The following is a 56356-nucleotide window of genomic DNA, read 5'->3' on the forward strand; positions in this document are numbered from 1 at the left end:
GCGGGTCGCCGCCCCGGAGAAGTACGCGTCCGCCGTCGCGTGTGCCGCGAGGATCGTCCGCGCGAACCCGGCCATCGCGTCCCCGTTGTCCGTGAGCGTGACCCCGCGGGTGTCCCGGGCCACCAGGGTCCGTGCAACCGCTGCCTCGAGGCGACGCACGTGCTGCGAGACCGTCGGCTGGCTGATCCCGAGTCGGACCCCGGCGGCCGTGAAGCTCTGCGTCTCCGCGACCGCGAGGAAGGTCCGCAGCAGCACCGGGTCGAGCACGGCTGTACCCCCTCATTCGACATCGCAATGGACTGATAGCAACCATACGGGGATCGAATGGGCTGCGGACAAGTAGTTTCGAACGGGTACCGTTCCACCCCCGATGTTCGGAGACCCCAGCCGTGAGTGCGTCATCGACGACCCTCCCCCCGCCCACCGAACCACTGCCCGTCATCGCCGAACGTCCGCCGTGGCGGCACACCCTCATCGCACTGTCGGTGCCGAACTTCCGGATCTTCACGGCGACGAACCTCGTGGCGATGACCGCCGGGTGGATGCAGCGGATCGCGCAGGACTGGCTCGTGCTCCAGCTGACCGGGTCGGTGGCACAGGTCGGCATCACCGTGGCGTGCCAGTTCGCGCCGATGCTCTTCTTCGGCCTCTTCGGCGGGGTCATCGTCGACCGGTTCTCGAAGCGGGCGCTGATGATGCTGACGCAGGGCGCGTTCGCGGTCCTGTCGCTGCTGCTCGCCGTGCTCACCCTGACCGGCGTCGTGGAGGCGTGGCACATCTGGGTGATCGCGTTCCTCGTCGGCATGGTCACCGTCGTCGACAACCCGGCACGCCAGGTGTTCGTGACGGAGATCGTCGGCCACCAGCACCTCCGGAACGCGATCAGCGTCAACTCGAGCGTGTTCCAGCTCGGCGGCATGATCGGGCCCGCCCTGTCGGGGGCGCTCCTCGTGGCCGTCGGGGCAGGCTGGTCGTTCGGGGTCAACGCCGTCGCGTGCGCCGCGGTGGTCGTGACGCTCGGGTTCCTCCGCGTGTCCGAACTGCACCGGACCCCGCCGGCACCCCGGACCAAGGGGCAGCTCGTCGAGGGGCCCCGGTACGCGATGCGCAAGCCGACCATCCTCGTGCCGGTGGTGCTCATGGCGTTCTTCTCGGTGTTCGCGCTGACGATGCCCGTGCTGCTGTCGGCCTTCGCGTCCGAGGTGTACGACGTCGGGGCCGGTGGCTACGGGGTGTTCAACTCCGCGGTCGCGATCGGGGCCTTGGCCGGGGCGCTGCTGTCCACGCGGCGGGCGGTGGTGCGGCTCCGCACGATCGTCGGCGGGGTGTTCTGGACGGGCGTGCTGCTCGTGGCCACCGGGCTCGTGCCGGTCATCGCGCCGTTCACGGTGGCACTCGTGGCCGTCGGGATGTCGCAGCTGCTGTTCATGACCGCGTCGAACTCGCTCGTGCAGCTGTCCTCGAACGTGGCGATCCGCGGCCGGGTGATGTCGCTGTACGTCCTCGTGCTGCTCGGCGGACAGGCGATCGGCGGGCCGGTGATGGGCCAGGTGGTGGACCACTTCGGGGCGCACGTGGGGATGGTCGTCGCGGGAGGCGTGCCCGCGGCCGCGGCCGCGGTCGTCGCGCTCGTGCTCGCGCGGCGGGGCGGCCTGCACCTCGCGGTGCGGATGCGGCACCACGTGCCGGTGCCCGCGATCGTCGGGCACCGCTGAGGGGCGCGGCGCGCGGCGCGCGCGGCCCGCGGCGCGCGCCGCCGCACAACCAAAGTCGCTTCGCACCGCGTGATCGCGCGGTGCGAAGCGACTTTGGTTGTGCGAACGCGACCTGACGTGCGCTCGACAGGGGGCGGGACGGCCTGGAGGCCCGTGGCGGGGTCGCCACGGGCCTCCAGGCCGTCGAACGGTCGCGTCAGTACGCGACGCCGAAGCGCGCCTGGTGGTGCGCCGGCGTGACGATCTCGTCGACGAACGCGATCGCGAAGTCCTCGCCCGAGATGTCCGAGTTGCCCTCGGCGTCGGTGAGGAGGACGTCGTCCGTCGTGCGGTAGCTGCCGGTGCGCTCGCCCGGGTTGTAGCCGCCGAACGCCGCCGCGGGGCTGACGTAGAACCAGTCGACGTCCGTGTCCGAGGCCTGCAGCGCCTCGAGGATCGCACCATGGCTCTTCGCCTCGCCCGCGAAGGCGTCCGGGAAGTCGGGGGTGTCGTAGAGGCGGGGGCCGCCCTCCGCGACGAAGAGGGACCCGGCGCCGCCGACGATGCCGAGTCGTGCGCCGGCCGCCGAGGCTGCATCGACGAAGTGCTGGAAGCGGTCCTTCAGCTCGGACCCGTCGGCCTGGACGGCGTGGAGCGAGACGACGATGACGTCCGCGCCCGCGGTGACCTCCGAGACGAAGCCCTCGTCGAACGCGTCGCCCTGCGCGAGCGTCAGCCCCTCGGCCGGCTCGAGCTTCGACGTGTCGCGCGCGACGGCGGTGACGGCGATGCCGCGGGAGAGGGCCTCGCGGGTGATGGCGGAGCCGGCGTACCCGGTGCCTCCGAAGACGACGATGCTGGTCATGGCAGTCCTTTCGTGGGGGTCGTGCTGCTGGTGCGTGCGGCGTGTGGACGACGCGGCGCCACTCACTGTACGGGTGTTACTCTCTTTCGGTAAGTAGGCACCTGACAGTGCGTAACGGAGGTCGTCGTGTCCGCTCTGGAGTACACCCCCTACGTGGCCGACTGCCCGTCGCGCCAGCTCCTCGACCGCATCGGCGACCGGTGGAGCGTCCTGACCATCGGGTCGCTCGTCGACGGCCCGCAGCGGTACTCCACGATCGCGAACCGCGTCGAAGGGGTCTCGCAGAAGATGCTGACGCAGACCCTGCGAGCGCTCGAGCGGGACGGCCTCGTCACCCGCACGGTGTTCCCCGAGATCCCGCCGCACGTCGAGTACGAACTCACGGACCGGGGTCGCTCCCTCCGGAACGTGCTCGAACCACTCGAGCGCTGGGCGACCGAGCACATGGACGACGTCGCGGAGTCGCGCGCGGAGTACGACGCGCGGTGAGGCCGGCGGGCGCGTCCGAGTCCAGCGTGTCTGACGTTCGCCTGGAATCCGGTCCCCGACCCGGTGGTTGCCTGGGGACATGCGATCAGTCGTCTACTCGAAGCCCGGTGACTCGTCCGTCCTGACTGTCGTGGAGCGCCCGCTCCCCGAGCCCGGACCCGGCGAGGTCCGCGTCCGCATCGTGACCTCCGGCGTCAACCCCACCGACTGGAAGGCCCGCGCCGGCGGTACCTACGGCGACGGTCTGCCGTTCCCCGAGGTCACGCCGAACCAGGACGGCTCGGGCGTCGTCGACGCTGTCGGTCCGGAGGTCGACGACCTCCGGGTCGGTGACCGCGTCTGGCTGTTCATGGCCGCGTCCGGCCGACCGACCGGCACGGCGCAGGAGTACACCGTCGTCCCCGCCGAGCGCGCGGTCCCCCTGCCCGACGGGGTCGGCCACGACGTCGGAGCGTCGCTCGGCGTGCCCGCGATGACCGCCCACCGCGCACTCACCACGCACGAGCACGGCCCGGACCGCCTGGCGCCGGGCGCACTCTCGGGCAAGACGGTCCTCGTCGCGGGTGGCGCCGGGGCCGTCGGGCACGCGGCGATCCAGCTCGCCCGCTGGGCCGGAGCGACCGTGGTCTCGACGATCAGCTCCGACGCGAAGGCTGCCCTCGCAACGGCAGCCGGAGCACACCACGTCGTGAACTACCGGGACGACGACGCCGCCGACCAGATCCGGCAGATCGCTCCGGACGGCGTGGACATCGTCGTCGAGGTGTCGATCCCGCAGAACGCCCAGCTCGTGGCGGAGGTGCTGGCCAACCACGGCGTCGTCTCGATCTACGCGAACAACGGTGGGGACGAGGCGACGCTGCCGATCCGACCGAACATGAGCGTCAACGCCCGCTACCAGTTCCTGCTGCTGTACACGATCGGGGACGAAGCGCTGGCCGCCGCCGCCGCGGACGTGACGGCGGCCCTCCGCGACGGGGTCCTGCCGGTCGGCGAGGACGCCGGGCTGCCGCTGACCCGGTTCCCGCTCGAGGAGACCGCTGCGGCGCACGACGCGGTCGAGGGTGACGCCGTCGGCAAGGTACTCATCGAGGTCGGCGAGGAGTGAGCTCACTCCGCGGGGCATGACCTCGTGGCTTGACCTCGGGGCGTGGCCGCGTGACCGCGTGACAGCGGGGCCGCGGCGTCCGCGGGGCCGCGGCGTCCGCTCGGCCCGCAACGAGCACGCGCCGCGTCCGCCGGTGATCCGGTCGGGCGCGGCGCGTGGGGCGTCGGCATGGCAGCTCCGTCACGATGTGACCGCTCCGGGCCGCCGGTCAGGGCGTCGGCTCAGCGTGCGAGCGCGGCGGCGAGGCGTGCCTCGAAGCGACGGCGGGCAGCGACCCGCTCGCGCTCGATGTTCGCGGCGATGACCTCGAGGTCTTCGTAGTCGGCGTCGGTGGTGTCGTCGGTCCAGTTGGGGGTGTACACCCGGGACCGACCGAAGGGCTTCGGTTCGGGGGTCACGATGGTCATGTGGGGATGGTACGTCGAGCGTCCGACAAATCGTGTGCGCATCACGGGCCTTTCCTGGGGTTGCGGTCCCGTTCCGGGAACGAGGACGCGAGCGAGAACGCGATGGCCATGAACGAGGCCATCATCGCGACGTACTTGGCGTCGAGGTCGGTGAACGCGTCCGGTGCGGGCGAGTCCACGGTGAGCATGCCGAAGGAGTACTCCTCGGACCGGATGACGACCGAGACGTACGACCGGTAGCGCGGTTCGAACCCCGGGAGGTCCTCGTCCACGTCGACCTCCGCCAGGCGGTCCCCGACGACGCGCGGGCCACCGCCGACGAGGACCCAGTCGAGGTTGCGGTCGCCGTACGGGGTCCCGGCGCGGAAGACGCCGGCGGTGTCCTCGGCTCCGCCGTGCCCGATCGGTTCGAGCGCGCGGAGGTCCGCCGACAACTGGTAGACGTTCGCCCGGACGTCGGGCACCCCGGGCAGCAGGTAGAACGCGAGCGCCACCGCGATGCGGTCCGCGAACGCCGGGAGTTCCTGTCGTCGCGCCGCCCGCCGGAGCTCCGCGAACCGCACGAGCCGGGTCGCGAGCTGCCCGAAGGCGTAGCGGACGGCGGTGCCCTGCTCCAGCTCCGTCGAGCGGGCGACCGCTGCGGCCGCAGCCACCGAGGCCTCGGTCCGACGGGCGCGGACGACCTGGACGACGACCGCGGCGGAGAGCACCACGAGGCCGAGCACGACGAGCGAGACCTTCACGCTCGGCGCCGTGACGAGGTTCGGCAGCTGGAACGCGGCGGTGGGCGCGGTCGCGACGATGATCGGCCACACGACCGCTCCGGCGCGGCGCCGTCGGCGGTCCACGGTGCTTCGTTCCCCTGTCATGCCGACGACGGTAGGGCACCCCACCGACGCCTGTTGAGTTGTCCACAGGCCCGGACGGAGGGTACGCATGTTGTCCCCTGCAACGCCGACTTGCCCCCCGAACGAGGGCGGGAAGAACATCGTGCACATGCAGCAGCGACTCAAGACCAGAGCAACGGCGCTCCTCGCGACCGCCGCCATCGTCCTCCTCGGCGGGACCTTCGGAGCCAGCGCGGCGAACGCCGCGACGGTCTCCCCGCAGGTCATCGGCGGCGAGCAGGCCCCCAGCACCCCGTGGGAGGTGCAGCTCATCTTCCAGCAGGGCGGCTCCGCCACGTACGGGTGCACCGGTGAGCAGATCAACGCGTCGTGGGTGCTCACCGCCAACCACTGCGTCGACGGCACCACCGCGATGAACGTCTACCAGTCGAACAGCACCTCGAACCGCGGCACGGCGATCGCGGCCGACCGGCTGTACTCGGCGCCGTCGGGCGACATCGCGCTCGTGCACCTGCGGACCGCAAAGGCATTGTCCTCGTACGCGCCGCTCGACCTCGCCTACACGACGAAGTCCTCCGGCACGGGCACCATCATGGGCTACGGCAACCGGGCGAACAGCGCCCCGAGCACCGGGCTCTACCAGGCGACGGTCAACCTCACCGGTCGCTCGATCGACGCGTACAACGGCACCGCGCAGCACGTCACGGGCGTCTCGGGCGCATCGAACCACGGCGACTCCGGCGGGCCCCTGCTCGTGAACGGCAAGGTCGTCGGCGTCTGCTCGACGGGCGACGTCGCCGACCCGGGTGCGAACACCCACGCGGGCTCGAACTACGCGGTGCTGACGCAGAGCGCCAGCTGGATCCGCAGCACCGCAGGCGTCTGACCGACGTTTCCACATGACGGACTGGAGGCCCGTGGCGACGCCGCCACGGGCCTCCAGTCCGTTGCTGCCCACCACTCCTGCACTTGCCGGTCTGCGCTGGTTCCCATCCACGGGCAGCGCGCCGCGCGCCGCGCGACGACCCGGGGTTGGTAAGCATGACCCATGACCGACGTCTCGACGCCCACGCCCGGCACCCGCGCACTCGTCCTCGGAGGCGGCGGCGTCGCCGGGATCGCCTGGGAACTCGGGGTGCTCGCCGCCCTGCAGGAAGCCGGGGTCGACCTCGACGCCGCCGACCTCGTGGTCGGCTCGAGCGCGGGGAGCGTCGTGGGCACGTTCGTGCGCGCCGGCGCGGTCGCCGACGCGTACGCACAGCAGCACACGCCCCTGCCCTCGACGTACGAGGAACCGCCGGTCATCGCGTCCGAGGACTTCCAGGCGCGACTCGAGCAGGTGCTCGCCGGCGCGCGGGACGACCAGGACGCCCGGGCTCGGCTGGGCGCCGTCGCGCAGCGGTCGACCGGCGGCCAGACCGACGAAGAGCGCATCGCGACCTTCGAGCAGACACTGCCCGGCACGGCCTGGCCGGCGAAGCCGCTCGGCGTCACCGCGATCGACGCCACCGACGGCACGTTCCGCGTCCTGACCGCCGAGTCCGGCGTACCGCTCCCCCGAGCCGTGGCCGCGAGTTGCTCGGTGCCGCTGGTGTGGACGCCCGTGGCGATCGACGGCGTGCCGCACATCGACGGCGGCCTCCGCTCGGCCACGAACGCCGACGTCGCGGACGGGTACGAGCGCGTGCTCGTCATCGCCTGCGGCCCCGAGGGCCCGTCACCGCTCGGGCCGTCGCTGGACGTCGCGGTCGAGAGCCTGCGGGCAGGCGGGAGCTCGGTCGAGACCGTCGTGGCGGACAGCGCCTCGCAGCACGCCTTCGGCTCCAACTCGCTCGCACTGTCCACCCAGGCACCGTCGGCGGAGCAGGGGCACCGGCAGGGATCGACGATCGCGGAGCAGGTCGCCGCGTTCTGGGCGTAGCCCGCGACCGTGTCACCGGACCTCGCTAGCGTGGAGTCATGACGACGCCGTTCTCCGACCTCGACCAGTTCACCGCCCTCCCCCGAGTCGACGGGATCGCGGTCGCCCCGGACGGATCGCGGGTGTTCCTCACTGTCAGCGCACTCGACGACGAGCGCACCGGGTACCGCCGGTCGGTCTGGAGCGTCCCCGCCGACGGTTCGGGTACGCCGGTCCGACTGACCCGCTCGGCGAAGGGCGAGGGCGGGATCGCCGTCACCCGCGGCGGCGACGTGCTGTTCGTGTCCGGCCGGCCCGACGAGTCCGGCGCCGACGACGCGGCCCAGCTCTGGGTGCTCCCCGCCACGGGCGGCGAAGCGCGCCCGGTCACGGCCCTGTCGGGAGGCGCAGGTGGCGTCCTCGCCACGGCCTCCGGCAGCGACGTGGTCGCCTTCACGGCACCGCTGCTCCCCGGGGCGGACGCGGACGACGAGACGTCGTTCCTCGCGGCGGACGCCGCGCTGCGCAAGCGCCGCACGGAGCGGAAGGTCGCGGCGATCCTCCACGAGACCTACCCCGTGCGGTACTGGGACCACGACCTCGGCCCCGACGAGACCCACGTGCTGACCCTCGACCTCGCCGAACTGCGTGAACGTGACGCGGCCGTGCGTCCCGCCGACGGCGCCGACGCTCCGGACTACCCGACGCACCTCCCGCGCCCGGCCGACCTCACCCCCGCTCCGGCCCGGACGCTCGACCACGTGGACGGCGCCCTGACCCCGGACGGCTCGGTGCTGCTCGCGTCCGTGGCCGTGCAGGAACCCCGCGGCTTCCGCTCGACGCTGGTGACGGTCGACGTCCGGACGGGCACCCGGACCGTGGTGTTCGACGAACCGGACGTCGACCACGAGATCCCCCGCGTCAGCCACGACGGCCGGACGATCGCGTGGGTGCGGACGCCCCGCTCGACGCCGGCCGGTGCTCACGAGCAGGAGATCTGGACCGCTCCGCTCACCACGGACGGCACCGTGGACGTCGCGGGCGCCCGGCGGATCGCGACCGACTGGGACCGCTGGCCGGCCGAGCTCGTCTTCGAGCACGGCGACGCCGCACTCCTCGCCGTCGCCGACCAGGACGGCCGCGCGCCGATCTTCCGGATCCCCCTCGACGGAGCCCCCGTCGAGCAGCTGACCCACGACGACTGGGCCTACTCCGGCCTACGCGTGGCGGACGGGACCGGCGAGGTCGTGGCGCTCCGGGCCTCCTGGCAGGCGCCGCTGCACCCGGTCCGGATCGCCGCCGACGGTTCGGTGACGGTCCTCGCAACTCCCGCGCCGCTCCCCGACGTCCCCAGCACGATCGAGGACGTCGAGACCACGGCTGCCGACGGCACGCGCGTCCGCGGCTGGCTGGTGCTGCCCGAGGGCGACGGGCCGCACCCGCTGCTGCTCTGGATCCACGGTGGCCCGCTGAACTCGTGGAACCAGTGGTCGTGGCGGTGGAGCCCGCAGCTCGCCGCAGCACGCGGGTACGCCGTGCTGCTGCCGGACCCGGCACTGTCGACCGGCTACGGGCTCGACTTCATCAACCGGGGCTGGAACGCCTGGGGGCAGGCTCCGTACACCGACCTCATGGCGATCACCGACCACGTCGTCGGCCGACCGGACATCGACGAGACCCGGACGGCAGCGATGGGCGGCTCGTTCGGCGGGTACATGGCGAACTGGGTCGCGGGCCACACCGATCGGTTCCGGGCGATCGTCACGCACGCCAGCCTGTGGGCGCTCGAGCAGTTCAACGGCACGACGGACATGTCGCAGTACTGGCAGTCGATCTTCGACGCCGAGGGCATGCGCGAGAACGACCCGCACCGGTTCGTGGCAGACATCACCACACCGATGCTCGTGATCCACGGCGACAAGGACTACCGGGTGCCGATCGGCGAAGGACTGCGGCTCTGGTCGGAGCTCGCGGAGCACCACGCCGCGGAGGACGGGACGATGCCGCACCGGTTCCTGTACTTCCCGGACGAGAACCACTGGGTGCTCAAGCCGCAGCACGCGGTGGTCTGGTACGAGACCGTGTTCGCCTTCCTGGCCCAGCACGTGCTCGGCGAGGAGTGGGAGCGGCCGGAGCTGCTCGGGTAGCAACGGCTCGGGCGCGGGGCTCGCGGGCGGGGCTCGGCGAACGCGCGCGTTTCGACGAACCACGTGTCGTTCGACGCTCGCGGTGTCGCGGCCAACGCCGCCCACGCCGCGCCGAGCTGCCCGCACAAATGACGACGCGACCGATGTCCTCCGACATCGGTCGCGTCGTTCCGCAGCGGCACCCGAAGCCGCACGCGGATTCCGGGCGGGCATCATCACCCCGCCCGAGATCAGCCCCCTCGCGCCCACGGGCCCTCAGGCCCTCAGGCCCGTCCAGCCCTCACACGAACGCGGCCTGCCCCGTGATCGCCCGCCCCACGATGAGCGTGTTCACTTCGCGGGTGCCCTCGTACGAGTAGATGGCCTCGGCATCGGAGAAGAACCGCGCCACGCCCTTCTCGAGCACGATGCCGTTCCCGCCCTGCACCTCGCGGCACCAGCCGACCGTCTCGCGCATCTTCGCCGTGGCGAACGCCTTCGCCATCGCGGAGTGCTCGTCCCCGCCGACCCCGGCGTCCTGCATGGCCGAGGCCTGGGTGCACAGGGCGATCGACGCGGTGATGTTCGCGAGCGACTTCACGAGGAGGTCCTGCACCATCTGGTGCGCCGCGATCGGCTTCCCGAACTGGATGCGCGTCCGGGCGTAGTCGAGCGCCGCCTCGTACGCACCGACCGCGATGCCGATCGCCTGCCACGCCACCTCGGTCCGGGTGAGCCGCAGGACCTCGGCCGTCGCCCGGAACGAGTTCGCACGCTGCAGCCGACGCGACTCCGGCACCCGGACCCCGCGCATCGTGATGTCGGCGTTCTGCACGCCGCGGAGGGCGATCTTGTCCTCGATCTTCGTCGCGGTGAACCCCGGGGTGTCGGTCGTGACGAGGAAGCCCTTGACCTGCTCGTCCGCGACGTCCTTCGCCCAGATCACGACGACGTCGGCGAAGGTGGCGTTGCCGATCCATCGCTTCTCGCCGTCGAGGACCCACTCGTCACCCTCACGCCGGGCGGTCGTCCGCAGCCCGCGCGCGGAGTCGCTGCCCGACAGCGGTTCGGTGAGGCCGAACGCGCCGATCAGCTCGCCGCGAGCCATGCGCGGCAGCCATTCCTGCTGCTGCTCCTCGCTGCCGGCGACCGCGATCGAGTTCATCGCGAGGCCGGACTGCACGCCGATGAACGTCGCCACGCTCGCGTCGACCCGACCGAGCTCGAGTGCCGCCCAGCCGCGGTACACCGCCGAGTTCTCGAACTGCCGCACGAGCGGGACGCCCGGCCCGTACATACCGAGCTCGGCGAGCGGCGCGATGACCTGCTTCGGGAACTCGGCACGCGCCCAGTACTCGTCGGCGATCGGGCGGACCTCGGCCTCGAGGTACGCACGCAGGCGTCCGAGCGAGTCACGCTCCCGATCGGTCAACCCCGTCTGGAAACCGTAGAAGTCCGATTCGAGGAGGGGCGTGGAGGCTGCCGTCGTTGACATACCCCCGATCGTGCATCATTCTCGAAAACGTTGCAAGGGAGGGATGCATGTACACATCGGATTCTGCGCTGCGCGCCTTCCGGGAGGCCCGCCACACCTTCATCGACGGCTCACGGATCGACATGGGGACCCTGGCAGCCTCGCTCGGCGTGGACCGGACGTCGCTCTTCCGGTGGGTGGGCAACCGCGACCGACTGCTCTCCGAGGTGCTGTGGTCCCTCGCCGTCCCGACGCTCGACAGCGCTGCCGCGTCCGCCGCGCCCACCGGGGCCGCGCGGATCGTCGACGTACTCGACCGGTTCACGGCGGACCTCATCCGCGCTCCGTACTTCCGCGCGTTCCTCACCCGGGAGCCTGCCCGTGCACTCCGACTGCTCACGACGACCGAGAGCGACGTGCAGAGTCGCTTCGTGGCACGGGTGACCGCCCTGATCGACGACGAACGGCAGGCCGGCACGTTCGACCCCGCGCCGCTGACGAGCGAGGAGCTGGCACGACTGCTCGTCCGGATCTCGGAGTCGTTCACGTACGCGGACCTCATCTCCGGGGAGACACCCGATCCGGCTCGCGCCCGTGCGACGTTCGAGTACGTGCTGCGTCCCACCGCCGTGCCCGCTCCGGTCGGGTGAAGCCCGACGGTGACGGTGTCAGCCCTTCGCTGCGATGTCAGCCCTTCGCTGCTGTGAACTCCAGGTTGATGTCGTCCGGGTCCTGCACGGAGAGGATCACGATGCCCGCCTCCCCGAGGTCCGTCACGTCGCCGTGCTCGACCCCCGCGGCGTCCAAGCGGGCAGCGGTTTCGTGGAGCGCCTCCACCGACCGCACCGTGAAGCTGACGTGGTCGAGACCGACCGTGTCGGAGTCGAACCGCTGACCGCGCGGTGCGACGGGCCGGAGCCCGAACAGCTGCTCCCCGAGCGGGAAGATGCACCCGCCGTAGAGCCGCTCCCGGTCCTCCACGATCCCCGGTTCGTCGATGTGCGCACTGAAGTCCATCGCTGGTGCGACGCCGAGGAGCTGCTCGTAGAACGCCTTGCTCCGGTGGATGTCGGTGACGGTGATGCGGACGTGTGCGAGTGCGGTGGGGTGTGCGAAGGCTTCGGTCACGATGGTGGTGCTCCTCGTGGTGTGGTCGGGTCGCCGACGATCGTCGGCACCTGTCGAGGCAACGCCGTCAGCCTGACCGTCTCCCCGGACGCCGCGGCGACCGGACAGCGGCACACGACGACGGCTCGCGCGTGCGACGATCGACGCTGCACAGCGCGCCACGCTCAGCGGTCAGCGGTCAGCGGTCAGCGGTCAGCGGAAGCCGCGGGTCTCGAGCATGTGATGCGGGATGCCGTGCCCCTGGCAGCGATCTCGGCGGCGGATGCCCCGCATCACGTCGCGGACGTGGTCGCCGCAGCCCGTCCACGAGGACTTGCCGCACACAGGGCACTGGACCGACTCGCACATGCGGGCCACGGTACGGACGGAGCCCTGGACGGACAGCCGAAACGCTGTACCCGATCCGTTGGACGACGGATTTCGGACTCCCGAGCGTCAGACGGCCCGGAGGCGGGGTCGAGTACGGTCGGTTCGTCCCCGGATCGGCCGAGTCGCACCAGCGTGGTCGGCCGGTGCTCCGAGGCCGCTGCACCCGCACCACCGATCGGAGACCGATGACCATCGACGAGTACCCGTTCTGCCGGACCTACCCCACGCGGTGGAACGACAACGACATGTTCGGGCACGTCAACAACACGATCTACTACTCGGCCATGGACAACGCCGCGACGTACTGGTTTCGGGAGGTCGCGGGCCTCGATCCGTTCTCGTCCGAGTGGATCGCCGTCCTCGTGTCGTCGAGCTGCCACTTCGTCGAGTCAGCGGTCTGGCCGGACGTCATCGAGGTCGGGATGCGGTCGAAGCGGATCGGCACGACGAGCCTCGCGTGGGAGTTCGGCCTCTTCCGCCAGTCCGACGGCGCGCTGCTCGCGACGGGCGAGTTCGTCCACGTCATCATCGACCGCGAAGGCGAACGACGGCCGACCCCCATCCCGGCGGAACTCCGCGAACTCGTCACGAGCAGGATGACGGTCACCGACTGACCTCCGCACAACCCAAAGCGGCTCGAACCACGGAATCACGTGGTTCGAGCCGCTTCCAGTTGTGCGAACGCCCCGCCGAGCGCTGCCCCGCGCCGTCCGGCTGCCCGCCGAACGCCGCACGCAGCGCCGCACGCAGCGCCCCCGCCCTTAGATCAGCGCGTCCGTCAGGTGGTTCGGCGTCCCGAACCGGTGCGCCGTGATCGACACCGCCTGCTCCCGGAGGAACGGCAGCACCTCGATCCGCCCGGCCTCGGTCACCGGCTCGGCGTAGACCGCGACGTCCGGACGTCCACCGACCGCCGTGTACAGCGCCGAAGCATCCCCGCCGATGAGCCGGACCCGCGTCGACGGGCCGTCGGCCACCCGCGCTGCGAACGCCGCGTCGGACTCCCCGTCGCGGAGCGACCGCACGATCGCCAGCGACTGCACTGCCGACCGCACGGAGACCGGCAGCGAACCGGAGACCGACACGTCGATCGTCGTCCCCGCGCGGAGCGCCGCCGCGACGACCCGGACGAGCGCGTCGACGTCGAGCGACGAGTCGTCGTCCGCGGCGAGCCGCACGTGCACCCCCGGGAAGGGCAGGTAGCGCGCGATGTTCCGCTCGGCGGTCAGCGCGGACACGTCGGTCGCGGTGCCGAACAGCATGGTCCACGCTCGCTCGTCGGACGCGAGCGCGCGGTCGAGCGACTCCGATGACACACCGGACGCCCGGACGAACGCGGACACCGGCGAGGACACAGCGACACGAGCAGCACCAGCGCCAGCAGCACCAGCAGGCACCGATGACCACGATCCGAGCCCGATCAGGTAGTTCAGCCCGCCGGCCTTCGTCCCGGCACCGACGGCCGACTTCTTCCACCCGCCGAACGGCTGGCGTCGGACGATCGCGCCCGTGATGCCGCGGTTCACGTACAGGTGGCCGGCCTCGATCCGGTCGAGCCACGTGCCGATCTCCCCGGCGTCGAGCGAGTGCAGCCCCGAGGTGAGGCCGTAGTCGACCTCGTTGACGATGTCGATCGCCTCGTCGAGGGTCCGCGCGGTCATGATGCCGAGGATCGGACCGAAGTACTCCGTCCGGTGGAACGCCGACCCGCGAGCGACACCGTCGCGGACGCCGGGGCTCCAGAGCTTCCCGGAGTCGTCCAGTCGGGCGGGCTGCACGGCCCAGGTCTCCCCCGCACCGAGCTTCGTCAGGCCGTCGAGCAGCTTGCCGGCGGCCGGCTCGATGACCGGCCCCATCTGCGTCGTCGCGTCGGTCGGGTACCCCACGGTCAGCGAGGACACGGCATCGATCAGCTGGGACCGGAACCGCCGCGAGGTGGCGACGGACCCGACGAGCACGACGAGCGACGCCGCCGAGCACTTCTGACCCGCGTGCCCGAACGCCGAGGCGACGACGTCCTTGACCGCGAGGTCCAGGTCGGCCGACGGCGTCACGATGATCGCGTTCTTGCCCGAGGTCTCGGCGAGCAGGGGCAGGTCCGGCCGGAACGAGCGGAAGAGCTCGGCGGTCTCGTACGCCCCGGTCAGGATCACGCGGTCGACCAGCGGCGACGCGACGAGCTGCCTGCCGAGGTCGTTCTCGGACACCTGCAGGAATGCGAGGACGTCGGCCGGCGCACCGTGCAGGTCGAGCGCCGTCTCGATGATCGAGGCGAGCACCGCGCCGGACCGCTCGGCGGGCGGGGCGGGCTTCAGCACCACGGCGGACCCGGCGGCGAGCGCGGCGAGGGTCGACCCCGCCGGGATCGCCACGGGGAAGTTCCACGGCGGCGCGACGAGCGTCAGGGCGGCCGGCGTGAAGGAGGCGCCGTCCACCGCGTCGAGCTCCGACGCGAGCTCCGCGTAGAAGTGCGCGAAGTCGATCGCCTCGGACACCTCCGGGTCGGCCTGGTCGATGGTCTTGCCGGTCTCGGAGGCCATGACCTCGATCAACGCCGCACGGTTGGCCTCGAGGGCGTCTCCGATCGCGTGCAGCACGGCGCCGCGCGACGCTCCCGACCACGTCGCCCACGTCGTGCCCGCGGCGCGGACGCGACCGAGGACGGACTCGAGCGACTCGGCGGAGGTGATCCGGGCCTCCTGGACGGCCTTGACCCCGAGCGTCGACGACGCGACGCGCGCGGTGATGTCGGCGCCCCACCGCCGGAACTCCGCGACCGACGGGTCGGTGTCCGGCGTGTTCTCGAAGTGCCCGGCCGACGGGCGCCCGACGGCCGCGTAGCGGTCGGCGACACGGTGCGAGGCCGGCGCGAGGAGACCCTCCGGCGTGGCGAGCGGTTCGAGGGACGACCGGAATCGGGACTCCTCGCGGGCGAACAGCTCGGGCGAGGACGCCAGCGAGAACACCGCCGACATGAAGTTCTCCTGCGACGCGCCCTCCTCCAGCCGCCGGATCAGGTAGGCGATCGCCACGTCGAACTCACCCGGGTGGACCACCGGCGTGTAGAGCAGCAGCGAGCCGACGGTCCGACGGACGGCCTCGGCCTGCCCCTGCGCCATCCCGAGCAGCATCTCGAACTCGATGCCGTCGCGCACACCGCGCTCCCCCGCGAGCAGCCAGGCGTGCGCGACGTCGAACAGGTTGTGCCCGGCGACGCCGACGCGGACGTTCTCGATGCGCTCGGGGGTGAGTGCCCAGTCGAGCACGCGCTTGTAGTTCGTGTCGGAGTCCTGCTTGGTGTGCCACGTGGCGAGCGGCCAGCCGTGCACGGAGGCCTCAACCTGCTCCATCGGCAGGTTCGCACCCTTCACGAGACGGACCTTGATGCCGGCGCCACCGCGGGCACGACGGGCAGCGGACCACTCCTGCAGGTGCTCCATCGCGGCGAGCGCGTCGGGCAGGTAGGCCTGCAGCACGATGCCGGCCTCGAGCGACGTGAACTCGGGCTCGTCGAGGAGCTGCGTGAAGACCGCGATCGTGAGGTCGAGGTCCTTGTACTCCTCCATGTCGAGGTTGATGAACTTGTGCGGGGACGCCTCGACGGCCCGGCGGAACAGCGGCCGGAGCTTCTCGATGATGTCCGCGACGGCGTGGTCGAACGCCCACGGGGAGTGCGGGTGCACGGTCGACGACACCTTGATCGAGACGTAGTCGACGTCGTCGCGGGCGAGGAGGCGGTGCGTGCCCTCGAGGCGACGGGCGGCTTCCTTCTCGCCGAGCACGGCCTCACCGAGCAGGTTCACGTTGAGGCGGACGCCCTCGCGCTTGATCTTCGCGATCGCCGGCCCGAGCTTGGCGTCAGTGGCGTCCACGATGAGGTGTCCGACCATGTCCCGGAGCACCCGTCGTGCGATCGGGACGACGACGCCGGGGAGCACCGGGGCCATGCCGCCGCCGAGCCGGACCAGGCCGCGCAGTGCTGCGGGCAGGAAGCCGGGGGCGTTCGGCGCGATCGCGCGGAGCTTCCGGGCGGCGACACCGAGGTCCTCCGGGCGGACGACGCCGTCGACGAACCCGACCGCGAAGTCGAGCCCGGACGGGTCGGCGAGCACCCCCGCGAGCTGCTTCGCCGAGCCGTCGACCGGGTAGGTCTCGGCCTCGGCGAGCCACTGCCGCACGAGCGCGACGGACTGGTCGGCCAGGTCGCCGGGTCCGGTGGGCTGGGAGGCGGCAGCGGGTTGCTCGTGCACGGTCGTCATGGCGCCAGTGTGGAGCACCGCAAGCATCAGCGGAAGCAATGTTCCGTGACGATTACCGTGCAGTTCTCCTAAAGTGTCGACATGCTCGATGTGCGCCGTCTCGTCCTCCTCCGGGAGCTCTCCATCCGCGGGACCATCGCGGCCGTCGCGGAGGCCGTGAACTTCACCCCGTCGGCGGTCTCGCAGCAGCTCTCCGCCCTCGAACGCGAGGCCGGCGTCCCGCTGCTGCGCCGGGCAGGTCGCCGCCTCCAGCTCACCCCGCAGGCGGAGGTCCTGGTGCAGGCCGCCGGGCACGTGCTCGACGTCCTCGAGCAGGCCCAGTCCGAGGTCGAGGGATCCATGCCGACCGTCCAGGGCCGCGTCCGGGTCGCGGTGTTCCAGTCCGCTGCCCTCGCGCTCATGCCGAACGCCCTGCACGCGATGGCGACCGCGCACCCGGACGTCCGGATCGAGATGGTGCAGCGCGAGCCGGAGACCGCCCTGCACGAGACGTGGATCCGCGACTTCGACATGGTCATCGCCGAGCAGTACCCCGCGCACGCCGCACCGCGTCTGCCGGGTCTGCAGCGCGAGGACCTCACGACCGACGCCGTCCGGCTGGCCCTCCCACCGGTCGACACCGCGCTCGCCCCCGTCACCTCGATCTCCGACGCCGAGGCGCTGCCGTGGGTGATGGAGCCCCGCGGGACCGCCTCGCGGCACTTCGCCGAGCAGGTCTGCCGTCGCCACGGCTTCGAGCCGGACGTCCGCTACGAGACCGCCGACCTCCAGACCCAGATCCGTCTCGTCGAGTCCGGGAACGCCGTGAGCCTCATGCCCGACCTCATGTGGACGGGGCGCACGACGACCTGTCGCCTCGTCGAGCTGCCGGAGCGTCCGCGCCGCACGATCTTCACCGTGGTGCGCGCCGCGGGGTCGTCCTCCCCCGCCGTGACCGCGCTGCGGGCCGAGCTCGAGCGTGCGGCGGCGGTCGTCGGCGACTGACCCGGTCCCGAGCCGTTACCGGACCGAGATGCGCGGGCCGTCAGGTCGCCCGTCGGCGGGACACCCCTGGGTGAGGGCACCTCCCGTGCCCACCGACATCCAGGGGGATCCCATGCAGCAGTCCTGCCCACGCCGACTCCGTCACGGTGCCGCGATCGGAGCGGCCGTCGCCGTCGTCGCCGCCTCGTCCGCGTTCGGCATCGGTGCCACGGCAGCGGTCGCCGACGACGCGCCGACATCCGCGTCCACGACGACCGCGTCCACGACGACCGCGACCGCGCCCGCTTCCGTCTCCGCGACGGACGTCACGACCGACGACCAGCCGGGAGGCACGGCTCCCGACCCGACGTCGGCCCACCCCGACGAGGCGGTCGCCCCCGACGAGGCGGTCGCCCCCGACGAGGCGGTCGCCCCCGGCGAGGGCGCAGGCGGTGAGGGCTCCGCCGACGGGGGCGTCGCCGGCGAACCGACGGCCGAGCAGCGCGCCGACCTCGCCTTCCCCGACGGCACGACCGCCGACGCACCCCTCCTCCTCGAGGCGACCGCCGGTGACGCCGTCGACCGCACGTTCACCGCGACCGGCGGCACCGGCGGCGTCACGTACGAACTCCGGGGTGCCGGTGGGAAGCCGATCGTGGGGGACGGCTCGTTCGAGAACGACTTCACGCTCGACCCCTCGACCGGTCGGCTATCCGGCACGGCCCGGCTCGCCACCGTGCACGACTTCCAGGTCGTCGCGTCCAGCGGGTCGGAGCGTGCGGTCGAGCACGTGCGCCTCACCGTCCGCCCGGGAGCACCGGTCGGCGTCACCTTCGCGGTCTCGGCGTCGGACGGGGTCGGGCTCTGGCAGGTCGAGACCGACGGCACCATCTGGGAGCAGGCTGCGGGCCAGGGCCGCGTGCGCATCGTGCCCGAGGTCCCGGTCGTCGAGGGGTCGTCGCTCGTGCTCGCCGGCCTCGCCGTCGACGCGTACGGCAACCGGACGACCCCCGGCGGCGAGGACGACCCGTACCCGCGGTCGACCGTCACGAGCACCGTCCCGGACGACCGGGCCGTGTGGTCCGACAGCGGCTCGAACACGGTCTCCTTCAGCGGCACCGGAGTGCGCACCCTCACGGTCTCGGAGGGCGGGGTCTCCACGTCCTTCCGGGTCGACGTCGGCACGGCGACGGAGTCGTTCGCCTTCGCCGCAGGGACGCGGACCCGGGTCACGGGGACCGCGGGCGAGCCGTTCTCGGCCGACTTCCCCGTGACCGGCGCCGGGGACGACCTCCGGTACACACTCCGGTCCCCGGAGGGCACCCCGTACAACGCACCGGACGGCCTCGAGGTCCGCATCGACCCCAGGAGCGGCACGCTCACGGGCAGTGCCACCCTGGCGAGGACCTTCCACCTCAGCGTGGTCGCGACGGGCGGCGGCGTGGAGGCCGTCCTCCCCGTGGAGCTCGCCGTGGCCCCGGCCGCGTTCGACCACTTCACCGCCTCCGTACGGATGGCCGACGCAGGCGAACGTACTGACACGTGGACGGTCGAGGGCGACACCGTGACGCACTTCCGATCCGACCCGGCAGGCGACCGCGTCGACGTCGTCCCGGCGCGACAGGGTGACCGGATGGTCGTGTTCGCGATCCCGGAGGACCGCTTCGGCAACACCCCGACGCGGCCCGTGGACCACACCATCACGAGCGATGTCGCGAGCGACCGCTTCGGCGTCGAGCAGTCCAGCGGTGGGACGACGGTCACGTTCACGCATGCTTCCCGGCACGTCGTGACCATCCGGTACGAGGGCGGTTCGCTGGCCGTCCCGTTCGAGGTCTCGCCCGTCGCCGGACCGGCGACGGGGCACGCGGCGACGGGCACGCTCGCCTACACCGGGTCCGACTCGTCGGGGCCGCTCGCGTGGGCGCTCGGGCTGCTCGCGGCCGGCGGCGGCTTGCTTGTCCACCGGCTGCGTCGCCGACGCATCTGACGCGACCGCGCGACGGACGGGAGGCGCGGTGCACGCCCGCACCGCGCCTCCCGTCCGACGTCGATTGCTGAACAAAACCCCAGGTCACATGCTGTGCGGACCCGAATCGTTCCGTGATGGAACCGCAACGTGCAGGCCACCCGCGGGCCGCCTCGAAGCCGTAGCGTCAGCGTCGACAGGAGCGGATGGCCGCCCTGCGAACCCGGACATCCCAGGGGGGAATCCATGCGCTCCACCACCTCGTCGTCGCGCCGTCGGGCCGCACTCGTCGCGGCGACCGCGATCGCGGTCGTCACCGTCGGTTCGGGGGCCGCCTTCGGCGTCTCCGCGGCGAACGCTGCCACCGACACGGCACCGGCGTCGACGTCGGCACCGGCGACCACGGCTCCTGCTGCCACGGCGCAGGCCGCCACGACCCCGGCAGCGAGCACGGCGCTCGCCTTCACCGAGCCGTCCACGAAGGCCGACCCGCTCGCCCTCAGCGCCACCGTCGGCACGCCGTTCAGCCACACCTTCCACACGACGGGCGGCAACGGCACCGTCGGGTACGCGATCCAGGACGCGCCGTCGAGCGCCTGGACGGTGAACGTCGAGACGGGCGTGCTCAGCGCCACGCCGACGACGGCCGGGACGTTCGACTTCGAGGTCGTCGCGCTGAGCGGTGGCGAACAGGTCACCGAGTACGTCCGGGTCACCGTCGCACCCTCACCGCTGTCCTTCACCGAGCCGTCGACCAAGGCGCAGCCGCTCGCGCTCACCGCCACCGCTGGGACGACCTTCACGCACACCTTCCGGGCTGTGGGCGGCAGCGGATCGCTCGCCTACGCGATCCAGGACGCCCCCTCGTCGGCGTTCACGGTCAACGTGTCGACCGGTGTGCTGACGAGCACCGAGACCACGGCCGGAACGTACGACTTCGAGGTCGTCGCGCTCCGCGGGAAGACCACCGCGACCGAGTACGTCCGGCTCACGGTCCGCCCCGCGGCGCCGATCGGCCTGATCACTTTCGTCGGTCACGGGACCCCGGGCAGCACCGCGTACGAGGTCGGCCCGAGCGGCACGATCACGGCCTTCACCGGCACCGGCAAGGACCTGGGCACGGTGTCCTCGATCCCGGCGAAGCAGAACGGCACGCTCGTCGTGTCGGGCATCGCGGTCGACCGCTTCGGCAACTCGACCGAGCCCCAGACGACGGGCCAGCCGCTCGCGACGCTGACGAGCTCGGTCGCCTCCGACCGGATCGTGCCGGACACGGCGAAGCACGTCGTGCGGATCACCTTCCCGCATGCCTCGCAGCACCGGCTCACCGTCTCACAGGACGGCGTCTCGACGTCGTTCACCGTCGCCGTGCAGCCGCTGGCGACCACCGCGGTCGCGACGTCGGCGACGGGAACGGGTGCGACGCTCGCCTACACCGGCGCCGACGAGCGCACCCCGATCGCATGGGGTGCGGGCCTGCTGGCAGCCGGGGCGACGCTGCTCGGCTTCCGACTGCGACGCCGTCGGATCTGACACGGTCCGATCCGGGACCGCCAGGGGCGTGGTGTCGATCGACACCGCGCCCCTGGCGGTTCCCGCACGATCCCCCCAACCCAGGTCACATTTCGGCTTCGAGGCCCCTCAGGCGCCCCTCCGACCCCTACGATCCGAGAGCCGAGCCTTCTCGGCGGATTCACATGATCCGGAACCCGTCCGGACCTGAACACCTGGGGGAGAACGTGCGCCGCAGCACTTCCACCGTCCGACGCGCCTGTGCGCTGGGGACCACCGCCGCACTGGTCGTCCTGACGACCGGCCTCGGCGTCATGACCGCGACCGCCGCGAACGCCGAGACCGTCAGCGAGCCGACGCCGACCGCGACGGTCGACCCGACGCCGTCGGACGCGAGCACCGACCCGACGACCGACCCGACCGCGACCCCGACCCCGACCGGCGAGCCGGACTCGTCGGCCACGGCCGACCCCGCACCGACCACGGGCGAGCCGGCCCCCGCGAAGACCACCGCCCCGGCCAAGCCGCTCCTCCCGGGCTCGGGCAGCAGCACGCAGGACGTCACCCCCGCCGCGGTGGCCGCTCCCACGGTCACGATCACGGGCACCGCGAAGGTCGGTTCGACCCTCAAGGCGACGACGACCGGCTTCGACAAGGAGCTCGCCACGCCGGAGTTCGTCTGGACGAACCAGGCGACCAAGGAACAGCTGTCGAACGACCAGTTCTACGACCTCCAGCCCACGGACGTCGGCGCGGTCATCGTCGTGACCGTCACGGGCAAGGACTCCGAGGGCACCGACGTCAAGGCCTCCGCGAAGACCGCCGAGGTCACGCAGGACCCGGTGTTCGTCGACGCCTCCGGCACCCCGATCGTGGGCGGCACGGTAGCGGACGAGGACACGCTGTTCATCGATGACGCGACCGCCGGCGAGGCCTACTCGTACACGTTCCGCGCCGAGGGCTACCCCGCGCCGACCTACCAGCTCTCCTGGTACTACGGCGACGAGGAGGACTCGATCGGCAACGTCGTCGAGACCCAGTCGCAGGCCGCGGCCGAGAACACGCTCGGGGCCGGCTTCGAGTCCGACGCGGACGTCAACGGCGACGGCGAGATCACGCCCGACGACCAACTGCCGAAGGGCATCACGTTCGACCCGGCGACCGGCGAGCTGAGCGGCACCGCGACCGAGGCGTCGTGGTACGACTTCGCCGTGACCGCCACGAGCGGCGACGTCTCCACCACCCAGTACGTCGAGCTGACGGTCGACCCGGGCGCCGCGTACGGCCTGGCCGCCGTCGCGCTCGACAAGGGACTCATCGACAACGGCAAGGGCGCGGAGTACATCATCCGCCCGGACGGCACCGTGCTCGGGTTCGACCTCGCGGTCGACGAGGACGGGTTCCCGGAGATCGGTGACCTCCGCGACCACGTCTCGGTCAAGCAGGGCGGCACGCTCCTGGTCTACGGCTCGCCCGTGGACCGTTTCGGCAACGACGTCTACCCCGAGGACGAGAACGACGTCGTGCAGGCAACCGTCACGTCGGACGTCGCGAGCGACGTCATCAAGCCGTACACGGAGAACGGCGCGGAGGGCTACGGCGTCTCGAGCGTCACCTTCCCGCACGCGTCGACCCACCGGCTGAGCGTCTCGGCCCAGGCCCTCGAGCCGATCTCCTTCGACGTCGAGGTCCAGCCCGTCGCCGCGCCGGCCGTCGTGGTCACCCCGACCGCCACCGGCACCGGCACCGGTGTCCAGCTCGCCTACACGGGCTCCGACGCGACCGGCGCCCTGCCCTGGGCACTCGGCCTCGTGCTCGCCGGCGCCGGCCTGATCGGTGCGCGCACGCTGCGCCGCCGTCGCGCCCAGCGCTGATCCCGGCGCCTCCCGTCGGTCGCGTGTCCGCGTGACCGACGGGAGGCCCGACCCGGCCCCGTCCCGCCCCGCACGGCGCGACGGGGCCGTCGTCGTCACAGCGGGGGCGCCCGTCGGTAGCGTGGGCACATGCCCACGCTCCTGCACATCGATTCCTCCGCCGACCTCGCCCACTCGCGCTCCCGCGCCCTGACTGCGGCGTTCGCCGAAGCCTGGCGTGCCCGCGGCCCGGAGTACACGGTGGTCCGCCGCGACCTGCACGTGGACCAGCTCCCCCACCTCGAGACCTCCGCGCTGCACTGGGCAGCCGCGGACCGCACCGCCGACGAGGTCGTCGCGCCCGAGGCCGAGGCACTGCGCCAGGAGGTCATCGACGAGCTCCTGGCCGCCGACGTCGTGCTCGTCGGGTCGCCGCTCTACAACTACACCGTGCCGTCGACGCTCAAGGCGTGGCTGGACCGGGTGCACATCCCGGGCGTGCTGGTCGGCGACGTCCAGCCGCTCGAGGGCCGGCCGGTCGTCACCGTCGTCAGCCGAGGCGGCACCTACGACGCGGACACCCCGACGGAGGGCTGGGACCACGGCTCGCCCGTGCTCCAGATCATCCTCGGGACCGCGCTCGGCATGAAGCACTACCCCGTCACGGTGAGCGCCACCCTCGCCGACCGTCTGCCCGACCTCGCACCGCTCGCCGACCACGCCGCGGCCGAGTTCGCCGACGCGAAGACGACCCTCGAGCGCCTGGCAGCCACGCTCGCCTGATCCCTCAGGCGGGACGGACCTCGTCCGACCGACCGAGGAGGGCGATGTGGTACGCCGTCTGCGTCAGGGCGCTCGCCAGCAGGAAGCCGGTCATGGACTCGATCCCACCGCTGAACGGCACCCGCGAAGCGACCTCGTACAGGGTGGGGCCGTGCAGGGCGTCGAGGGCCTCGGCGACGTGCCGTGAGCGTTCCTCCCGGTGCCGGACGAGGACCCGCGCCCGTGCGACGACGTCGCGGAACCGGTACTCGTGGCCCGGGCACACCTCGAGGTCCTCGTACCCGTCGAGACGACCGAGTGACGCCAGGTAGTCCCCGAGCGGGTTCGTCCCGGTCCGGCCGCCCAGACCGATCCCCGAGTTGATGCGCGGCAGGACGTGGTCCCCGGTGAAGAGCAGTCCGTCCTGCTCGTCCACGAAGCAGCAGTGCCCGGTCGTGTGCCCGGGCGTCCACAGCGCGCGGATCGTCCGACCGGCGATCGGCACGACGTCGCCGTCCTCGAGCAGCAGGTCCGCGAAGGGCTCGACCACGCGGCCCAGGCCGATGCGACGGCCGCTCCCCCAGGTCTCGACCACGCCGGCACGCAGCTCCTCCGGGAGCCCCCACGTTGCGATGTCGGCGTCGTTCGCACGTGCGTTGCGCCGTTCGTGCCGGAGCGCCTCCACCTCGAGGCGGTGCATGGCCACGCGCGCCCCGCTCGCGCGCCGGACCGCGTCGGCAGCGCCGAGGTGGTCGGCGTGGAGGTGCGTCACGACGACGAGCCCCACGTCCTCCAGCGAGCGACCGATGGCCGCCAGACCCTCGCGGAGGACGGCGAGGTCGTCGTCGGCGGACCATCCGGGATCGATGAGGGTGAGGATCCCGTCCGTGCCCTCGACCACGTAGACGAGCGTGGCGTCCGGGACACCGAAGCGGAACGGGACGGCGAGGGTCCAGACGCCGGGGCGGATCTCCTCGACCGGCGGCAGGACGCCGTCACGGAGCGCCGCGGCCTGCACGGGACTGATCGGTTCCGGTGCCGGCGCTGCCGGCGGGGGCACGGTCGTCACGCGCCCACCCTAGCGACGCGCGCCGCCGCGCCGGGGCCGCACCGGGCCTCCTGGCCGACCGGGCCGACCGCGTCGCGTCCGCGACCGGACCGCCACCCGGATCCGTGCGCTGGCAGTTCCGGTGCACGGAACTCGCGGATCGTGAACCGGAACTGCCACCGACCGAACGGAGGACCACGTCGCGGAACGCGACCCGGTGCCGTGACCCGACCCCGCACGAGTAGACAGGCCGCATGGACACCGCACCCATGCTCGCGAAGGCCGTGCCGACCGTCCCGGAGCCGGACAGCGTCCGCGGCGGGCTCCGGTACGAGCCGAAGTGGGACGGGTTCCGCGGGATCGTGACCGTCGACGGCGACCACGTCGAGATCGGCAGCCGCGGTGCGAAGCCGCTGACGCGGTACTTCCCGGAGCTCGTCGAGACCTTCCGCGCGCAGCTCGGCGGGCGGGAGCACCCGGTCGTCCTGGACGGCGAGGTGGTCCTCCGCACCGGCGAGCCGGGCTCCGAGCGGCTCGACTGGGACGCACTCTCGCAGCGCATCCACCCGGCGGAGTCGCGGATCACGAAGCTCAGCCGCGAGACCCCGGCCCAGTTCATCGCGTTCGATCTGCTCGCGGTCGACGGCGAGGAGTTGCTCGACCGCACGTTCGACGAGCGCCGGGAGCGGCTCGAGGCCCTCGCGACCGACCTCGCCGACCCGCTGTTCGTCACCCGCACGACACTCGACGTCGACACCGCCCGCGAGTGGTTCACCACGTTCGAGGGCGCCGGCCTCGACGGCGTCGTGGCGAAGCCCCGCGCGCGTCCGTACGAGCCCGGCAAGCGGACCATGCTCAAGGTCAAGCACCACCGGACCGCGGACGTCGTCGCGATCGGCTACCGGGTGCACAAGAGCGGGCGCGGGGTCGGCTCGCTGCTCGTGGGGTTGTACGACGCCGACGGCGAGCTGCGGCAGGTCGGTGGTGTGTCCGCCTTCTCCGACGAGCGCCGGGTCGAGTTGGTCGATGAGCTCGACCCGGTGGTCCTCCGGGACGCGGACGGGAGGCCCGTCACCGGTGACGGGGAACGGTCGCGCTTCTCGTCGGGTCGCGACACGTCGTTCGTCCGGCTGACGCCGGCTCGGGTGCTCGAGGTCCGCTACGACCAGATGGAGGGCGACCGGTTCCGGCACACCGTGCAGTTCGAGCGGTGGCGTCCGGACCGCGACCCGGAGTCCTGTCGCTACGACCAGCTCGACGTCCCCGTCGCCTGGGATCTGCGAGCAGTGCTCGAGTAGTGCTTGCCCTGTCCGATTCTCGCTCGTATGCTCGACTTAGTTAGGCTACCTAGTAACCTCGGGGGCAAGGAGGACACCATGGTCATCGACGGCATCAGCGAGACGCACCGCGGCACTTGGTCGCGCTTGACGCGGCTCAACACGGCGAGCGTCAGCCTGCCGATGCGGACGACGCGGGTGGACGACAGCGCGCCGATCGTCGACGAGCGCAGCTAGCGGTCCTCGGCCTTCTTCGCGCGCGACGGCTGCACCCGCGGCGGCTCGCCCGGCATCTTCGGGAAGTCCGGCGGGAACGGCAGCTCCCCCAGGCCGTTGCCGAGGTCCCGGTCCCACCACTCGAGCAACGGACCGACGTCGCCCGGCTCGGCGTGCATCGCCTCCCACGCGTCGCCCCGCGCACGGAGTCGCTCGGGCACCGACCGCACCGTGAACGTCCGCGGGTCGACGGAGCCGAGCTCCTCCCAGGTGATCGGCGTCGAGACGCTGGCGTGCGGGAGCGCCCGGGGGCTGTACGCGCCCGCCATCGTCCGGTCGCGGTTGGCCTGGTTGAAGTCCACGAAGACGCGCTGCCCGCGCTCCTCCTTCCACCACGCGGTCGTCACCTCGTCGGGCATCCGCCGCTCGAGCTCCCGTGCCGCGGCGATCACCGCGTGCCGCACGTCGAGGAACTCGTGCTCGGGACGCACCGGCGCGAAGACGTGCAGGCCGCGGTTGCCGCTCGTCTTGATCCACGCCGTCAGGCCGACCTCGGCGAGGACCTTGCGGAGCTCGTGGGCGACCGGCACGGTGTCGCGGAACTCCGTCCCGGGCTGCGGGTCGAGGTCGATGCGGAGTTGGTCGGGGTGGTCCGGGTCCTCGGCGCGCGAGGCCCACGGGTGGAACACCACCGTGTTCATCTGCGCCGCCCACACCGCGACGGCCGGCTCGTCGACCACGAGCTGCGGGTGCTTCCGGCCGCTCGGGTACGTGACCGTGACGTCACGGACGTAGTCGGGCGCGCCCTTCGGCGGGTTCTTCGAGAAGAAGTCCTCGCCGTCGACCCCGCCGGGGAACCGCTGCAGCGAGATCGGGCGGTCGCCGTTCGCCCGGACGAAGGCGTCCCCGACCGCGACGAGGTACTCCGCGAGGTCGAGCTTCGTGATGCCCGGCTCGGTCCAGAGCACGCGGGACGGGCTGCTGATCCGGACCTCCCGGTCGCCGTCCGGGCCGGGGACCGTCAGCGTCGTCGCCTCGCTCGCCATGCAGCGGACCGTACACGGGCGTGCCTGCCCCTGCTCCGAGCCGGTCTCACATGGTGTTCCAGTGGAGATGGCCGTTCGCGTCCGGCCCGTGGCCGCCACACGTGTACGAGCGTCCGTTCGCGGCTTGCGCGACGACCCCGTTCTCGGCATCAGCGCAGAACGCGCCCGGTGTGATGAGCGCATGCCCCTGCGGCACGCTCGGCTCCTGTGCGGCCGGTGCCGGAGCGACGTACGTCCCGATCGTCGTCACCTCGGCGACGGGAGCGCGGTTCAACTCCTCACGGACCTGTTGCCGTTTCGTCTCCACGCCGTCGACGGTCGTCACGCGGTAGAAGGTCGTCTTCGCACCGTCGACCCCCGCCGTCGTGACGTGGGACTCCCCCTTGGGGACCGTCGAGTCCTCGACCGTCGTGCGTGCGAAGGGCACCGGCGTGCGCTCGGAGACCATCGTGACGACGATCTCTGGCGTGGGCGTGGGAGAAGCAGTCACCGTCTGGCTGGGCGTCGGCACCGCACTGTCCGTCGAGACGCCTGACGGGGTTGGGGCAGCCGAGTGCAGGAGCGGTCGCGCCGCAGCTGTCACCGACGGAACGGACGCAGACGTGCTCGACACGACCACACCGACCAACGCACCAGCCGAACCGACGCCGCCGACCCAGATCGCGGCCGCGACGACCACCACGACCGTGGCCTTCGCCTTGGTCGTCATCGTTCCCCAGCGCATCACAACTCCCTCACCCTTGACCAACGCTCAAGGATGCGCACTCCGCATCCGTCCGGCGTACCCCCCGAACGGGGATCGCCGCGTTGTGCGGACAACAAGCTGACCCGTGCACGCTTGTCGAGTGACGGCGTACCTCGGGGTGGACCTGGCGTGGGGACTCGGCTCGGAGCGGAAGCCCGCGAACGAGACCGGTCTCGTCGCGATGGCGCAGGACGGCACGATCACCGACGCCGACTGGGCCCGCGGGGTCGACGCCGTGACCGAGTGGATCACGGACCACCTCGGACCACGCACCCTCGTCGCCGTCGACGCCTCGCTCGTCGTGACGAACCCCACCGGCATCCGCGAGGCCGAACGGCAGGTCGGACAGCGCTACGGCCGGTGGAAGGTCGCCGCGAACCCGACGAACCTCGCCTCCGCGGCGAGCGCCGGCGCCCGGCTGCTCGACCGGCTGACGGCGCTCGGCGTCGGGTACGTCGACAGCACGGCGACGATGCGGGAGCGGACCGGCCCCGCTGCGTTCGAGTGCTACCCGTACACGACCCTCGTCGGTGTCGAGGAGCTCGGGTACGACGACGAGCGCCCCCTGTACAAGCGGCTCGACACGACGATCCCCGCAGCCGAGGCCCGTGCGCGCCGAGCGGTGGCGTTCGACGCGCTCGTCGAGCGACTCCGCACCACGCCCCTGGACCCGCCGCTCCTGCTCGACTCGCACCCGCTGACGGCCGGGCTCGCCGAGCCCTCCGTGCTGCACGGGCCGACGCACAAGCACCGGGAGGATCTGCTCGACGGCGCGCTGTGCGCCTGGACGGCTGCGTTCTGGGAGCGGCACGGCGACGGACGCGTGCAGGTGCTGGGACGTGATCCGGGCCTCCCGGTCGACCCGGCGGAGCCGCCGGACGAAGCGGGCCGACGGCCCGTCGTCGTGGCGCCCGCACGCGCGTCCCAGCGGCGCCCCGTCGGTAGGCTGGACGCGTGACGACCACCACCGATCCCCTGCGCATCGGGCTGGTGTCGCTGCACACCTCCCCCGGCGACGAACCCGGTTCCGGCGAAGTCGGCGGGATGAACGTCGTCGTCCGTCACCAGGCCGAGGCGCTGGCCGACCGTGGCCACCACGTCGAGATCGTCACGCGGCGCTCGTCCCCGACGCAGCCCGACTCGGTGTCGCTGGTGCCGGGGGTGTGCCTGCGCTTCCTGTCCGCCGGACCCGCCGAGCCGGTGCCGAAGGGCGAGCACGACGCGTTCATCGAGCCGTTCCGCGAGGGGCTCACCCGTCTCGGTCCCTACGACGTCCTGCACTCGCACCACTGGTTCTCGGGTGTCGCGGCGCTCCCGGTGGCCCGCGACCGGGGCATCCCGCACGTGCAGTCGTTCCACTCGATCGCGGCTGCGGCCGACACACCGCTGTCCGAGGGCGAGCGTCCGGAGTCCGCCGGGCGCCCGGCCGGCGAGCAACTGCTCGCACGGGAGTCCGACGCGGTCGTCGTGGTGTCCTCGGCCGAGGCGGAGACCGTGCGCGACCGCCTCGGCGGCGACGGCGCGCGGGTCTGGATCGTCCCGCCGGGCGTCGACGGCTCGGTGTTCCGCCCGGCCGCGGCCAGCGCCCGACGCGCCGACGTCCCATACGTGGTCGCCGCAGCGCGGGTCCAGCCGTTGAAGGGCCTCGACCTGGCGATCGAGGCGATCGCGGGCATCGACCGGGAGGCCCGCCCCACCCTCGTCATCGCGGGCGATGCCTCGAGCGAGGCGGGCGACTACGTGGCGGAGCTGCGTCGGCTCGCGGCCGCGCACGGCATCGCCGACCGCGTGACCTTCGTCGGTCCGCAGTCGCGAGCCGACCTGGCATTCCTGTTCCGTGGCGCGGCAGCCGTGCTGGTCCCGTCGCACTCGGAGACGTACGGCCTCGTCGCGCTGGAGGGCTCAGCATCCGGGGTGCCCGTCGTGGCCGCGGCTGCCGGGGGTCTCCGCGAGGCCGTGGTCGACGGCGAGACCGGGGTCGTGCTCGAGTCCCGCGACCCCGGGGTGTGGGCAGCGGAGATCGCGCACATCCTGACGGACGCCGAGTACGCGGCCGGGCTGGCTGCGGCGGGCCGGGAGCACGCGGAGCGGTTGAGCTGGGAGCGTTCGGCGGCGGGGCTCGAGCAGGTGTACCGCCGGGTCCTCGGGCGGGAGTAGGCGGTGGGGGCCGAGGTGCGCGTGCCGCGGGCCGGCGGCGTGGGCGCGCCGGGCGCTCGGTGCGAGGTTCTGCACTGCGTGCGAGGCCTCAGGCATCGCACCGTGCGCAGAACCTCGCACCGTGCCGCCCACCTCGTGCACCCCTCGCACCGTGCGAGGCGCCCGTGAGCGGCGGCGACCCGTTCGACCGGTTCTGGGCGGCGCTCGACGCGGTGCCGGTGGCGTCCGACGCCGAGGCCCTCTACGACGAGACAACCGCGGCGGGGCGGCTCCGTCGCGCGAACCTCGCCACGTACCTCGACTCGGTCGGACGATCGGCGTCGATGCTCCTCGTCGCCGAGGCTCCGGGCTGGCGCGGCATGACGAACACGGGCGTCCCGTTCACGAGCGTGCGGGAGCTCGGGCCGGAGTACCTCGTGCCGCCGGAGCCGACCGCGCCGTGGGAGGCGTCGTCGCGGGTCGTCCGGGCGGTGCTCGCGGAGTGGAGTGGGCCGCTGCCGCTGGCGTGGGCGGTGTTCCCACACCACCCGTTCGCCGCGCCGGACCGGCTGACGAACCGGACGCCGCGGCCCGCCGAGGTCCGGGCGGGGGCTCCGGTCGCGCTCGCGTTGCTCGAAGACCTGCGCACGCTGCGAGCGGGCGCAGACACAGGTGCGGGCGCAGACACAGGTGCGGTCGCGGCGGTGGCGGGACCGGACGCGGACGGCGGCCCGGGTGCGGGCGCGTCGGCCGGCCCGGGTGACGAGGGTGGCGTGCGTGTCGTCGCCGTCGGGCGGAAGGCGCAGGGCGCGTTGGCGCTGGCGGGGATCGACGCTGTGGCCGTCCGGCACCCGGCGCAGGGCGGCGCGGCGCAGTTCACGGCCGAGATGCGGGCGCTCCGGGACGCCTCGGGCTGACGCGCGGCCACTGGTCGAGCCGCGCCGCGTCCCCGCACGCCAGTGGTCGAGCCGCGGCCGCACGTGCGTGTGAGCTATCCGCGTCGCACGTGCAGTGGTGCGAGATGTCAGCGCACAACCAAAGCGCGCCCGCACCGCGCGATCGCACGGCGCACATCGACTTCGGTTGTGCGAACGCCGGACCGGACAGGAAGTTGCCGGCCGAGCGACCGGCGCCGTTGCCGGCCGAGCGACCGGCGGCGTCAGGCCGAGCGGACCTCGACGCCCTTCTCGGCGAGCCGCTCGGCCACGTGCGCGGGCAGCGGTGCCGCGGCGTACACGACCTCGAGGGCCGGCAGGTCGAGCAGGTCGTCCCAGTTCTGGACGTCGTAGCGGTCGTCGGACCCGTCCCAGCCCGGGTGCACGTCCTGCAGCACCTCGAGGTCGGAGTCCACGGTCAGCTCGGTCACGAGCGCCAGGTGCGACGGCAGCAGGTCGAGGTCGTCGTAGTACTCGCGCGCCCGGTCGTCCTGGCCGTCGACGTCGAGGTCCTCCTCGGTCTCCCCCGCGTCGTCGCCGTCGTACGGTTCGAGCACGTCGAGGTCGTAGCAGAGCACGTCGAGCACGAGCAGCTTCGCGTTGAAGTCGGCGAACTCGACGGGCTCTTCGGTGGTGTTCGTGTCGTCGTCCATGGCTCGGAGCGTAGTGACGGGAGGCCGAGCGTTCCCGCGGCCGGGACCCTCAGGCGGGGCACGGGCCTGTCGCGGTCAGCGCGGAGAATCCTGTGCGACTGGACAGAATCTCGTCAGCGGGAGAGGGTGGGGCATGGCAACCACCACGAAGGACCGCCCCGCCGCGGAGCAGACGGAGCTCCGCCGCGTCATCGGTCCGAAACTGCTGCTGCTGTTCATCGTCGGCGACATCCTCGGTACCGGGGTCTACGCGCTCACCGGTCAGGTCGCCGCAGAGGTCGGCGGAGCAGCGTGGCTCCCGTTCCTCATCGCGTTCGCGGTGGCGCTCCTGACCGCGTTCTCGTACCTCGAACTCGTGACGAAGTACCCGCAGACCGCCGGGGCTGCCCTCTACGTCCACAAGGCGTTCGGCGTCCACTTCCTCACGTTCATCGTCACCTTCATCGTGATGTGCTCCGGGATCACGTCCGCGTCGACGGCCTCGCGTGCGTTCGCGGCGAACCTCGGCGCGGGGTTCGGCCTCGAACTACCGAACGCCGTCGTGATGCTCATCGGCATGGGCTTCATGCTCCTGGTGATGGCGGTGAACTTCCGCGGCGTCAGCGAGAGCGTGAAGACGAACGTGGTGCTGACCCTCGTGGAGCTCTCCGGCCTCGTGATGGTCATCCTCATCGGCTTCTGGGCGATCGCCGGCGGCAACGCGGACTTCTCGCGCGTGGTGATGTTCGACACCCCGGAGGACAAGACCCTGCTGCTGTCGATCTCGACCGCGACGTCGCTGGCGTTCTTCGCGATGGTCGGCTTCGAGGACTCGGTGAACATGGCCGAGGAGACCAAGGACCCCTCGCGGATCTTCCCGAAGGTGATGCTGACCGGCCTCGGCATCACCGCGGTGATCTACGTGCTCGTGTCGATCTGCGCCGTGGCGGTCGTGCCGATCGGTGAGCTCGCCGGCAACGAGACCCCGCTCGTGACCGTCGTGCAGACCGCGGCACCGGGCTTCCCGATCGCCGCGCTCCTGCCGTTCATCTCCATGTTCGCCGTCGCCAACACCGCCCTGATCAACATGATGATGGCGTCGCGTCTGCTCTACGGCATGAGCAAGCAGGGCGTGCTGCCCGGGTTCTTGTCCCATGTCTCGCCTGCCCGCCGCACCCCGTCGACCGCGATCGTGTTCACGACGCTCATCTCCCTCGCGCTCATCGGGTGGGTGTCCCTCAACCCGGACTCCCCGATCGTCGTGGTCCTGGGCGGGACGACCTCGCTGCTGCTCCTCTCGGTGTTCGCGGTCGTGAACCTGTCGGTGCTCGTGCTCCGCCGGGACAAGGTCGACCACCGGCACTTCCGCGCCGGGGTCGTCATCCCCGTGATCGGCGTCGTCACCTGCGTCTGGCTGGTGCTCCCGTGGTCGTCCGACCGCGACCCGCAGCAGTACGAGATCGCCGGCGGACTCCTCGCGCTCGGCATCGTGCTGTGGCTCGTGACCTGGTTCACGCACGGCCGGAAGCAGACCGAGAAGGCGCCGACGGGGCTGGTGACCGAGCCCACCGCCGTGCAGCCCTCCACCGCCGATCGCGAGCACGACCGCCAGGAAGGCTGACCGGCCGACCCACGACACCCCCGATCGGGCGGGGGCGGTTCTCCAGGAGGTGCACGTACCCTCGTCATGCTCCGAACCGCCCCGCCCGAGAGGACCCCGTCATGCGCCGCGTCGGCATCACCCTCGCGTCCGTGTTCGGTGTGGGCGTCGTGGCGGCGGTGATCGGCGTCGTCGTGCTCGTCGTGGTCGCAGTCAACTCGCTGTCCGGTGCCGTTCGTCCGCTGGCGGCCCCCACCCCGACCTGTCCCGCTGCCGCCACGAAGACCATCGGCGGCATGGCGGTGCCGGCGGGCCCGGTCGCCGGGTTCTGCCAGGACCGCCTGGTGAACGCCGCGTACGTCATCCAGGCGGCCGAGGCGCTCGGCATCGGCCCGCACACCCAGGCGGTCGGGGTGATGACCGCGATCGGCGAGTCGAGCCTGGTGAACCTCGACCACGGTGACGCCGCCGGCCCGGACAGCCGAGGGCTCTTCCAGCAGCGGGACAACGGCGCGTGGGGCACCTACGCACAGCGGATGGACCCGTACACGGCCGCGTCGATGTTCTACGCGAAGCTCGTGAAGGTCCCCGGCTGGAAGACGATGACTCCCACGCAGATGGCCCACGCGGTGCAGATCAACTCGGATCCCGACCACTACGCGAAGTTCTGGCCCGAGGCGAAGGCGGTCGTCGAGGGCCTGACCGGCGAGACGGTGCCGGACACCGCTCCGCAGAGCTGACCCCGCGGCGGCCGACCCGAGTGACCTCGGTCACGCGACGAGCGAGCCGGGCTCGTCCAGCTCGAGCATCTCCACCCCACGGTCGTGCACGATGACCTGGCCGCGCAGCCGGACGTGCCGCTCCCCGAACGAGCACGCGACGGCGTCGACCCATTCCCAGTCGACGGCGTGCGCCTGGTCGTTCCCCGGCCGTTCCCAGACCACCAGGACGTCGTCGGCCTCGACCTGCTCGGTGACGTCGGCGATGAGCGTGGCGAAGTCCTCCACGTGCTCGTCGGGTTGGTAGGGCAGTTCGGACACGGGGAGCAGGAGCGGGATGGGGACGCCCCGCTCGGCGAGGAAGACGACCCAGCACTGTCGGGTCAGCGGTCGGCCGATGAGCTCGCGGACGAGGGCGAGGACGTCGGCGTCGGTCCGGACGGGTGCATCGGTGAGGCGGGCGATCATGTCGGTGTCTGGCATGACCCCAGCGTCGCGGCCGGCACCGGCCCGCCGCAGGGCCCCGACGCGATCTGTGGACGACGCCGCCCGCGACCGCCCCGGTGCAGGAACGGGTCAGATGCCCCGGGTCACCGCCGCGTCGACGAGCAAGCGGCACGCGAAGAACACCACGACGACCGCGGTGATGCCCACGACCGGGATCGCCCACGCCATCCGTCGTCGGACGAGCCGGACCAGCGACCACACGATCGCCCCGACCACCACGAGCGCGACGAGCACCGGCCCGACGTAGACCACCGCTCCACCGAGGACCGCGTTGCAGCTGTTGCCCGGCGCACTGCACGAGCTGAAGTTGAGCGACAGGAACACGATTGCCCACGCGGCCACGATCGCCACGAGGGTCAGGGCGACCAGGAGCACGACCGTGGCGACCACGTCCGCGACGCGACGGCCGCCTGTCAGGGGGTGGCGTGCCTCCCGGCCGGTCCGCGCGCCGACGACGACAGCGACGTCCGGACCGGGGTCCGGTGTCCGCGCTGCCGTGCCCACGCCGCTCACGCTCCGGACCGGGGCCCGCGGGTCGACCAGAGGGCGGCGGCGATCAGGAGGGGCTGACCGAAGAGCCGGCCGATGCGCTTCGCGTCGGTGTCGAGGCCGAACGCCGACCGGCGGTTCAGCCACTGCGCGACGTTGCCGGGGAACACCGCGACGAAGAACCACGCCGCGATCGTGCCGACGCGGCGACGGCCGGAGCCCCGCGCGAAGAGCAGCGCCGACCCGAGGCCGACCTCGGCCACGCCCGACCCGAGCACGACCGCGTCCGTGTCGAGCGGCAGCGACTCCGGCACCTGCGCACGGAAGTCCTGACGGGCGAACGTCAGGTGCGAGACGCCGGCGAGCACGAGGAACAGTCCCAGCAGGACCCTGAGGAAGGAGCGCATGACTCCATCGTGCTCGTCCCGCGCGCGGCACGCCCGACGACCGGCGGGAGTCGGACACATCCGCAGAGCGCGGCGTCGGTCCGGGTCGACGTGCAACGGCCCGGGCGGGTCGGGCGGTCGATCGGTACGGTCAGGACATGGCAGCCGTCGCCCGGGACCACGAGCCGCCGGCCGCCCCTGCCACGATGGCGGTGCTGCTCGCGCCGGTGTCGTTCTACCTCGGCCTGTTCCTGCCCGCCGAAGCGACCGGGCGGCACCTCCTCCTCGGGACGGTGTTCGGCGCCGTCGGGGTCCTCTGCGGCTGGCGGGCGATCCGGATCGCCGGACGCCGTCGCGCCGTGCGCGTGTGGTCGTGGATCGGGGGCGTGATCTGCGGGCTCGGGCTCGTGATGCTCTACTGGCAGGTGCTCGTGCTCGTCACCGGCGGGGCGTTCCCGCCGCCGTTCTGGTCGCCGTACGCCAACCGCTGACGCGCGCGCCGCGGCGCGCGCGGGGTGCGGCGCGAGTCTCGCGGTGGCGGACACGTCTCGCGCTCCGGGAGGCGAGAACTGTCCGCCTGGCCGAGTCTCGGGCTGCGGCCGGTGGAGCGGCCGTCGGCGCCCAGCGCACCCACCCGCCGGCCGGGAGGCACGGGGCGGGCTGGCACCGCGCCTCCCGGCCGGTGGTGGGTCACCACCCGAACGTGCCGGCCCCGCCCTTGAACGGACCGACGACGTCCGCGGTGATCCACCCGCCGTAGAAGTCGCCCTCCTGGGCGTGCACGACCTCGCCGCCGACCTCGCACGAGTCCATCATCGACGGGTAGATCGCGACGCGGTCCCGCAACGACTCGTAGCCCGGCTCCGGCGTCGGGTAGTTCCACGCGGCACGCGGTGCCACGCTGTCGCCGCCCCGCACGTCGAAGTAGCGCGCCCGGCCCTTGAACTCGCACATGCTCGACCCGTCGGCCGGCACGAGGGCACCGTCGGCGAGGTCGGCGACCGGCAGGTAGTAGACCGGCGGGTGGGACGTCTCGAGCACCCGCACCGCGTCCGTCGTGTCGGCGACGACGACTCCGCCGAGCCGGACGACGACCCGGTCGCGGACGGGTTCCACCGCCGGCGGCCGTGGGTAGTCCCACACCGATTCCTGGCCGGGTCCGGGTTCGATCCGCTGAGGTCTGCGCATGCACCCGTTCTACCGCCGGCGGTCCGGAGCCCGCCGTGAGGTGGTGCCGAGCCCACCGTGAGGTGGTGCCGAGCCCACCGTGAGGCGGTCCGGAGCCGGCCGTGAGGTGCAGAGTGGGCGGATGACATCGACGTCACCACGCGCCACCCTGTTCCGCCGGAAGCCCATCGAGACGATCGAGGACGAGGCCGGCGGCGAGGGCGGCCTCAAGCGGCACCTCGGTCTCTGGCAGCTCACCGCGATCGGCATCGGCGGGATCATCGGCGCGGGCATCTTCACCCTCGCCGGCACCGTCGCGCACGGGGTCGCGGGGCCGGCCGTCCTCCTCTCGTTCCTCGTCGCCGGGGTCGCCAGCGCCGCAGCCGCGCTGTCCTACGCCGAGTTCGCGGGGATGATCCCGAAGGCCGGGAGCGCGTACACCTACGGGTACGCGGTGCTCGGCGAGATCGTCGGGTGGTTCATCGGGTGGGACCTGCTGCTCGAGTACACCGCGATCGTGGCCGTCGTCGCGATCGGCATCTCCGGCTACGTCGGGTTCCTCGTCGGGCAGTTCGGCGTCGACCTGCCGGCCTGGATGCTCGGCGCACCCGGCACGGGCGACGGGCACGTCATCGACGTGTTCGCGATCATCCTCTGCCTGCTGACCGCGTTCGTCCTCACCCGCGGCATCCGGAGCGCCGCCCGGTTCGAGCTCGTCGCGGTCGGCATCAAGGTCGGCCTCGTCGTGCTCATCGTCGTGCTCGGGGTGTTCCACATCAACAGCGCCAACTACCAGCCGTACTTCCCGTTCGGGTTCGGCGGCGTGATGACCGGTGCGGCGACGGTGTTCTTCGCCGTGTTCGGCTACGACGCCATGTCCACCGCGGCCGAGGAGTCGGTCGACGCCCGGAAGCACATGCCGAAGGCGATCCTGCTGTCCCTCGGCATCGCCATGGTGCTCTACGTCCTGGCGACCCTCGTGCTCACCGGCATGCAGAAGTACACCGACATCGACCCCGAGTCGGGCTTCTCGTCGGCGTTCGCGGCCGTCGGGCTCGGCGGGGTCGCGAACGTCATCGCGATCGGGGCGATCGTCGGCATCATCACCGTGCTGCTCACCTTCATGCTCGGCGCCTCGCGCGTGTGGTTCTCGATGAGCCGCGACGGCCTCATGCCGAAGTGGTTCGCGCACACCGATCCGAAGCGGCACGTCCCGACCCGGGTCACGTGGATCATCGGCGTCGCGGCGGCGGTCCTGGCGGGCCTGCTGCCGATCGACATCGTCGCGGAGCTCACGAACATCGGCATCCTGCTCGCGTTCGTCGTGGTCTGCTCGGCGGTGATCGTGCTCCGCTACCGGCAGCCGGACCTGCCCCGGACGTTCCGGCTCCCGTTCATGCCGGTGATCCCGGCGATCGGGGTGATCGCGTCGCTGTGGCTCGTGACGTTCCTGCAGTGGGAGACGTGGGTGCGGTTCGCGGTGTGGTTCGCGATCGGGCTCGGGGTGTACCTGGGGTACTCGCGGAAGCACAGCAAGCTCGCCGCGGATGCGGGGGCGGACCGGAGCTGAGCCGGTGCCGAGCGCTGCGTCGGGCAGGGCGTGGTGCTCGGCGCCCGGCGCGTCAGCCTGCCCGCCGGTGCTTGCCCTTCGCCGCCTCCGGGTCGGCCATCGGGTGTGACCGGAACCACCGCAGGACTTCCCGCGACCGGCTGGTGTCGGCGCTCCGGTCGCCCGCCGGCAGGAAGTCGCTGAAGCCCTCCGGCGGCTCGGTGCCCTGGTCGCCCCGGTCGTACGCCATCGACCACTCGGGGAACCGTCGCGTGTGGATCGATTCCTCGGCGAGCAGCACCACGCTGTCGTGCCGGTCGTCCGCGAGGATCCGCTGGTACGTCGCCATGACCTGGTCGTACGGCCCCTCGAGCAGCTGCATGAAACGCCCACCCCGTGCCACGAGGAGGCCGGTCAGCCCGTCCTCGGTGTTCCGCTCCCGCGCGTGGGCGAGGACGGCGTCGAGTTCGGCGTCGTCGAACGGGGTCGTGGCCGAGCTCATGTACACGAGGGACTGCAGCATGCCCTCGATCCTGCTCGCATCCACGGCAGGCCGCTCGCCCCAGAACGGGCCGGGGTCCCCCGCACCGCGGCGTGGCGCGCGGGTCGCCCGGCCGCGCGGCCGCACGGCCGCACGGCCGCACGGCCGCACGGTGCGAGGCCGCAACCACACCGTGCGAGGTTTCGCACTCGGTGCGACCGTCCAGACCTCGCACCGTGCGCACAACCTCGCACCGTGCACGGCAGAGCGCGCGACGCCCACTCTGGGGCTGCCGGGCGACACCGCGCCGACACGAGGATGAACGTGTGCGTCCCCGTCTCCTCACCGCAGTGCTCGCGCTGACCCTCGCGACCTCGTCCGCCACGGTGCTCGGACCTGCTCCGGCCCGCGCCGCCGACCCGGCCCAGGCGACCGTCACCGCACAGGCGTCCAGCACCGCCCCGGCAACCACGACCGCGACCACGACCACGACCACGACCACGACGATGCCGGCCTCGGTCCGGAAGCAGTACGACGACCACTACGGCACGTTCCCCACCTTCTTCCGGTCGGGCACCGGATCGACGAGCATCCCGCTGCCCCCGGGCAAGCGCAGCGGGATCCTCACCGTCACCGCGGACCGCGCGGGCAAGGACTTCGAGATCCAGGAGATCTCCTCCACCGGCGTGCACCTCGACAGCCCCGTGTGGGCCACCGGCCCGTACTCGGGCCACGTCGCGTACGGGACCGACTCTTGGCGCGCCCCGTCGGTCCTGAAGGTGATCGCGACCGGTCACTGGAGCCTCACGTTCCGGCCCGTCGCCGAGGCGCTCCCGCTCACGTCGTCGGGACACGGCGACGAGGTGATGCTCTACTGGGGCGCCGCGACCAGCCGGAGGTTCGTGTCGAAGGGCGGCGACATGGCGTGCCTCGTGCGCGAGACGCCGATAGCGCTCGACTACGAGACGATCGTCGCGTCCTCGGGCGGTCACGCCGAGTGCAACGCGACCGCGCACCTCCGGAAGGGCCCGTCGGTCATCCAGGTCAACAGCGGTGGGGACTGGACGCTCCGATGAATCGGGCGTCGGTGGGTGCTGGCACGATTGGTGCGTGCCAGCCGCCCCGATGATCGACGCCGTCGACGTCATCCGCTTCGTCGGACCGCAGGCCTTCGGGCGCGCGCGCGACGTCGTGCGCGCCGGCCTCGTCGACGACGCCGTCTGGCACGACGCCGACGGCACGGTCACCGCGAGCGTCTCGGGCTCCGCGGACGAGCCCTACGTCGTCGGCATCGAGACCACCCCTGCACGGGGCGAGTTCGTCCGCCCCGTGCGGAGCACCTGCTCCTGCCCGCTCGGCGGCGACTGCAAGCACGTCGCCGCCGCGCTCCTGACCGTCAACGCCCGCGCCCTCGCAGCGGCCGCCGGTCCGAAGGCCGAAGCTCCGGCTCCGCCGGCCCCGGACTGGAGGCACGAGGTCGCCCGCCTCGCCGGTGACACCGACCAGACGCCGGCGCCGCAGGGCACCGCGATGGGCCTGCAGTTCGAGTTGCGTGACGCGGTGACGGCGCGCTTCGCCGCGCGTGCCCGCGCGAGCGGTCGAGCGCTGCCCGCCGCGTCGCGCACCGTTCGGCTCGGGGTGCGCCCGGTCACCCGGAGCGACGCGGGCAACTGGGTGCGCGGCCAGCTGACCTGGAGCGCTCTCCCCTACTCGCAGAACCGCCTCGGTCTCACTCCCGAGCAGCACGCGTGGTTCCTGCAGCTCGCCGCACTCCACCGCGCCGGTGCTCTCGCCGGCCTCCCCGGTGAGAGCGACTGGATACACCTCGACGACTTCCAGAGCCCGCTGCTCTGGCCCCTGCTCCGCCAGGCCGCGGGACTCGGGATCGCGTTCGTCACCGGCAAGCAGGCCAGCGGCGTGACCCTCGGCTCGGATGCCCGCGTCCTGCTCGACACCGCACGCTCCGAGGGTGGCCTGGTGATCGGCGCGAGCGCGGTCATCGACGGCCGGCCGGTCGCCACCGGAGCCGCGCGGACGATCGGCGACCACGGCGTCTACGCCTTCCGCGAGAGCCCGTCGTTCGCGGTCACGCTCGCCCCGACCCCGGAACCGGTGCCCGAGGACCAGCGCCGCATGCTCGTCGACGGTGCGCGCATCACGGTGCCGGAGTCCGAGGTCGACGAGTTCCTCGCCGACTGGTCGCCCCGGCTCCGGGGTGCGCGTGGGCCCGTCAGCTCGGACGGCTCGGTCGAGCTCCCCGAGCGCGGCACCCCCGAGCTCGTGCTCACGGCCACCTTCGAACCGGCACGGGCACCCCGGACCGACGACCGCGTGCACCTCCAGTGGCGCTGGCACGTCGACGGCCGGAAGGACCCGGTCGCGCTGCACGGGCCCCTCCCCGACCTCACCGAGGTCCGCGCGGCCGACGACGCCCCCGTCGGTCCCGGCGGTGGCCTCGACTGGTTCGTCGACGGGGTGATCGACGACGCCGACGTCGCGGTGTTCGCGAACGAACTGCTGCCGCAGCTGACCGCGCGCGGCATCCGTACCGTCGTGCAGGGCGAACGGCTCGACTACGAACGGCTCAGCGGTCGGCCCAACATCCGCGTCACGACGATGCCGTCGGAGAAGCACGACTGGTTCGACCTCGGGATCATCGTGAGCGTGAACGGCAAGGAGATCCCGTTCACCCCGCTCCTCCGAGCGCTGGCGGGGCGGGCGCGACGGCTCAAGCTCATCGACAACTCGTACCTCTCGCTCGCCGACCCCGCGTTCGACCGCCTCAAGGAGCTCATCGACGAGGCCCGTGACCTCGGCGAGTGGGAGCCCGACCAGCCGATGACGGTCACGCCGCTGCAAGCGGGGCTCTGGTCGGAGTTCGACCAGCTGGCCGACGAGACCGCGCACGACGAGCGCTGGCAGGCGATCGCCGGGGGCCTCCTCGGCGCGACCCCGCCCGGGGAAACCCCCGTGCCGGACACGGTCCGAGCCGAGCTGCGGCCGTACCAGCACGCCGGGTACGCCTGGCTGACGTTCCTCCGCCAGCACGGGATCGGCGGGGTCCTGGCCGACGACATGGGCCTCGGCAAGACCCTGCAGGTGCTCGCGATGATCGCGGCTGCCCGAGCGGACGCGCCGTCCGGCGCACCGTTCCTCGTCGTCGCGCCGACCTCCGTCGTCGGCAACTGGGCGGACGAGGCAGCGCGGTTCGTCCCGTCGCTGCGGGTCACCACCGTCACCGCGACCTCGCTCAAGGACCCGACGCTCGTGGCCCGTGCTGCCGGCGGGTCGGACGTCGTCGTGACATCGTACGCCCTGCTCCGGCTCGACGCGACCGCATGGGCACAGCAGGAGTGGGCGGCGCTCGTCCTCGACGAAGCGCAGTTCGTGAAGAACCCGCAGTCGCAGATCCACCGGGTCGTGACCGACCTGCGTGTCCCGGTGAAGTTCGCGCTCACCGGCACCCCGCTCGAGAACGGCCTCACCGACCTCTGGGCGCTCTTCCACGTCGTGGCGCCGGGGCTGCTGTCCTCATGGACGCGGTTCGGCGACGACTACGTGAAGCCCCTCGCCTCGCCCGACCTCCGGGGCGACGCCCGACGGCAGCTCACCGAACGGCTCCGGCGACGCATCCGCCCGCTCATGCTCCGGCGGACGAAGGAGAGCGTCGCGGCCGACCTGCCGCCCAAGCAGGAGCAAGTCGTCCGTGTGACGCTCGACCCGGCACACCGCGAGCTCTACGAGCGGACGCTCAACCGCGAGCGGCTCAAGGTCCTCGACCTCATCGACGACCTCCCCCGCAACCGCATGATCGTGTTCCGCTCCCTGACGCTCCTCCGGATGCTCGCGCTCTCCCCCGCCCTCGTGCCCACCGCGGCGCCGTCGGGCGATGTCGACGACCCGGCCGAGGTCTCCGACATCCCGTCCGCGAAGCTCGACCTGCTGCTCGACGAACTCGACCAGCTCGCTGCCGAGGGCAGACGAGCGCTCGTCTTCAGCCAGTTCACCTCCTTCCTGCGCATCGTGTCGGACGCGCTCGACGCCCGTGGCATCGGGTACGAGTACCTCGACGGCGCGACACGACGACGCCCCGAGGTCATCGATCGCTTCCGGAAGGGCACCGCGCCCGCGTTCCTCATCTCGCTCAAGGCCGGCGGGTTCGGGCTCACGCTCACCGAGGCGGACACCGTGTTCGTGCTGGACCCGTGGTGGAACCCGGCGGCCGAGAACCAGGCGGTCGACCGGACGCACCGGATCGGGCAGACGCGGTCGGTGAACGTCAACCGACTCATCGCCGAGGACACGATCGAGGAGAAGGTCCTCGCACTCGCCGCGAAGAAGGCCGAGCTCTTCGCCACGATGATCGACGACGACGCGCTCTTCGCCGACGACCTGACCGCCGACGACATCCGTTCCCTGCTCGCCTGACACCGACCAGCACGCCGTCCCTCGCACGACAGCACCACCCGCACCACCCGCACCACCCGCACCACGCCAGGAGTCCCTTCCCCCATGACGTCCCGCCGACGACGCCGCCGCACCAGCACCGTCTCCGTCCTCCTCGTCCTCGCCCTGGCGCTCGGTGGGTACACCCTGCACGCGGCTCTGGCCCCGTCGGACGGGTCGAGCGCCGCGACCGAGTCGAGCACCGGCGCGCACCCCACCGGCGGGGCGGACTCGACCGGCGGGGCGGACGCGACCGGCGGGGCTGACGCGACGGGCGGGGCGGAGCCGAGCCGTGCCTCCAGGCCGGATCCGGACACGACCGCGACGCTCCGCGCCCTCGCGAGCCTGCCCGTGAAGGGGAAGGCGCCGGCGACCGGCTACGACCGCACGGGCGACTTCGGGTCAGCGTGGCTCGACGTCGACCACAACGGGTGCGACACACGGAACGACGTCCTCGCGCGCGACCTCACCGGCATCGTGCGGCAGGGGCGGTGCACGGTCCTCACCGGGACGCTCGTGTCGCCGTACACCGGCGGCACGATCTCGTTCACCCGGGGGCAGACGACCTCGACCGAGGTGCAGATCGACCACGTCGTCGCGCTCGAGAACGCATGGCGGACCGGAGCGCAGCAGCTGCCGCATGCGACTCGAGAGGCCCTGGCGAACGACCCCGAGAACCTCTTCGCCGTCGACAGGCACTCGAACGCGCAGAAGCGCTCCGGTGACGCCACGACGTGGCTGCCCGCGGCGAAGGGGTTCCGCTGCACCTACATCGAGCACCAGGTCACGGTGAAGGCGCGGTACCACCTGTGGGTGACACCGGCCGAGCGGGATGCGATGGAACGGGTGCTCGACCGCTGCTGAGGGGGTGACGGGGCGATCCCTGTGGCATTTCCTGTTCGCGACGTGGCAGTTCCGGTGCGCTGACTCCGGGATTACCGCACCGGAACTGCCACTACGTGCTCATGACCCTCGGGCACTGCCACACGCGCGGGTCACGGCGTCGGCCCGACTGCCTAAAACAACAGGTGTAGCCTTACTCCCGATGCAGACGCATCGAATGGACTCGCTGCCCGCGCCGGGCGCGGACCTCGAGCCCTTCACCGTCGAAGACCTCAGGAGGTCCCTCCCATGCCCGACACCAGCGCTGTCACCGCCCGCTTCACCGACCGGGTCGTCCTCATCACCGGCGGTGGTTCCGGCCTCGGCCGCGCCACCGCGGTCCGACTCGCGTCCGAGGGTGCGAAGCTCTCGCTCGTCGACGTCTCCGCCGAGGGGCTCGAGGCCACCAAGGCTGCCGTGCTCGAGGCGGCTCCCGACACCGAGGTCCTGACCACCGTCGCCGACGTCTCGGACGAGGCCCAGGTCGACGCCTACGTGATCGACACGACCGAGCACTTCGGACGCATCGACGGGTTCTTCAACAACGCGGGCATCGAGGGCAAGCAGAACCCGACCGAGTCGTTCACGGCCGCCGAGTTCGACCGGGTGGTGTCCATCAACCTGCGGGGCGTCTTCCTCGGCCTCGAGAAGGTCCTCGCCGTCATGCGCGAGCAGGGCTCCGGCATGGTGGTGAACACCGCGAGCGTCGGCGGCATCCGGGGGATCGGCAACCAGTCCGGGTACGCGGCTGCGAAGCACGGCGTCGTCGGGCTCACCCGCAACTCGGCGGTCGAGTACGGGCAGTACGGCATCCGCATCAACGCCATCGCCCCGGGCGCGATCTGGACGCCGATGGTCGAGAACTCGATGAAGCAGCTCGACCCGGAGAACCCGCGGAAGGCCGCCGAGGAGTTCATCCAGGTGAATCCGACGAAGCGCTACGGCGAGGCACCGGAGATCGCCGCAGTGGTCGCCTTCCTGCTGTCGGACGACGCTTCCTACGTCAACGCCACGGTGGTGCCGATCGACGGTGGGCAATCGGCGAAGTACTGAGCTGCCCGCACGCACGGACCGACATCGGTGGGGGTCCGTGCCTGCGCCGCAAGCGTCACGACAGTGCTCACGGCGCCGGACCGCGAGCCGTCGCGAGCCGGGCGGCGAGCGCAGCCGACCTGATCCGCTGACCCTGCGACGCCCGCCCGGTCCGCGGGTCGAAGAGCACGCCCTCGTCCGTCAGCACACCGCGGACATCCCGCCCGTCGGCCGTCGACCACCGCGACGCGGGCGGGATCGTCCCCGGCGCGTGCAGCACGCGGTGCGCCCCCGGCACGAGCTCGGACGCGAGGTGCTGGCCGACCGGCACCGGATGGGTCCCGACCAGCGAGGCGAGGTCCCCGAACGACGTCCACCGGCCGGGCGGGACCGCGGCGATCGCCTCGTGCACCACCTCCCAGCGCGTGCCACTCGTCGACGCACCGGTGTCCGGACCGATCCACTCGGCGCAGATGCGGTCGGCGAGCCACCGCCCTCGCGCACGGATCTCCTCCGCTCCCCAGACCTCGTGTTCGGCGATCCGTCGGTTCATCTCGAAGCCGCTCACGGCGAACTCGGCCCGCTTCCACTCGAACGGCTGGTTCCCCAACTCCCCGTTCGAGCCGGTCAGCGTGAGGTTGCCGAGGGTGTGGACGAGCCGGTCGTGCACCTCGTCGACGGACTCCCCCGGCCGCAGACCCCGCTGCAGCGCGCTCCGCCAATCCGCGGACATCCGCTGCGGCAGGACGTGCTCGACCGTCGCCCGGCCGACGTCCACCGGCTCCCGCGGGCGGAGGGTCCGTTCGATCCACGCGAGGATGAGCTTCTGATGCGGCCGACGTCCCCGTAGGTAGTACGGCTCGTCGAGGACTGCCGCCCGCACCCGATCGTCGTCGATGAACTGCCGCCGTCCGGTCGACAGGGCGGCGCGCACGGTCGCCGCGTCCCCGATGCCCAGCACGCCGTCCGCCGCTGGCTGGTCGGGGTCCTCAAGGATCGAGCACGCGCGCAGTAGCGCACGGCTGGCTCCGTCGCCGGGCCGCCCGGCCACCGCCCGTCGCACGAGGAAGGACTCGACGACGCCCAGCGCCGCTGCGACCTCGGCTGAGTCGGAGTGGCCCGACGCTCGACGAGCGAGCAGTCGCAACGTGATCGGCACGGTGGTCGGCGATCCCCACTCCTGCAACCGCGTCAAGCGCTCGCGAACCGCTTCGTCGGGCTCGCGCTGCGGGTGCCGGACCACGGCGAGCAGTTCGGACAGGCGGGAGAAGCGCACGACCTCTGCCGTCACGGCCTGGTCATCGAGATCGGCGAGCCGGGCTTGCTGGAACGCGTGGATCTCCGACTGTTTCACCGCCGGGTTGGTGGCCACCGCATCGAGCCAGAACAGCAGCTCGAGGTCCTCGCTGCTCAGCCGCTCTTGCATCGGCAGCCACCACGACGCGTAGACGGCGGCGCCGTCCGGCCCGAGGCGCATGAACAGATGGTTCCGGATCAGGTCGCCCTGCGTGAGCTGCACACCCGTGTTGTTGATCGACTCGAAGATCCGGTAGACGTCGTCGTCACCCTTCGCCGTGATGGACACGAACGCCAGACCGCCCAGGACGGCGTCCCGGATGCGCTCGACGAAGTGCGGCTCGCCGACTTCGTCCGCTCCGTCCGCCGCGTCGAGCGCCTGTCGGAAGTCGTCGTACGCGGCTCGGACCGCGCTCTGCTCATCGGCTGCGACGCCGTCCACGACCGCGCAGTACGGTCCGCGGTCCGCCTGCGACGGGAGGAGCTTCAGTCGCTCGTCACCCGCCTTGTACCGGTCGGCGACGAACTGCTCGTGGATGCTCGCGGCGAGCATCGGCTCGTCCGGCCGGTGCGCTCGGAGGTGATCGCGCAGTGCGCACAGCAGGATCGACAGGGTCGTCAGCCGTTGCTGGCCGTCGACGACGAGGAACTCGACCCCGCTCGGCCCGATCCGTCCAGACGACAGGACGAGGGACCCCATGAAGTGCGTCGCTGCCGGGCTGGTCCGGCGGGTCCGTTCGAGCGCGAGGACGTCACGCCACAGCCGGGTCCGCTGTCGTCGACCCCAGGCGTACGGGCGCTGGTAGAGCGGCACGGCGTACTGCTTCGATCCCTCCAGCAGCTGCCGGATCGTCGTCTCCTGCACGTCCATGCCGGAACGGTAGGACGCGGAGCGAACCGCCGTGCGAGCGGCACCGGGACCTGTGGAGCGCGACCCGTGAGGTCGTCCCCGTGGAGGACAGGGCCACCGGGAGCGATGGTGCCAGCGGTGACGATGGCAGTTCCGGTGCTCCGGCCCCGACGATCGCGCACCGGAACTGTCACCGGTCGGTGAGAACTTGCCCGCGCGTCCCGGGCTCCACCAGCTCGATGAACCGCGACAACAACGACAGCCCCGCGATCGACGGCGGCAGCCCGGTCACCAACGCCGGCGAGTACACGAGGAACGCCGCCCACTTCGCCCGTGACAGCGCGACGTTCAGCCGGTTCGGCATGAGCAGGAAGTCGAGGCCGCGCGGGATGTCGGCCGCGCTCGACGCCGCGAGCGACACGATCGACACCACGGCCTCGCGCCCCTGGAACATGTCGACCGTCCCGACCTGGGTGCCGGTGAGTCCGGCGCGATCGAGTTCCTGCCGGATCAGCGCACCCTGCGCGTTGTACGGCGCGACGACGATGACGTCCTCGTCCGTGAGCTGCCGCGTCCCCGAGTCGTCCGCCCACGAACGACCGATGACGTCACGGGCGAGTGCGACGACCCGCGCGGCTTCCTCGGCGGACGACGTCGTGTTCCCCGCGTGCACGACCGGCTCCGGGTGCACGCCCGCGTCGATCCCGTCGAGGTGCCGCCCGGACGCCATCGACGACAACTGCCCGTCGTAGGAGAGCGACGACACCGATGCCGTCAGCGCAGGCTCCATCCGACGCGTGCGCGCAAGGAAGTACCCGAACTCGGACGGCAGTACGTGCTCGCCGTCCGTCAGCCACCCGAGGGCCGACACGTCCACCGGCTCCGGGTGCGAACCCTGCGACACCTGGGGCAACTGCTGCGGATCGCCGAGCAGGAGCAGGCGGGTCGCAGCGATCGAGGACGCGATCGTCGGCGCGAGCGAGAACTGCCCGGCCTCGTCGACGACGAGTAGGTCGAGGGAGCGCCGCGGGATCGTGGTCTCGTTCGCGAAGGTCCACGCGGTCCCGCCGACGACTCCCCCGGTGCCGGTCTCGGCGCAGGACGACAGGAACGCGGCGATCGCGGAGTTGTTCTTCACCGGGGTCCACGGCGCTGCCTCGACCTCATCGGCGTCCGCGCCCGACCGCGGCACCTTGACCACGCGGTCGGCGGGTACCCCGGCTGCGACGACCGCGGCAAGGAAGTTCTCCGAGGTCGCGTGCGACTGTCCGACGACGCCGACCCGCCACCCGTACTCGCGGACGAGCCTCGCGACGACGTTCGAACCGACGTACGTCTTGCCCGTCCCCGGAGGACCCTGGATCGCCAGGTACGACCGATCGAGCCCGAGCAGCGTCGTCACGACCGCGGGCACCGTGTCGTCGCCCTGCACGGGAGCGATCGCACCGCGCGGCGGCACCCGACGGAGCAGGTCGAACGCGGGGTCCGGCAGCATCGACGGCAGCGCGTCGAGGACCTCCTGGCCCCACTCGGCGATCGCCTCGGGCTGCGGCTTCGCACGGGGCGGCGCGGCGGGAGCCAGGGCGACCGGGAACCCGTCATGCGGCTCGCCGCCGCCCACGGGCAGGCTCTCCTTCACGAGCACCTCGAACGCGTCCCCGTTGCCGGCGGACGACGGCGCAGCGTCCAGCACGACGGCGCGAGCCGACGCACCCTTCGAACCCGGCGCCGGAGCGGTGATCGACGGCGGGAGCGGGTCGTCGTAGACGAGGTGGGGCGTGCCTCCAGGCCGGATCCGCGAGCCGGGCGCGAGCGTCCCCGACAACCGGATCTCTCGCGACTGCGACCGGGCGCGCGGCAGCGTGCCCCAGTCGCGCTCGACCGACGCGCGCTCGACGACGAGGACGTCGCGGGTGTCCGCCCAGTCGTCCACCGGGTTGCGGAGGCGGTCGAAGTGGTCCTGCCAGAAGGTCTTGGCCTCGCGCCGGTGGTAGTCGATCGCTGCCGCGGCGAGCGCCAGCGCGGTCTCGTCGGGGGTGCGCTCGAGCGCATCGACGTCCTCGATCGCCGCGGCGAGCGCCGTGTACACGGGGTCGGGCTCGCGCTCGACCGGGATGGGCGGCAGGAGCTCGACCTCGTCGACGACGGCTGCCGGTGCTGCCGTGCGCAACGACAGCAGCCAATCGCGGAGGCGCAGGGTCGAGCGGCAGTCGTAGGCGTTGTAGTCAGCGACCTCGTCGAGCATGTGCTGCCCAGCGGCAGGGTCGCCGTTCCGGAGTTCTTCGATCGCGTCGACGTAGGCCGTGATGCTGTCGGCGGCGTTCGTGACGTCGCTCTGCCGGAGGTCCGAGCCCATGTAGAGCGGCTCGAGCTTCTTGATCGAGTAGCTGTGGCTGCCGACGACGAGGGCCTTGCGCACGATCGGGTAGAGGTCGACGAGGACGCCCGCCCGCAGCAGGTCGTCGACCGCGTCCTCCCCCACCCCGTGCCGGGCGGCGAGGGACAGCAGGTGCGTCCGCTCGTACGCGGCGTAGTGGTAGACGTGCATGTCCGGGTACTGCGCACGCCGTTGCTCGACGAAGGCGAGGAAGTCCACCAGCGCCTGCCGCTCGTCGCGGAGCGTGTGCGCCCAGAACGCGGTGAACCGGGCCTCGGGGTCGACCAACCCGAAGAGGTAGTCGATCCCCCAGTGCTGGCCGTCCTCGGTGTAGAGCGGGTCACCCTCGAAGTCGAAGAACACGTCGCCCGCATCGGGCGCCGGGATCGCGGCGAGCGCGCGCGGGTCCGCCACCTCGAAGACCGGTGCGCGGCTCCCGCTGGTCTCCGATTCGACCTGGAGGCGCGCCTGACGCGTCAGGCGGTCTTGCGTCGATCTCGACATCGCGGGCACGGCCGTGGTTCGGTCCGCCAGGTCGTCGATCGTCCGCACCCCGGCGCGGATCAGCTTCGTCCGCTGATCGAGGCGCATGCCGGCGACGAGCACGAGGTCGCGATGCTCGGTGACCTGGGTCGTGCAGATCGGGCAGCGGCCGCAACTGCTGTAGCGCGGGTCTCCCCAGGCCAGCTCGTCGTCCGCCGCCATCCGCTCGGCGATCACACGCTGCAGCTCGGCCCGCTGGGTGCGGTACACCGGCGCGATGTCGGCGAGGTCGTGCGTGGTGGTCGTCCGGTCGCCGAGCACGAGGTGGACCTGCTCGCCGGTGGGGATGCCGTGCGCCTGCATCTGCTCGGCGTAGGCGGCGAGCTGCAGGAGCGCGCTGATCTTGGCGTGCCGGGCGAGCTTGGTGTCGTAGACCTCGTACTCGCCGGCGGCGTTGCGGATGATGAAGTCCGCGAAGCCGATGAAGCCCGGGCGGTCGGGGGCAGGAGTGCGGTGGAAGGTCGGCTGGTAGAGCACGTCGGCGCCGGCGCGCAGGGTGTCGAGCGCTGCCTGCGCCGCTGCCGCGTACCCGGTGGGCTCGGGCCGGTCGAACTCGACGACCACGTGCGACTGCTTGAGGATCGCGAGGTAGTCGAGCTCGTGCTGGTCGCCGAGACGTGCGGTCCGTTCGAGCATGTCGTCGTGGACCTCGGGCAGGGGTTCGCCACGACCGAGCTTGGCGTCGAGGCGTCGGAGGAACGCCCACTCGCACGCGGCCCACGTCGACAGGTCACTCGGGCTGAGCAGGACGCCGCCGTCGGTGGTGATCTGCATGCGGGTCCCCCGTTTCGTTGGTGCGCTGCGAGCCTAGGGGCGGCCGCCGACAACCCCGTCGTCGCCGTCCACCCGGACGAACCGCGGCCCCTCGTACCCGTCGCGCGACACCCAGGCGGTGAAGTCCGCGAGCGACCGTACCCAGTGCCCCCGTTCCCCGTACAGCGCCTGGTACACGACGACCGGCTCCTCGGTCTCGACGTCCTTCGCCACGAGGACCACCTCGTACTCGCCGCCCTTGAAGTGCCGGTAGCGCCCGGGCGTCACTGCCGACGCCGGTAGCAGCGACCCGAGCAACTCCGACACCCGCCGCTTGATGTCGTCCCGGATCGCTCGCACCTCGTCGAGGCCCTCGCCCGCGGGATCGGTCAGTTCCCAGTCCTCGTACCGCTTTCCCGGGAAGATCGGGCAGGCGTCGCCGCAGCCCATCGTGATCACCGCGTCCGAGTCCTTGACGTCAGCGGTCTGCAGCAGCTGCGGTACCGCGCCGGTGATGTCGATGCCCTCCTCGGCCATCGCCGCGACCGCCACCGGGTTGATCTGGGACCCGGGCTCGCTCCCGCCCGACAGCACCCGCACCCGGTCGCCGCCGAGCGCCCGCGCGTACCCGGCGGCCATCTGGGAGCGCCCGGCGTTGTGGACGCAGACGAACAGGATCGTGGGGACATCGTTCATGAGGACCAGCCTGCACCACGTCACACGGTGTCACCCACCGTCCGTGTGTCACCGGGTGGACGTACTGTCCTCCCATGACCGTCGTCACGGCTGTCGCCGTCCTCGTGGGAGTGCTCGCCGTCGCCACCGTGCTCGGCCTCGTCCTCCGGAGCCGGACCGGCCGCGCCCGCACGGTCAGCAGCGCGGGAGCGACGCCCGCCACGAGCCCCGTTTCCGACGAGACGCGCGCGACGAGCGCGAGCAGCACCACCGCGCATGGCATCGCTCCCGCCGAGGCCTTCGGCACCCGCGCCACCCTCGTCCAGTTCTCCACGCCGACCTGCGCGCGCTGCCCCGGCACCCGCCGCCAGCTCGACGCCCTCGCCGCCCAGCACGACGGCGTCGAACGTGTCGAGATCGACGTGGCCGAGCGCGCCGAGATCGCGACCCGCTACAACGTCCTGCAGACCCCGACGGTCCTGCTCGTCGACGCCGACCACACCGTCCGCACCCGCTTCGGCGGACCGCCACGCCCCGCCGAACTCTCCGCAGCACTCGCGACCGTCCTCCAGGAGGCACCCGCATGAGCGACACCACCACCGGCATCGACCCCCGTTCGCCGCGCTTCGGCGCGGCGATCACGACCGTTCTCCTCGCAGTGACGATCGTCCTCACGCTGATGCCCGCGACGTACGTCGCCGGCATCGTCCTGCTCGCCGTCATCGTCGTGCTCTTCGCCATCGGCGGGATCGGCGGTATCCGACGCCACCCCTACGGCGCGCTCTTCCGCCGCTTCGTCCGCCCGCGCCTGTCGCCGCCCTCCGAGCTCGAGGCTCCGGAGCCCCCGACCTTCGCCCAGCAGGTCGGCCTGTTCGTCACCGCCGTCGCCCTGCTCCTCGCCCTGGTCGGCGTCCCGTACGCCGCGCCGGTCGGCGCCGCTGTCGCCCTCGTCGCCGCGTTCCTCAACGCCGTCTTCGACGTCTGTATCGGCTGCATCCTCTACGTGTGGCTGGTCCGAGCGGGCGTCCTCCGTCCGCGACGCACCACCGCCTGACCGCCGGGAGGCACGACCCACCCCCGCAACGCACGCCGCGTGGGCGAGGCGCTCGGGCCTGGAGGCGCGACCCACCTGCGCGACGCATTGTGCGTCGGTGACGTGATCCGTGCCTCCCGGCCGACAGCGCGACCGGAGGACACTCCTCGTAGGGTGGGGCACATGGGGCACATGGGGGACTTCGGACGCATCGCCCGCCGCGCGCGGCGGCGGACCGTCCCGATCGCGCTCGGTGGGTTCGTCCTCGGTGCGGTGGTCGGGGTGATCATCACCAACGGCGACGACGTGCTGGCCCGGACCCTGACGATCATCGGATTCGGTCTCAGCTTCGGCGGACTGAGCGGGGCCGCGTCACTCCTCCCGACGACCTTCAAGCTCGGGCCGTCGATCCAGTCTCCCGCGCGGGGGCTCGACCGAGCCGAGCGGAGGGCGCTGCGCCGCACGGTGTTCTCTGCTCGCCCGCTCGGCGAGCCGGGCTCGGAGTTGGCGCGGCGAGCGGCCGACTGGGCGCGGGGTGCGTCGCTCTCGCTGCCCATCGTGCTGGGCCAGTTCCTGCTGCTCTACGCGGGCATCGCCGGGCCGCAGCTGCCGAGCCTCGTGCGCGACGACCCCTGGAGCGCCGGCATCGCACGCGGCCTCGTGTTCCTGCTCGCCGCGATGTCCATCGGCATCACGATCGTGTTCCGCCGGCAGATCCGCGGCGCGCGTCGCTACCTCGAAGCCGTCGGGAACCGATAGCCCGTGCCGTACGCCGATGCCCCCACCGTCCTCGTCCGGAAGTTCGCGACCTACCAGCCCGACCTCCCGCGGTCGGGGGCGTCCGACGTGATCCCGGGCTGGCCGCCGAGCGCCAGCCGACGGTCACCGCGCCGCCTCGAAGTGGGCGGGCGACTCACCCTCACGCCCGAGGTGCTGTGGTTCAGAGCGCTCCCCGTCACGATCGTGCGTGCGGACTTCGGGCTCCCCGTCGAGGAGATCGTGCGACTCGAGGACGTGTCGCACGGTGTGCGCAAGCTGGTCCGCGTGCGCCTACGGAGTGGGATCGAGCCGACGTTCCTGCTGTGGGGCGTCCCGCGCTTCATCGCGGCGGTCGAGCGGGCGCGCGCTGCGCTCTGAGACGGCGGCGTAGCGGGCAGTTTCGCGTCCTCGTCACCGTGTACCGTCGCTGCCTCCGTGGCCGCCCGAGGGAGTAATTTCCCTGCCCGCATCTCCGGCGCCGAAGAGTCCCCCCATCGAACCCTCCGACACCGGCGGCCGATCTGACCGCCCGGCCATGCCCGACCGCCAGCGCCTGATCAGTCGCACGCTCCTCGCGCCGCTCCGATGGCAGCGCGCCCACCTTCGGGGACGGCTTGGCAATCGGGGCACCAGAACTCGACGACGACTACGACGAACCCGCCGGCTTATTTCCGTCATCGATATCTGTCTCAACAGCGCGTCGAAAGGTACTACGGAAGGTCAGTCGGTCGCGGGTTCAAGGGGGTTCCGAGGTCCGGCACCTCCCCTGGCACGCAGTGTCCCCAGATGAGGAGGCTGGCAAAGTCCACGCCCGACTGGAACTCCAGGCCGAACCCGTCGGCCGCGGTCCCACCGTTGTAGCCGTTGGGGTACGAGACAACGGTTCGCGGCGGTCGCAGTGTGTCGTCGTGCTGCACCGGTACACCGCTCAGCCCCACCTCGGACCTCAGCGCCTCCGCAACATCCCGTGTCACATTGTCGGGCGCTGCAGGAAGTGAATGCTTGCGAATCGCAGTGAGGGAGAACTGGGCAGCGTTGCCGCGCCCGGATGAACAGTCGTTCCACCCAGATACGGTACCCTCCTCCCAGCCCGCCTCTCCGACGACGGACTTCACGGCTCGGAAGATACTCATGACGTTCTCGTGCGATTGTTCCGGAGTCATCGAAGTTTCCTTACTCGCAGGGGCGTGAGGGCCGGTGGCGGCGCAAGCGGTCAGAAGGAGCGCCGCGCTGGCGAATAACGCTCCCCCGACAAGGCGGTCAGAGCGTCGGGTCACCGGTGAGTCCTGTCTGCCATTCGTACATGAACCAATCCTCTTTCGTTTGCTGCCGCATCCGATCGAAGGGCTTACCGGCCTCGGGGACCTGATCGCCCAATCCCATCGTTGCTTTCGCGGCGTAGTACTGCGCGGTCGTGTTGTTGTCGAAGTACGAGTACCGTCCGTGCTCGTTGCCTTCTCGGCCGTCGTACGAGCCGTGATGGGTGATGCCGTGAAGTAGATCTCCACCGGCCCTTCGTGTCTCCGAGCTGAAGTCATGAGCACCCCAGGTCGGGTCCGTCGGATCCTGCCGACCCGACAGGTGCTGCCCGGTGATCGCCCACCCGTCCCTCGCGCTCTGGCTCGCGAAGACCTCGCCTTTCGGAACCTCCAAAGTGTCCGCGTTCGGCGCCACGTCCGTAATCCCGGCGGATCCGAAAAGCACGGCATGATCAGCATGGGTCTTCGTCAGGGCGATCGTTGTCACATTCGTGCCGTAGGAATGCGCGACAACAGACAAGTCCGCATCCTTCCCGGACGCCGCACGGGCGGCATCGAAGCCGCTCAAGTCGGCCACGAGTGTTTCGGCTCCGACATGTGCGCGCTCGTTCGCCACAACTGAAGCGAACGACAGGTCATCGGCCATCGGTCCGTGGTACCCGATCCAGGACACGACCGCGACGTCATCAGGAAGAACACCGCCCGCCGCAGCCTGCCGACTGCGCATGCCGTCGGCGATCAGCGCATAATTGCTTACAGTCCCGTCTTGATAGGTCGCAGTGTTCATCCCGGGCACGATGTACGTCACGTGGCTCGCGAAGTCCATGTCGCCCGAGACGATCTGGGCCAGCGGCGGCCTGTCGTCAACGAGCGATATGAGAGAGACCGACTTTGTATCCAGCGTCGTCTGGATGTTGGCATACCCGTCGCGCTGCCGCTCCCACACCTGGAGCTGCGCCCGCGCCGACGCAGCGGCGGCGGGACTGCCCGCCCCGTCCAACTGCTTCGCCCAGTACGACGTCTTCCTCTTCGCCTCAGCGAGCTTGTCCGCGAGCACCGCGGTGTTCGCCCGTGCCCGAGCCCAATACGAGACGCCGTTCAGAGTCCCGAGCACCGCCGGGACCGCCGCCACGAATGCGTCCTGCTCGGCGGAGTGCGCACCACGAGGGCCGGACATCGCCGACCACCACGTGGCCACGTCCTTCGCGTCCATCCGCGCCAGGCGAGCGGTCGTTGTCGGATCGTCCCGCAGCGCCGCGATCGACTCCTTGTCGAGCGTGCCGAGCCACGTGAGGAACTGCCCGTCACTCATCCTCCCCACGGCGGCCGCAGACTGCAGCTTGCCGACGACCTCCGGTGCTTCCAGAGCAGCGGCAACACGTCGGTCGGCAGCCTCTCGCCGCGTCACCAGCTCGTCCCACTGCGTCGACAACCGCCCCTGCAGCCCAGCGAGGCCCGCCGCTCCGGCCTGCAGCTGACGCAGTCTCGTCGTGTCCGACTCCACGGCATCCGCGCTCTGCACGGTCGCGGTGGCGGCTTGGATCGCGCGGGCATTCGCGGCGATGTCATCGGCCGCGTTCTGCTGCGCAGTCCGTACCCGTTGCGCTTCGTCCTGGATCTGCTGCACCTCGCGTGCGTACGTGTCCAGTGCCGAGGCCGCCTGATCGAGCCGAGCCGCGACACGTTGCGCACTCTCGGGTACCGTCGCCGCGACCGCGACGAACCGCTCCTGCGCCTTCCCGCGCCACCCGGACTGCGCCGCCTCCGCAGCGTCCACCACGTGCCGGGTCCC

52 protein-coding genes and 1 pseudogene (2 of these 53 only partly in view) are annotated in these 56356 nt (G+C 71.8%); 30 read left to right on the forward strand and 23 right to left on the reverse strand.

Annotated features, from left to right (window positions below; genetic code table 11):
* Positions 1 to 267, reverse strand: partial view of a LysR substrate-binding domain-containing protein gene (locus IEY20_RS06570; RefSeq protein WP_022903942.1) — the 5' portion only. Its footprint begins 591 nt before the window's first position; 267 of the gene's 858 nt are visible here — the first part of the coding sequence; the start codon lies at positions 265 to 267; its stop codon lies beyond the left edge, outside the window.
* A 122-nt stretch (positions 268 to 389) separates the two neighbouring features.
* Here IEY20_RS06570 and IEY20_RS06575 point away from each other — a divergent pair, with 122 nt between their 5' ends.
* Positions 390 to 1715 (forward strand): MFS transporter, encoded by a 1326-nt coding sequence (locus IEY20_RS06575; protein WP_175329624.1) that lies wholly within the window; start codon positions 390 to 392, stop codon positions 1713 to 1715.
* A 196-nt stretch (positions 1716 to 1911) separates the two neighbouring features.
* Here the strand turns inward: IEY20_RS06575 and IEY20_RS06580 are convergent, their stop codons facing one another.
* The gene (locus tag IEY20_RS06580; RefSeq protein WP_175329623.1) at positions 1912 to 2559 is read right to left on the reverse strand and encodes an NAD(P)-dependent oxidoreductase; all 648 of its coding nucleotides are present in this window, start codon (positions 2557 to 2559) and stop codon (positions 1912 to 1914) included.
* A 126-nt stretch (positions 2560 to 2685) separates the two neighbouring features.
* Between IEY20_RS06580 and IEY20_RS06585 the strand changes: the two genes are divergently transcribed.
* Positions 2686 to 3048 carry a winged helix-turn-helix transcriptional regulator gene (locus tag IEY20_RS06585; protein WP_022903944.1) on the forward strand — a complete coding sequence of 121 codons (363 nt, stop codon included), beginning with the start codon at positions 2686 to 2688 and terminating at the stop codon, positions 3046 to 3048.
* Between the two features lie 79 nt (positions 3049 to 3127).
* Positions 3128 to 4156, forward strand: coding sequence for an NADPH:quinone reductase (locus IEY20_RS06590; RefSeq protein WP_175329622.1), 1029 nt, complete (start codon positions 3128 to 3130; stop codon positions 4154 to 4156).
* 221 nt (positions 4157 to 4377) lie between these two features.
* On the opposite strand, the gene IEY20_RS06595 is transcribed toward IEY20_RS06590, so the two are convergent.
* Together IEY20_RS06595 and IEY20_RS06600 are read right to left on the reverse strand one after the other, a co-directional pair.
* On the reverse strand, positions 4378 to 4563 hold the full coding sequence (locus IEY20_RS06595; protein WP_022907754.1) for a hypothetical protein: 186 nt from the start codon (positions 4561 to 4563) through the stop codon (positions 4378 to 4380).
* A gap of 41 nt (positions 4564 to 4604) precedes the next feature.
* Entirely contained in the window at positions 4605 to 5432 is an 828-nt protein-coding gene (locus tag IEY20_RS06600; RefSeq protein ID WP_175329621.1) for a GAF domain-containing protein, read from the reverse strand.
* A gap of 127 nt (positions 5433 to 5559) precedes the next feature.
* On the opposite strand from IEY20_RS06600, the gene IEY20_RS06605 reads away from it, so the two are divergent.
* The 3 genes from IEY20_RS06605 to IEY20_RS06615 all read left to right on the forward strand — a co-directional run bounded on the left by IEY20_RS06605 (position 5560) and on the right by IEY20_RS06615 (position 9458).
* Positions 5560 to 6297, forward strand: a complete 738-nt coding sequence (locus IEY20_RS06605; protein ID WP_049976557.1) for a S1 family peptidase — start codon at positions 5560 to 5562, stop codon at positions 6295 to 6297.
* Between the two features lie 162 nt (positions 6298 to 6459).
* A complete protein-coding gene (locus IEY20_RS06610) occupies positions 6460 to 7332 on the forward strand; it encodes a patatin-like phospholipase family protein (protein WP_175329620.1) in 873 nt (290 codons plus the stop codon).
* Between the two features lie 38 nt (positions 7333 to 7370).
* Positions 7371 to 9458, forward strand: a complete 2088-nt coding sequence (locus tag IEY20_RS06615; RefSeq protein ID WP_175329619.1) for a S9 family peptidase — start codon at positions 7371 to 7373, stop codon at positions 9456 to 9458.
* A 280-nt stretch (positions 9459 to 9738) separates the two neighbouring features.
* Here the strand turns inward: IEY20_RS06615 and IEY20_RS06620 are convergent, their stop codons facing one another.
* Positions 9739 to 10932, reverse strand: a complete 1194-nt coding sequence (locus IEY20_RS06620; protein WP_175329618.1) for an acyl-CoA dehydrogenase family protein — start codon at positions 10930 to 10932, stop codon at positions 9739 to 9741.
* A 47-nt stretch (positions 10933 to 10979) separates the two neighbouring features.
* Here IEY20_RS06620 and IEY20_RS06625 point away from each other — a divergent pair, with 47 nt between their 5' ends.
* Positions 10980 to 11561, forward strand: a complete 582-nt coding sequence (locus IEY20_RS06625) for a QsdR family transcriptional regulator (protein WP_175329617.1) — start codon at positions 10980 to 10982, stop codon at positions 11559 to 11561.
* A 37-nt stretch (positions 11562 to 11598) separates the two neighbouring features.
* On the opposite strand, the gene IEY20_RS06630 is transcribed toward IEY20_RS06625, so the two are convergent.
* Together IEY20_RS06630 and IEY20_RS17480 are read right to left on the reverse strand one after the other, a co-directional pair.
* Positions 11599 to 12039, reverse strand: a complete 441-nt coding sequence (locus tag IEY20_RS06630) for a VOC family protein (RefSeq protein WP_175329616.1) — start codon at positions 12037 to 12039, stop codon at positions 11599 to 11601.
* Between the two features lie 192 nt (positions 12040 to 12231).
* Positions 12232 to 12387: a DUF8730 family Cys-rich protein gene (locus tag IEY20_RS17480; protein ID WP_022903593.1), complete on the reverse strand. Its 156-nt coding sequence runs from the start codon at positions 12385 to 12387 to the stop codon at positions 12232 to 12234.
* Positions 12388 to 12593: 206 nt separating this feature from the next.
* On the opposite strand from IEY20_RS17480, the gene IEY20_RS06635 reads away from it, so the two are divergent.
* Positions 12594 to 13022, forward strand: coding sequence for an acyl-CoA thioesterase (locus tag IEY20_RS06635; RefSeq protein WP_175329615.1), 429 nt, complete (start codon positions 12594 to 12596; stop codon positions 13020 to 13022).
* 147 nt (positions 13023 to 13169) lie between these two features.
* Here the strand turns inward: IEY20_RS06635 and IEY20_RS06640 are convergent, their stop codons facing one another.
* Positions 13170 to 16667: a proline dehydrogenase family protein gene (locus tag IEY20_RS06640; RefSeq protein ID WP_188888983.1), complete on the reverse strand. Its 3498-nt coding sequence runs from the start codon at positions 16665 to 16667 to the stop codon at positions 13170 to 13172.
* An 81-nt stretch (positions 16668 to 16748) separates the two neighbouring features.
* Here IEY20_RS06640 and IEY20_RS06645 point away from each other — a divergent pair, with 81 nt between their 5' ends.
* From IEY20_RS06645 to IEY20_RS06665, 5 genes are all read left to right on the forward strand, one after another.
* Positions 16749 to 17651: a LysR family transcriptional regulator gene (locus IEY20_RS06645; RefSeq protein ID WP_175329613.1), complete on the forward strand. Its 903-nt coding sequence runs from the start codon at positions 16749 to 16751 to the stop codon at positions 17649 to 17651.
* Between the two features lie 112 nt (positions 17652 to 17763).
* Positions 17764 to 19620 carry a hypothetical protein gene (locus IEY20_RS06650; protein ID WP_188888985.1) on the forward strand — a complete coding sequence of 619 codons (1857 nt, stop codon included), beginning with the start codon at positions 17764 to 17766 and terminating at the stop codon, positions 19618 to 19620.
* Between the two features lie 225 nt (positions 19621 to 19845).
* Positions 19846 to 21132: a hypothetical protein gene (locus IEY20_RS06655; protein WP_175329611.1), complete on the forward strand. Its 1287-nt coding sequence runs from the start codon at positions 19846 to 19848 to the stop codon at positions 21130 to 21132.
* A gap of 206 nt (positions 21133 to 21338) precedes the next feature.
* Positions 21339 to 22985 carry a putative Ig domain-containing protein gene (locus IEY20_RS06660; protein ID WP_175329610.1) on the forward strand — a complete coding sequence of 549 codons (1647 nt, stop codon included), beginning with the start codon at positions 21339 to 21341 and terminating at the stop codon, positions 22983 to 22985.
* Positions 22986 to 23114: 129 nt separating this feature from the next.
* Positions 23115 to 23747 carry an FMN-dependent NADH-azoreductase gene (locus tag IEY20_RS06665; RefSeq protein WP_022903258.1) on the forward strand — a complete coding sequence of 211 codons (633 nt, stop codon included), beginning with the start codon at positions 23115 to 23117 and terminating at the stop codon, positions 23745 to 23747.
* Between the two features lie 4 nt (positions 23748 to 23751).
* On the opposite strand, the gene IEY20_RS06670 is transcribed toward IEY20_RS06665, so the two are convergent.
* Entirely contained in the window at positions 23752 to 24795 is a 1044-nt protein-coding gene (locus tag IEY20_RS06670; protein WP_175329609.1) for an MBL fold metallo-hydrolase, read from the reverse strand.
* Positions 24796 to 25028: 233 nt separating this feature from the next.
* Between IEY20_RS06670 and IEY20_RS06675 the strand changes: the two genes are divergently transcribed.
* Together IEY20_RS06675 and IEY20_RS06680 are read left to right on the forward strand one after the other, a co-directional pair.
* On the forward strand, positions 25029 to 26072 hold the full coding sequence (locus IEY20_RS06675; protein WP_175329608.1) for an ATP-dependent DNA ligase: 1044 nt from the start codon (positions 25029 to 25031) through the stop codon (positions 26070 to 26072).
* Between the two features lie 27 nt (positions 26073 to 26099).
* Positions 26100 to 26288, forward strand: coding sequence for a hypothetical protein (locus tag IEY20_RS06680; protein ID WP_188888987.1), 189 nt, complete (start codon positions 26100 to 26102; stop codon positions 26286 to 26288).
* On the opposite strand, the gene ligD is transcribed toward IEY20_RS06680, so the two are convergent.
* Both ligD and IEY20_RS06690 read right to left on the reverse strand, forming a co-directional pair.
* Positions 26285 to 27313 (reverse strand): non-homologous end-joining DNA ligase, encoded by a 1029-nt coding sequence (gene ligD, locus IEY20_RS06685; protein ID WP_022903255.1) that lies wholly within the window; start codon positions 27311 to 27313, stop codon positions 26285 to 26287. The genes IEY20_RS06680 and ligD overlap by 4 nt on opposite strands.
* A 46-nt stretch (positions 27314 to 27359) precedes the next feature.
* Positions 27360 to 28037 (reverse strand): G5 domain-containing protein, encoded by a 678-nt coding sequence (locus IEY20_RS06690; RefSeq protein ID WP_175329607.1) that lies wholly within the window; start codon positions 28035 to 28037, stop codon positions 27360 to 27362.
* A gap of 121 nt (positions 28038 to 28158) precedes the next feature.
* On the opposite strand from IEY20_RS06690, the gene IEY20_RS06695 reads away from it, so the two are divergent.
* From IEY20_RS06695 to IEY20_RS06705, 3 genes are all read left to right on the forward strand, one after another.
* Positions 28159 to 29016: a DUF429 domain-containing protein gene (locus IEY20_RS06695; protein WP_188888989.1), complete on the forward strand. Its 858-nt coding sequence runs from the start codon at positions 28159 to 28161 to the stop codon at positions 29014 to 29016.
* Positions 29013 to 30215, forward strand: a complete 1203-nt coding sequence (locus IEY20_RS06700) for a glycosyltransferase (RefSeq protein WP_175329605.1) — start codon at positions 29013 to 29015, stop codon at positions 30213 to 30215. Before IEY20_RS06695 ends, IEY20_RS06700 begins: the two co-directional genes overlap by 4 nt.
* 164 nt (positions 30216 to 30379) lie before the next feature.
* The gene (locus tag IEY20_RS06705) at positions 30380 to 31111 is read left to right on the forward strand and encodes a uracil-DNA glycosylase (protein ID WP_175329604.1); all 732 of its coding nucleotides are present in this window, start codon (positions 30380 to 30382) and stop codon (positions 31109 to 31111) included.
* 242 nt (positions 31112 to 31353) lie between these two features.
* Here the strand turns inward: IEY20_RS06705 and IEY20_RS06710 are convergent, their stop codons facing one another.
* Positions 31354 to 31782, reverse strand: coding sequence for a DUF6892 domain-containing protein (locus IEY20_RS06710; protein WP_175329603.1), 429 nt, complete (start codon positions 31780 to 31782; stop codon positions 31354 to 31356).
* A gap of 133 nt (positions 31783 to 31915) precedes the next feature.
* On the opposite strand from IEY20_RS06710, the gene IEY20_RS06715 reads away from it, so the two are divergent.
* Together IEY20_RS06715 and IEY20_RS06720 are read left to right on the forward strand one after the other, a co-directional pair.
* Positions 31916 to 33382: an APC family permease gene (locus IEY20_RS06715; RefSeq protein WP_175329602.1), complete on the forward strand. Its 1467-nt coding sequence runs from the start codon at positions 31916 to 31918 to the stop codon at positions 33380 to 33382.
* 101 nt (positions 33383 to 33483) lie between these two features.
* Positions 33484 to 34101, forward strand: a complete 618-nt coding sequence (locus IEY20_RS06720; RefSeq protein ID WP_175329601.1) for a hypothetical protein — start codon at positions 33484 to 33486, stop codon at positions 34099 to 34101.
* 30 nt (positions 34102 to 34131) lie between these two features.
* On the opposite strand, the gene IEY20_RS06725 is transcribed toward IEY20_RS06720, so the two are convergent.
* The 3 genes from IEY20_RS06725 to IEY20_RS06735 form a co-directional block, all read right to left on the reverse strand.
* Positions 34132 to 34563, reverse strand: coding sequence for a hypothetical protein (locus IEY20_RS06725; RefSeq protein WP_175329600.1), 432 nt, complete (start codon positions 34561 to 34563; stop codon positions 34132 to 34134).
* A 93-nt stretch (positions 34564 to 34656) separates the two neighbouring features.
* Complete coding sequence (locus IEY20_RS06730) at positions 34657 to 35091, reverse strand: DUF6264 family protein (protein WP_175329599.1); 435 nt, start codon at positions 35089 to 35091, stop codon at positions 34657 to 34659.
* A gap of 5 nt (positions 35092 to 35096) precedes the next feature.
* Positions 35097 to 35483, reverse strand: a complete 387-nt coding sequence (locus tag IEY20_RS06735) for a DoxX family protein (RefSeq protein WP_175329598.1) — start codon at positions 35481 to 35483, stop codon at positions 35097 to 35099.
* Positions 35484 to 35620: 137 nt separating this feature from the next.
* Here IEY20_RS06735 and IEY20_RS06740 point away from each other — a divergent pair, with 137 nt between their 5' ends.
* A complete protein-coding gene (locus tag IEY20_RS06740) occupies positions 35621 to 35953 on the forward strand; it encodes a hypothetical protein (protein ID WP_175329597.1) in 333 nt (110 codons plus the stop codon).
* A gap of 199 nt (positions 35954 to 36152) precedes the next feature.
* On the opposite strand, the gene IEY20_RS06745 is transcribed toward IEY20_RS06740, so the two are convergent.
* Entirely contained in the window at positions 36153 to 36650 is a 498-nt protein-coding gene (locus tag IEY20_RS06745; RefSeq protein ID WP_175329596.1) for a DUF427 domain-containing protein, read from the reverse strand.
* A 121-nt stretch (positions 36651 to 36771) separates the two neighbouring features.
* On the opposite strand from IEY20_RS06745, the gene IEY20_RS06750 reads away from it, so the two are divergent.
* Positions 36772 to 38199 carry an amino acid permease gene (locus IEY20_RS06750; protein WP_175329595.1) on the forward strand — a complete coding sequence of 476 codons (1428 nt, stop codon included), beginning with the start codon at positions 36772 to 36774 and terminating at the stop codon, positions 38197 to 38199.
* 52 nt (positions 38200 to 38251) lie between these two features.
* On the opposite strand, the gene IEY20_RS06755 is transcribed toward IEY20_RS06750, so the two are convergent.
* A complete protein-coding gene (locus IEY20_RS06755; RefSeq protein WP_175329594.1) occupies positions 38252 to 38701 on the reverse strand; it encodes a BLUF domain-containing protein in 450 nt (149 codons plus the stop codon).
* A gap of 284 nt (positions 38702 to 38985) precedes the next feature.
* Between IEY20_RS06755 and IEY20_RS06760 the strand changes: the two genes are divergently transcribed.
* The 4 genes from IEY20_RS06760 to IEY20_RS06775 all read left to right on the forward strand — a co-directional run bounded on the left by IEY20_RS06760 (position 38986) and on the right by IEY20_RS06775 (position 45040).
* Positions 38986 to 39735, forward strand: coding sequence for a hypothetical protein (locus IEY20_RS06760; protein ID WP_175329593.1), 750 nt, complete (start codon positions 38986 to 38988; stop codon positions 39733 to 39735).
* A 34-nt stretch (positions 39736 to 39769) separates the two neighbouring features.
* Positions 39770 to 43087 carry a DEAD/DEAH box helicase gene (locus tag IEY20_RS06765; protein WP_175329592.1) on the forward strand — a complete coding sequence of 1106 codons (3318 nt, stop codon included), beginning with the start codon at positions 39770 to 39772 and terminating at the stop codon, positions 43085 to 43087.
* Between the two features lie 84 nt (positions 43088 to 43171).
* Positions 43172 to 43969, forward strand: a complete 798-nt coding sequence (locus IEY20_RS06770; protein ID WP_175329591.1) for an HNH endonuclease family protein — start codon at positions 43172 to 43174, stop codon at positions 43967 to 43969.
* 267 nt (positions 43970 to 44236) lie between these two features.
* Positions 44237 to 45040, forward strand: coding sequence for an SDR family oxidoreductase (locus IEY20_RS06775; RefSeq protein WP_022904672.1), 804 nt, complete (start codon positions 44237 to 44239; stop codon positions 45038 to 45040).
* 67 nt (positions 45041 to 45107) lie between these two features.
* On the opposite strand, the gene IEY20_RS06780 is transcribed toward IEY20_RS06775, so the two are convergent.
* The 4 genes and pseudogenes from IEY20_RS06780 to IEY20_RS17070 form a co-directional block, all read right to left on the reverse strand.
* Positions 45108 to 47186, reverse strand: a complete 2079-nt coding sequence (locus tag IEY20_RS06780; RefSeq protein ID WP_175329590.1) for a DUF262 domain-containing protein — start codon at positions 47184 to 47186, stop codon at positions 45108 to 45110.
* Positions 47187 to 47355: 169 nt separating this feature from the next.
* The gene (locus IEY20_RS06785; protein ID WP_188888991.1) at positions 47356 to 50859 is read right to left on the reverse strand and encodes a TM0106 family RecB-like putative nuclease; all 3504 of its coding nucleotides are present in this window, start codon (positions 50857 to 50859) and stop codon (positions 47356 to 47358) included.
* Between the two features lie 33 nt (positions 50860 to 50892).
* The gene (locus IEY20_RS17065) at positions 50893 to 51126 is read right to left on the reverse strand and encodes a DUF1653 domain-containing protein (protein WP_175329663.1); all 234 of its coding nucleotides are present in this window, start codon (positions 51124 to 51126) and stop codon (positions 50893 to 50895) included.
* A gap of 6 nt (positions 51127 to 51132) precedes the next feature.
* A pseudogene (locus IEY20_RS17070) lies at positions 51133 to 51534 on the reverse strand (arsenate reductase ArsC); the annotation flags it as partial.
* 74 nt (positions 51535 to 51608) lie between these two features.
* Between IEY20_RS17070 and IEY20_RS06795 the strand changes: the two are divergent.
* From IEY20_RS06795 to IEY20_RS06810, 4 genes are all read left to right on the forward strand, one after another.
* The gene (locus IEY20_RS06795; protein WP_175329588.1) at positions 51609 to 52100 is read left to right on the forward strand and encodes a TlpA family protein disulfide reductase; all 492 of its coding nucleotides are present in this window, start codon (positions 51609 to 51611) and stop codon (positions 52098 to 52100) included.
* Positions 52097 to 52567, forward strand: a complete 471-nt coding sequence (locus IEY20_RS06800; protein WP_175329587.1) for a DUF4395 domain-containing protein — start codon at positions 52097 to 52099, stop codon at positions 52565 to 52567. The genes IEY20_RS06795 and IEY20_RS06800 overlap by 4 nt, the downstream gene beginning before the upstream one ends.
* Before the next feature lie 162 nt (positions 52568 to 52729).
* Positions 52730 to 53305 carry a hypothetical protein gene (locus IEY20_RS06805; protein ID WP_175329586.1) on the forward strand — a complete coding sequence of 192 codons (576 nt, stop codon included), beginning with the start codon at positions 52730 to 52732 and terminating at the stop codon, positions 53303 to 53305.
* A gap of 3 nt (positions 53306 to 53308) precedes the next feature.
* Positions 53309 to 53683 (forward strand): hypothetical protein, encoded by a 375-nt coding sequence (locus IEY20_RS06810; RefSeq protein ID WP_175329585.1) that lies wholly within the window; start codon positions 53309 to 53311, stop codon positions 53681 to 53683.
* Positions 53684 to 54015: 332 nt separating this feature from the next.
* Here IEY20_RS06810 and IEY20_RS06815 read toward each other — a convergent pair whose 3' ends face one another.
* Positions 54016 to 54438, reverse strand: a complete 423-nt coding sequence (locus IEY20_RS06815; RefSeq protein WP_083882157.1) for a hypothetical protein — start codon at positions 54436 to 54438, stop codon at positions 54016 to 54018.
* Between the two features lie 127 nt (positions 54439 to 54565).
* Positions 54566 to 56356: the 3' portion of an alpha/beta hydrolase gene (locus tag IEY20_RS06820; RefSeq protein ID WP_188888995.1), read on the reverse strand. Its footprint extends 87 nt past the window's final position; the window shows 1791 of its 1878 coding nt (coding positions 88-1878); its start codon lies off the right edge, out of view; it ends in the stop codon at positions 54566 to 54568.

Source organism: Curtobacterium luteum, from assembly GCF_014646995.1.
In the GTDB taxonomy this organism is placed as follows: domain Bacteria; phylum Actinomycetota; class Actinomycetes; order Actinomycetales; family Microbacteriaceae; genus Curtobacterium; species Curtobacterium luteum.

What these genes read in the sequence shown, in the direction of transcription:
- IEY20_RS06595 (WP_022907754.1), bottom strand. Translation starts at nt 4,563, where the DNA reads ATGACCATCGTGACCCCCGAACCGAAGCCCTTCGGTCGGTCCCGGGTG.
- IEY20_RS06725 (WP_175329600.1), bottom strand. Translation starts at nt 34,563, where the DNA reads ATGCCAGACACCGACATGATCGCCCGCCTCACCGATGCACCCGTCCGG.
- IEY20_RS06800 (WP_175329587.1), top strand. Translation starts at nt 52,097, where the DNA reads ATGAGCGACACCACCACCGGCATCGACCCCCGTTCGCCGCGCTTCGGC.
- IEY20_RS06620 (WP_175329618.1), bottom strand. Translation starts at nt 10,932, where the DNA reads ATGTCAACGACGGCAGCCTCCACGCCCCTCCTCGAATCGGACTTCTAC.
- IEY20_RS06615 (WP_175329619.1), top strand. Translation starts at nt 7,371, where the DNA reads ATGACGACGCCGTTCTCCGACCTCGACCAGTTCACCGCCCTCCCCCGA.
- IEY20_RS06650 (WP_188888985.1), top strand. Translation starts at nt 17,764, where the DNA reads ATGCAGCAGTCCTGCCCACGCCGACTCCGTCACGGTGCCGCGATCGGA.
- IEY20_RS06720 (WP_175329601.1), top strand. Translation starts at nt 33,484, where the DNA reads ATGCGCCGCGTCGGCATCACCCTCGCGTCCGTGTTCGGTGTGGGCGTC.
- ligD (WP_022903255.1), bottom strand. Translation starts at nt 27,313, where the DNA reads ATGGCGAGCGAGGCGACGACGCTGACGGTCCCCGGCCCGGACGGCGAC.
- IEY20_RS06740 (WP_175329597.1), top strand. Translation starts at nt 35,621, where the DNA reads ATGGCAGCCGTCGCCCGGGACCACGAGCCGCCGGCCGCCCCTGCCACG.
- IEY20_RS06795 (WP_175329588.1), top strand. Translation starts at nt 51,609, where the DNA reads ATGACCGTCGTCACGGCTGTCGCCGTCCTCGTGGGAGTGCTCGCCGTC.
- IEY20_RS06640 (WP_188888983.1), bottom strand. Translation starts at nt 16,667, where the DNA reads ATGACGACCGTGCACGAGCAACCCGCTGCCGCCTCCCAGCCCACCGGA.
- IEY20_RS06710 (WP_175329603.1), bottom strand. Translation starts at nt 31,782, where the DNA reads ATGGACGACGACACGAACACCACCGAAGAGCCCGTCGAGTTCGCCGAC.
- IEY20_RS06815 (WP_083882157.1), bottom strand. Translation starts at nt 54,438, where the DNA reads ATGAGTATCTTCCGAGCCGTGAAGTCCGTCGTCGGAGAGGCGGGCTGG.
- IEY20_RS06600 (WP_175329621.1), bottom strand. Translation starts at nt 5,432, where the DNA reads ATGACAGGGGAACGAAGCACCGTGGACCGCCGACGGCGCCGCGCCGGA.
- IEY20_RS06590 (WP_175329622.1), top strand. Translation starts at nt 3,128, where the DNA reads ATGCGATCAGTCGTCTACTCGAAGCCCGGTGACTCGTCCGTCCTGACT.
- IEY20_RS06580 (WP_175329623.1), bottom strand. Translation starts at nt 2,559, where the DNA reads ATGACCAGCATCGTCGTCTTCGGAGGCACCGGGTACGCCGGCTCCGCC.
- IEY20_RS06750 (WP_175329595.1), top strand. Translation starts at nt 36,772, where the DNA reads ATGACATCGACGTCACCACGCGCCACCCTGTTCCGCCGGAAGCCCATC.
- IEY20_RS06745 (WP_175329596.1), bottom strand. Translation starts at nt 36,650, where the DNA reads ATGCGCAGACCTCAGCGGATCGAACCCGGACCCGGCCAGGAATCGGTG.
- IEY20_RS06805 (WP_175329586.1), top strand. Translation starts at nt 52,730, where the DNA reads ATGGGGCACATGGGGGACTTCGGACGCATCGCCCGCCGCGCGCGGCGG.
- IEY20_RS06690 (WP_175329607.1), bottom strand. Translation starts at nt 28,037, where the DNA reads ATGCGCTGGGGAACGATGACGACCAAGGCGAAGGCCACGGTCGTGGTG.
- IEY20_RS06605 (WP_049976557.1), top strand. Translation starts at nt 5,560, where the DNA reads ATGCAGCAGCGACTCAAGACCAGAGCAACGGCGCTCCTCGCGACCGCC.
- IEY20_RS17480 (WP_022903593.1), bottom strand. Translation starts at nt 12,387, where the DNA reads ATGTGCGAGTCGGTCCAGTGCCCTGTGTGCGGCAAGTCCTCGTGGACG.
- IEY20_RS06680 (WP_188888987.1), top strand. Translation starts at nt 26,100, where the DNA reads ATGCTCGACTTAGTTAGGCTACCTAGTAACCTCGGGGGCAAGGAGGAC.
- IEY20_RS06785 (WP_188888991.1), bottom strand. Translation starts at nt 50,859, where the DNA reads ATGCAGATCACCACCGACGGCGGCGTCCTGCTCAGCCCGAGTGACCTG.
- IEY20_RS06675 (WP_175329608.1), top strand. Translation starts at nt 25,029, where the DNA reads ATGGACACCGCACCCATGCTCGCGAAGGCCGTGCCGACCGTCCCGGAG.
- IEY20_RS06755 (WP_175329594.1), bottom strand. Translation starts at nt 38,701, where the DNA reads ATGCTGCAGTCCCTCGTGTACATGAGCTCGGCCACGACCCCGTTCGAC.
- IEY20_RS06610 (WP_175329620.1), top strand. Translation starts at nt 6,460, where the DNA reads ATGACCGACGTCTCGACGCCCACGCCCGGCACCCGCGCACTCGTCCTC.
- IEY20_RS06780 (WP_175329590.1), bottom strand. Translation starts at nt 47,186, where the DNA reads ATGGACGTGCAGGAGACGACGATCCGGCAGCTGCTGGAGGGATCGAAG.
- IEY20_RS06655 (WP_175329611.1), top strand. Translation starts at nt 19,846, where the DNA reads ATGCGCTCCACCACCTCGTCGTCGCGCCGTCGGGCCGCACTCGTCGCG.
- IEY20_RS06665 (WP_022903258.1), top strand. Translation starts at nt 23,115, where the DNA reads ATGCCCACGCTCCTGCACATCGATTCCTCCGCCGACCTCGCCCACTCG.
- IEY20_RS06715 (WP_175329602.1), top strand. Translation starts at nt 31,916, where the DNA reads ATGGCAACCACCACGAAGGACCGCCCCGCCGCGGAGCAGACGGAGCTC.
- IEY20_RS06770 (WP_175329591.1), top strand. Translation starts at nt 43,172, where the DNA reads ATGACGTCCCGCCGACGACGCCGCCGCACCAGCACCGTCTCCGTCCTC.
- IEY20_RS06775 (WP_022904672.1), top strand. Translation starts at nt 44,237, where the DNA reads ATGCCCGACACCAGCGCTGTCACCGCCCGCTTCACCGACCGGGTCGTC.
- IEY20_RS06635 (WP_175329615.1), top strand. Translation starts at nt 12,594, where the DNA reads ATGACCATCGACGAGTACCCGTTCTGCCGGACCTACCCCACGCGGTGG.
- IEY20_RS06645 (WP_175329613.1), top strand. Translation starts at nt 16,749, where the DNA reads ATGCTCGATGTGCGCCGTCTCGTCCTCCTCCGGGAGCTCTCCATCCGC.
- IEY20_RS06625 (WP_175329617.1), top strand. Translation starts at nt 10,980, where the DNA reads ATGTACACATCGGATTCTGCGCTGCGCGCCTTCCGGGAGGCCCGCCAC.
- IEY20_RS06735 (WP_175329598.1), bottom strand. Translation starts at nt 35,483, where the DNA reads ATGCGCTCCTTCCTCAGGGTCCTGCTGGGACTGTTCCTCGTGCTCGCC.